The sequence below is a fragment of the Nocardia sp. NPDC055053 genome, assembly GCF_053608285.1.
This window is the reverse complement of record NZ_JBSGVD010000016.1, coordinates 60,982-118,652: the sequence shown is the minus strand read 5'-3', so window position 1 is coordinate 118,652 and position 57,671 is coordinate 60,982. Positions and strand designations below refer to the sequence as shown.

50 protein-coding genes (1 of these 50 running past the window's edge) are annotated in these 57,671 nt (G+C 69.5%); 13 read left to right on the top strand and 37 right to left on the bottom strand.

Annotated features, from left to right (window positions below):
• The 4 genes from ACWF82_RS18805 to ACWF82_RS18790 all read right to left on the bottom strand — a co-directional run.
• Positions 1-4,490 carry the start of a non-ribosomal peptide synthase/polyketide synthase gene (locus ACWF82_RS18805; RefSeq protein ID WP_452502735.1) on the bottom strand. Its footprint begins 17,977 nt before the window's first position, so the window shows 4,490 of its 22,467 coding nt (coding positions 1-4,490); it begins with the start codon at positions 4,488-4,490; the stop codon falls past the left edge of the window.
• Positions 4,491-5,086: 596 nt separating this feature from the next.
• Positions 5,087-7,357 carry a polyribonucleotide nucleotidyltransferase gene (locus ACWF82_RS18800; protein WP_452502733.1) on the bottom strand — a complete coding sequence of 757 codons (2,271 nt, stop codon included), beginning with the start codon at positions 7,355-7,357 and terminating at the stop codon, positions 5,087-5,089.
• Positions 7,358-7,732: 375 nt separating this feature from the next.
• Positions 7,733-8,002, bottom strand: coding sequence for a 30S ribosomal protein S15 (rpsO, locus tag ACWF82_RS18795; protein WP_019048089.1), 270 nt, complete (start codon positions 8,000-8,002; stop codon positions 7,733-7,735).
• A gap of 128 nt (positions 8,003-8,130) precedes the next feature.
• Positions 8,131-9,099, bottom strand: coding sequence for a bifunctional riboflavin kinase/FAD synthetase (locus ACWF82_RS18790; RefSeq protein ID WP_452502731.1), 969 nt, complete (start codon positions 9,097-9,099; stop codon positions 8,131-8,133).
• Between the two features lie 101 nt (positions 9,100-9,200).
• Here ACWF82_RS18790 and ACWF82_RS18785 point away from each other — a divergent pair, with 101 nt between their 5' ends.
• Entirely contained in the window at positions 9,201-9,968 is a 768-nt protein-coding gene (locus ACWF82_RS18785) for a metal-dependent transcriptional regulator (protein ID WP_452502729.1), read from the top strand.
• Here the strand turns inward: ACWF82_RS18785 and ACWF82_RS18780 are convergent, their stop codons facing one another.
• From ACWF82_RS18780 to ACWF82_RS18750, 7 genes are all read right to left on the bottom strand, one after another.
• Complete coding sequence (locus tag ACWF82_RS18780) at positions 9,969-10,802, bottom strand: hypothetical protein (protein ID WP_452502727.1); 834 nt, start codon at positions 10,800-10,802, stop codon at positions 9,969-9,971.
• A gap of 154 nt (positions 10,803-10,956) precedes the next feature.
• Positions 10,957-11,379, bottom strand: coding sequence for an EF-hand domain-containing protein (locus tag ACWF82_RS18775; protein WP_452502725.1), 423 nt, complete (start codon positions 11,377-11,379; stop codon positions 10,957-10,959).
• Positions 11,380-11,545: 166 nt separating this feature from the next.
• Complete coding sequence (gene truB, locus ACWF82_RS18770) at positions 11,546-12,478, bottom strand: tRNA pseudouridine(55) synthase TruB (RefSeq protein ID WP_452502723.1); 933 nt, start codon at positions 12,476-12,478, stop codon at positions 11,546-11,548.
• A complete protein-coding gene (gene npt, locus ACWF82_RS18765) occupies positions 12,478-13,149 on the bottom strand; it encodes a 4'-phosphopantetheinyl transferase Npt (RefSeq protein WP_452502721.1) in 672 nt (223 codons plus the stop codon). Before npt ends, truB begins: the two co-directional genes overlap by 1 nt.
• Before the next feature lie 20 nt (positions 13,150-13,169).
• Positions 13,170-14,111, bottom strand: coding sequence for a metallophosphoesterase family protein (locus ACWF82_RS18760; RefSeq protein ID WP_452502789.1), 942 nt, complete (start codon positions 14,109-14,111; stop codon positions 13,170-13,172).
• A gap of 161 nt (positions 14,112-14,272) precedes the next feature.
• On the bottom strand, positions 14,273-15,406 hold the full coding sequence (locus ACWF82_RS18755; protein ID WP_452502719.1) for a lipase family protein: 1,134 nt from the start codon (positions 15,404-15,406) through the stop codon (positions 14,273-14,275).
• A 104-nt stretch (positions 15,407-15,510) separates the two neighbouring features.
• Complete coding sequence (locus ACWF82_RS18750) at positions 15,511-16,857, bottom strand: MATE family efflux transporter (protein WP_452502717.1); 1,347 nt, start codon at positions 16,855-16,857, stop codon at positions 15,511-15,513.
• Between the two features lie 463 nt (positions 16,858-17,320).
• Between ACWF82_RS18750 and ACWF82_RS18745 the strand changes: the two genes are divergently transcribed.
• Complete coding sequence (locus ACWF82_RS18745; protein WP_452502715.1) at positions 17,321-18,478, top strand: MFS transporter; 1,158 nt, start codon at positions 17,321-17,323, stop codon at positions 18,476-18,478.
• A 245-nt stretch (positions 18,479-18,723) separates the two neighbouring features.
• Here the strand turns inward: ACWF82_RS18745 and ACWF82_RS18740 are convergent, their stop codons facing one another.
• From ACWF82_RS18740 to rimP, 7 genes are all read right to left on the bottom strand, one after another.
• Positions 18,724-19,740 carry a DHH family phosphoesterase gene (locus ACWF82_RS18740; RefSeq protein WP_452502713.1) on the bottom strand — a complete coding sequence of 339 codons (1,017 nt, stop codon included), beginning with the start codon at positions 19,738-19,740 and terminating at the stop codon, positions 18,724-18,726.
• A 62-nt stretch (positions 19,741-19,802) separates the two neighbouring features.
• The gene (gene rbfA, locus ACWF82_RS18735) at positions 19,803-20,252 is read right to left on the bottom strand and encodes a 30S ribosome-binding factor RbfA (protein ID WP_189024213.1); all 450 of its coding nucleotides are present in this window, start codon (positions 20,250-20,252) and stop codon (positions 19,803-19,805) included.
• 95 nt (positions 20,253-20,347) lie between these two features.
• A complete protein-coding gene (locus ACWF82_RS18730) occupies positions 20,348-20,641 on the bottom strand; it encodes a DUF503 domain-containing protein (RefSeq protein WP_452502787.1) in 294 nt (97 codons plus the stop codon).
• 89 nt (positions 20,642-20,730) lie between these two features.
• A complete protein-coding gene (gene infB / locus ACWF82_RS18725; RefSeq protein WP_452502711.1) occupies positions 20,731-23,724 on the bottom strand; it encodes a translation initiation factor IF-2 in 2,994 nt (997 codons plus the stop codon).
• A gap of 109 nt (positions 23,725-23,833) precedes the next feature.
• Positions 23,834-24,163 carry a YlxR family protein gene (locus tag ACWF82_RS18720; RefSeq protein WP_452502709.1) on the bottom strand — a complete coding sequence of 110 codons (330 nt, stop codon included), beginning with the start codon at positions 24,161-24,163 and terminating at the stop codon, positions 23,834-23,836.
• 68 nt (positions 24,164-24,231) lie between these two features.
• Positions 24,232-25,260 carry a transcription termination factor NusA gene (nusA, locus tag ACWF82_RS18715; protein ID WP_452502707.1) on the bottom strand — a complete coding sequence of 343 codons (1,029 nt, stop codon included), beginning with the start codon at positions 25,258-25,260 and terminating at the stop codon, positions 24,232-24,234.
• Positions 25,257-25,883: a ribosome maturation factor RimP gene (gene rimP / locus ACWF82_RS18710; protein WP_452502705.1), complete on the bottom strand. Its 627-nt coding sequence runs from the start codon at positions 25,881-25,883 to the stop codon at positions 25,257-25,259. Before rimP ends, nusA begins: the two co-directional genes overlap by 4 nt.
• Positions 25,884-26,132: 249 nt before the next feature.
• Here rimP and ACWF82_RS18705 point away from each other — a divergent pair, with 249 nt between their 5' ends.
• On the top strand, positions 26,133-26,978 hold the full coding sequence (locus ACWF82_RS18705; RefSeq protein WP_452502703.1) for a hypothetical protein: 846 nt from the start codon (positions 26,133-26,135) through the stop codon (positions 26,976-26,978).
• Entirely contained in the window at positions 26,975-27,412 is a 438-nt protein-coding gene (locus tag ACWF82_RS18700) for a ferritin-like domain-containing protein (protein ID WP_452502701.1), read from the top strand. Before ACWF82_RS18705 ends, ACWF82_RS18700 begins: the two co-directional genes overlap by 4 nt.
• Positions 27,413-27,448: 36 nt before the next feature.
• On the opposite strand, the gene ACWF82_RS18695 is transcribed toward ACWF82_RS18700, so the two are convergent.
• Together ACWF82_RS18695 and ACWF82_RS18690 are read right to left on the bottom strand one after the other, a co-directional pair.
• Positions 27,449-29,200 (bottom strand): acyl-CoA dehydrogenase family protein, encoded by a 1,752-nt coding sequence (locus tag ACWF82_RS18695; protein ID WP_452502699.1) that lies wholly within the window; start codon positions 29,198-29,200, stop codon positions 27,449-27,451.
• A 265-nt stretch (positions 29,201-29,465) separates the two neighbouring features.
• The gene (locus tag ACWF82_RS18690; protein ID WP_452502697.1) at positions 29,466-31,214 is read right to left on the bottom strand and encodes a proline--tRNA ligase; all 1,749 of its coding nucleotides are present in this window, start codon (positions 31,212-31,214) and stop codon (positions 29,466-29,468) included.
• Between the two features lie 104 nt (positions 31,215-31,318).
• Here ACWF82_RS18690 and yaaA point away from each other — a divergent pair, with 104 nt between their 5' ends.
• Entirely contained in the window at positions 31,319-32,065 is a 747-nt protein-coding gene (yaaA, locus tag ACWF82_RS18685) for a peroxide stress protein YaaA (protein ID WP_452502695.1), read from the top strand.
• Here yaaA and ACWF82_RS18680 read toward each other — a convergent pair.
• The 4 genes from ACWF82_RS18680 to ACWF82_RS18665 all read right to left on the bottom strand — a co-directional run bounded on the left by ACWF82_RS18680 (position 32,055) and on the right by ACWF82_RS18665 (position 34,519).
• Entirely contained in the window at positions 32,055-32,450 is a 396-nt protein-coding gene (locus tag ACWF82_RS18680) for a VOC family protein (protein ID WP_452502785.1), read from the bottom strand. The genes yaaA and ACWF82_RS18680 overlap by 11 nt on opposite strands.
• Positions 32,450-32,731, bottom strand: coding sequence for an ArsR/SmtB family transcription factor (locus ACWF82_RS18675; protein ID WP_452502693.1), 282 nt, complete (start codon positions 32,729-32,731; stop codon positions 32,450-32,452). Before ACWF82_RS18675 ends, ACWF82_RS18680 begins: the two co-directional genes overlap by 1 nt.
• A gap of 90 nt (positions 32,732-32,821) precedes the next feature.
• Positions 32,822-33,502, bottom strand: coding sequence for an NADPH-dependent F420 reductase (locus ACWF82_RS18670; RefSeq protein WP_452502691.1), 681 nt, complete (start codon positions 33,500-33,502; stop codon positions 32,822-32,824).
• Positions 33,503-33,592: 90 nt separating this feature from the next.
• Complete coding sequence (locus tag ACWF82_RS18665) at positions 33,593-34,519, bottom strand: LysR family transcriptional regulator (RefSeq protein WP_452502689.1); 927 nt, start codon at positions 34,517-34,519, stop codon at positions 33,593-33,595.
• 96 nt (positions 34,520-34,615) lie between these two features.
• Between ACWF82_RS18665 and ACWF82_RS18660 the strand changes: the two genes are divergently transcribed.
• From ACWF82_RS18660 to ACWF82_RS18650, 3 genes are all read left to right on the top strand, one after another.
• Complete coding sequence (locus ACWF82_RS18660; protein WP_452502687.1) at positions 34,616-35,308, top strand: type 1 glutamine amidotransferase domain-containing protein; 693 nt, start codon at positions 34,616-34,618, stop codon at positions 35,306-35,308.
• A gap of 151 nt (positions 35,309-35,459) precedes the next feature.
• On the top strand, positions 35,460-36,329 hold the full coding sequence (locus tag ACWF82_RS18655; protein ID WP_452502685.1) for an SGNH/GDSL hydrolase family protein: 870 nt from the start codon (positions 35,460-35,462) through the stop codon (positions 36,327-36,329).
• Between the two features lie 252 nt (positions 36,330-36,581).
• The gene (locus tag ACWF82_RS18650) at positions 36,582-37,829 is read left to right on the top strand and encodes a hypothetical protein (protein ID WP_452502683.1); all 1,248 of its coding nucleotides are present in this window, start codon (positions 36,582-36,584) and stop codon (positions 37,827-37,829) included.
• 6 nt (positions 37,830-37,835) lie between these two features.
• Here the strand turns inward: ACWF82_RS18650 and ACWF82_RS18645 are convergent, their stop codons facing one another.
• Entirely contained in the window at positions 37,836-38,456 is a 621-nt protein-coding gene (locus tag ACWF82_RS18645; RefSeq protein ID WP_452502681.1) for an HD domain-containing protein, read from the bottom strand.
• A 161-nt stretch (positions 38,457-38,617) separates the two neighbouring features.
• Here ACWF82_RS18645 and ACWF82_RS18640 point away from each other — a divergent pair, with 161 nt between their 5' ends.
• On the top strand, positions 38,618-39,031 hold the full coding sequence (locus tag ACWF82_RS18640; RefSeq protein WP_452502679.1) for a PPOX class F420-dependent oxidoreductase: 414 nt from the start codon (positions 38,618-38,620) through the stop codon (positions 39,029-39,031).
• On the opposite strand, the gene ACWF82_RS18635 is transcribed toward ACWF82_RS18640, so the two are convergent.
• From ACWF82_RS18635 to ACWF82_RS18625, 3 genes are all read right to left on the bottom strand, one after another.
• Complete coding sequence (locus tag ACWF82_RS18635; RefSeq protein WP_379308507.1) at positions 39,032-40,492, bottom strand: MFS transporter; 1,461 nt, start codon at positions 40,490-40,492, stop codon at positions 39,032-39,034.
• Positions 40,493-40,570: 78 nt separating this feature from the next.
• Complete coding sequence (gene cobA / locus ACWF82_RS18630) at positions 40,571-41,812, bottom strand: uroporphyrinogen-III C-methyltransferase (protein ID WP_452502677.1); 1,242 nt, start codon at positions 41,810-41,812, stop codon at positions 40,571-40,573.
• A 95-nt stretch (positions 41,813-41,907) separates the two neighbouring features.
• On the bottom strand, positions 41,908-43,263 hold the full coding sequence (locus ACWF82_RS18625; protein ID WP_452502676.1) for a DoxX family protein: 1,356 nt from the start codon (positions 43,261-43,263) through the stop codon (positions 41,908-41,910).
• 186 nt (positions 43,264-43,449) lie between these two features.
• Here ACWF82_RS18625 and ACWF82_RS18620 point away from each other — a divergent pair, with 186 nt between their 5' ends.
• From ACWF82_RS18620 to ACWF82_RS18610, 3 genes are all read left to right on the top strand, one after another.
• Positions 43,450-44,580, top strand: a complete 1,131-nt coding sequence (locus ACWF82_RS18620) for a phosphotransferase family protein (protein ID WP_452502674.1) — start codon at positions 43,450-43,452, stop codon at positions 44,578-44,580.
• A gap of 15 nt (positions 44,581-44,595) precedes the next feature.
• On the top strand, positions 44,596-45,705 hold the full coding sequence (locus tag ACWF82_RS18615; RefSeq protein ID WP_452502672.1) for a hypothetical protein: 1,110 nt from the start codon (positions 44,596-44,598) through the stop codon (positions 45,703-45,705).
• A gap of 189 nt (positions 45,706-45,894) precedes the next feature.
• Positions 45,895-46,335 carry a GIY-YIG nuclease family protein gene (locus ACWF82_RS18610; RefSeq protein WP_452502670.1) on the top strand — a complete coding sequence of 147 codons (441 nt, stop codon included), beginning with the start codon at positions 45,895-45,897 and terminating at the stop codon, positions 46,333-46,335.
• A gap of 376 nt (positions 46,336-46,711) precedes the next feature.
• Here the strand turns inward: ACWF82_RS18610 and ACWF82_RS18605 are convergent, their stop codons facing one another.
• The 6 genes from ACWF82_RS18605 to mqo all read right to left on the bottom strand — a co-directional run bounded on the left by ACWF82_RS18605 (position 46,712) and on the right by mqo (position 53,541).
• On the bottom strand, positions 46,712-47,074 hold the full coding sequence (locus ACWF82_RS18605) for a cobalamin biosynthesis protein (protein WP_452502668.1): 363 nt from the start codon (positions 47,072-47,074) through the stop codon (positions 46,712-46,714).
• On the bottom strand, positions 47,071-48,579 hold the full coding sequence (locus ACWF82_RS18600) for a cobyrinate a,c-diamide synthase (protein WP_452502666.1): 1,509 nt from the start codon (positions 48,577-48,579) through the stop codon (positions 47,071-47,073). Before ACWF82_RS18600 ends, ACWF82_RS18605 begins: the two co-directional genes overlap by 4 nt.
• Positions 48,580-48,619: 40 nt before the next feature.
• Positions 48,620-49,234 (bottom strand): cob(I)yrinic acid a,c-diamide adenosyltransferase, encoded by a 615-nt coding sequence (gene cobO, locus ACWF82_RS18595; protein WP_452502664.1) that lies wholly within the window; start codon positions 49,232-49,234, stop codon positions 48,620-48,622.
• A gap of 54 nt (positions 49,235-49,288) precedes the next feature.
• The gene (locus ACWF82_RS18590; protein WP_452502662.1) at positions 49,289-51,418 is read right to left on the bottom strand and encodes a magnesium chelatase subunit D family protein; all 2,130 of its coding nucleotides are present in this window, start codon (positions 51,416-51,418) and stop codon (positions 49,289-49,291) included.
• 147 nt (positions 51,419-51,565) lie between these two features.
• Positions 51,566-52,000 carry a GNAT family N-acetyltransferase gene (locus ACWF82_RS18585; RefSeq protein ID WP_452502660.1) on the bottom strand — a complete coding sequence of 145 codons (435 nt, stop codon included), beginning with the start codon at positions 51,998-52,000 and terminating at the stop codon, positions 51,566-51,568.
• A gap of 8 nt (positions 52,001-52,008) precedes the next feature.
• A complete protein-coding gene (mqo, locus tag ACWF82_RS18580; protein ID WP_452502658.1) occupies positions 52,009-53,541 on the bottom strand; it encodes a malate dehydrogenase (quinone) in 1,533 nt (510 codons plus the stop codon).
• 231 nt (positions 53,542-53,772) lie between these two features.
• On the opposite strand from mqo, the gene ACWF82_RS18575 reads away from it, so the two are divergent.
• On the top strand, positions 53,773-54,816 hold the full coding sequence (locus tag ACWF82_RS18575) for an alpha/beta hydrolase (protein WP_452502656.1): 1,044 nt from the start codon (positions 53,773-53,775) through the stop codon (positions 54,814-54,816).
• Between the two features lie 7 nt (positions 54,817-54,823).
• Here ACWF82_RS18575 and ACWF82_RS18570 read toward each other — a convergent pair whose 3' ends face one another.
• From ACWF82_RS18570 to ACWF82_RS18560, 3 genes are all read right to left on the bottom strand, one after another.
• Positions 54,824-55,387, bottom strand: a complete 564-nt coding sequence (locus ACWF82_RS18570; protein WP_452502654.1) for an alpha/beta hydrolase — start codon at positions 55,385-55,387, stop codon at positions 54,824-54,826.
• Between the two features lie 209 nt (positions 55,388-55,596).
• Positions 55,597-55,863, bottom strand: coding sequence for a YdeI/OmpD-associated family protein (locus tag ACWF82_RS18565; RefSeq protein ID WP_452502652.1), 267 nt, complete (start codon positions 55,861-55,863; stop codon positions 55,597-55,599).
• A gap of 12 nt (positions 55,864-55,875) precedes the next feature.
• A complete protein-coding gene (locus tag ACWF82_RS18560; protein WP_452502650.1) occupies positions 55,876-57,465 on the bottom strand; it encodes a cobyric acid synthase in 1,590 nt (529 codons plus the stop codon).
• Between the last annotated feature and the right edge of the window lie 206 nt (positions 57,466-57,671).

The window sequence follows — 57,671 nt, the reverse complement described above, 5'->3', positions numbered from 1 at the left end:
GCCGGGACGGGGCGCAACCGCTCGTCGAGCACCAGTTCGGTGGTGCCTTCCACCGGTGCGCCCAGCGTGATCGGCGTTGTCGCGGTGAGCGGTTCGCTGATATTGGTGACGATGGTCGTCTCGGTCGGGCCGTACCCGTTGCGGAAGACGAGGCCCGGAATCGCGGCGGTCCACCGCGCCACCAGCTCCGCCGGGCACGCCTCGCCACCCACGACCACGACGCGCAGATCGTCGAGACCCTCCGGGTTCACCGTCGCCAGCGCCGACGGGGTGATGATCACATGGGTCACCCGCTCGGCCCGCAGCAGCTCACCCAGCTCCGCCCCACCGAACACACCGGCCGGGGCGACGACCATCGTCGCGCCCTCGGTGACGGTCAGCAGCAGCTCGGCCACCGAAATATCGAACGACGGCGACGCGACATGCAGCACCCGGGCATCCGCCGAGGCCAGGTACCGCCCCGCCTGCACAGGCAGATACGCCGCCACCGCACCGTGCGGAATCACCACGCCCTTGGGCAGACCCGTGGTGCCGGAGGTGTAGATGACATAGGCCGGATCCAGCGGATCCGGCGCACGACTGGCGCCCGACGATTCGGTACCGATGGCGGCGGAATCAACCAGGTTGATGTCGGCTGCGGCGGGGTCGAGCACGAGCCAGTTTACGGTGGCAGGCAGGTCGACCCGCACCGCGCCGACCGTGATGCCCACTGCCGCACCGGAGTCGGACAGCATGTGGGTGATGCGGTCGGCAGGATAGTTCGGGTCGACGGGGAGGAAACCCGCGCCGGACTTGATGACGCCCCAGACGGCGATCACCGAGTCGGCCGAGCGCGGAATGCTCACGGCGACCAGGTCACCCGCGCCGATGCCGCGGCCGGTCAGGTGCGCGGCGAGGCGGGAGGACGCGGCGTCGAGTTCGCCGTAGGTAAGGGTGCGCGCGCTGTCGCGGATCGCGATCGCGGTGGAATCGGCCGCCGCGCGGGTCAGCACCTGCGGCAGCAGCGGGGACGGAACGGACGGGCCACCGCTGCGGCTGGTCAGCTCGGCGAGTTCGGCGTCGATCAGCAGCGGCAGATCCGCGACGGCGGTGTGCGGCGCGGCGGCGATCATGGTGAGCGAACCGGTGAACCGGCGCACCATCCGCGCGACCGTGGCCTCGTCGAACAGATCTGTGGCGTAGGAGAATTCGCCGGACAGACCGGTGGTGCCGGACTCACGCAATGTCACCGAGAGATCGAACTTCTCGATGTCGTAGGGCAGGTCGACGGCGGCGGCGCGCAGGCCGGGCAGCTCGAATGTGGTCGGCGGCAGGTTCAGCAGCGACAGTGCCACCTGGAACAGCGGGTGCCGACCGGCCGAACGCGGCGGCGCGAGCACCTCGACCAGACGCTCGAAGGGCAGGGTGGTGTGCTCGAAGGCCGCCAGGTCGTCGGCGCGGACCCGGCCGAGCAGGTCGGCGAAGGACTCCCCGCCGCGCACCTCGGTCCGCAGGACCGCGGTGTTGACGAACATGCCGATGACATCGTCGAGTTCGGCGGCACCGCGCCCGGCGACCGGGCTGCCGATCGCCACGTCGGCACTACCCGACAGGCGCGCGACGAGCACCGCCAGCGCGGCGTGCAGCACCATGAACAGGGTCGCACCGTGTTCGGCCGCAACAGCATTCAGCCCCGCCACCAGGCCGGCGTCCAAGGCGAACTCGACCCGGCGTCCCCGCATCGACGCGACGGCGGGACGGGGCCGATCGGTCGGCAGGCTCGACTCGTCCGGCAGCCCGGCCAGCGCACCCCGCCAGAACGCGATCTCGCGCCCGGCCCGCGAATCGGGATCGTCCTCCGCGCCGAGCACAGACCGCTGCCACAGCGTGTAATCGGCGTACTGCACCGGCAGCGGCGCCCACTCGGGCGCGATCCCCTCGGTGCGCGCGTAGTAGGCCGCCATGGTGTCGCGCACCAGCGGACCGGCGGACCAGCCGTCGGACGCGATGTGGTGCACCACCAGCACCAGCACGTGGTCACCGTCGACCTCGTACAACCGCGCCCGCAACGGCGGGGCAGCGGTCACATCGAAGCCGCGCAGGATCACCTCGGCCAGTGCATCCGGAAGTTCCTGTGCCGCAAGCCTGATGGGTGTCAGCACTTCCGACAGCGCCGACATCTCCGCTGGCAGCACATACTGCGTGCCGACCCCGTCGACCTCCGGGTACACCGTGCGCAGCACCTCGTGGCGGGCGATCAGGTCGCCGACCGCGGCGCGCAGAGCATCGAGATCGAGTGCCCCGGACAACCGGACCGCGATCGGGATGTTGTAGGCCCCGGTCTCCGGATCGAACCGGTTCAGGAACCACATCCGCTGCTGCGCGGGCGAGAGCGGCAGCACCGCGGGCCGGGGACCGGCGACCAGGGCGGGCCGATCGTCGGTGACGCCGTCGTCGACCAGTTTGGCGAGCACCGCGACAGTCGGACTGTCGAAGAAGTCCCTGACATCGACGCGCACACCGAAATTCGCCTGCAGCCGGGCGATCGCGCGGGTGGCGATGAGCGAATTGCCGCCGAGGCGGAAGAAGTCGTCGTCCAGGCCGACGGTCTCGACATCGAGCAGTTCACCGAACAGCGCGGCCACGGCACGTTCGGTGTCGGTGCGCGGTTCCCGGAACTCGGCCGCCGCGGCCCGGAAATCCGGTTCCGGCAGGGCTTTCCGATCCAGCTTGCCGCTGGCGTTGATCGGCATGGCGGGCAGCTGCACCAGCAGCGACGGCACCATGTACTCCGGCATCGACGTCTTCGCGTGCGCGGCCAGCTCGGCGGAATCCAGCTCCTCGCCGTCGACGCTCACCACATAGCCGACCAGCGCCTCACCGGCCGCGTGCCGGTGCAGCACCACCGCCGCGTTGCCGACCCGGGGATGGGCGGCCAGCACGGCCTCGATCTCCCCGAGCTCGATCCGCAGACCACGCAGTTTCACCTGGAAGTCGGTGCGGCCCAGGTATTCCAGCTCGTCGCCGCCGGGCAGCTGCCGCACCAGGTCACCGGTGCGGTACATGCGGTCACCGGGCTCGCCGAACGGGTCGGCGACGAAGCGGTCGGCGGTCAGGCCAGGCCGGGCCACATAGCCGCGAGCCAGCTGCACCCCCGAGAGATACAGCTCGCCCACCACCCCGGCGGGCACCTGGTCGAGGTTCTCGTCGAGCACCAGCAGCCCGGTATCGTCGGCGGGGCCACCGATCGGCACCGACACCTCGTCGGCGGCGGTGACCTCGTGCGCGGTGACGTCGACCGCCGCCTCGGTGGGTCCGTACAGGTTGTGCAGCGCGGTCGCCGACAGCTTGCGCAGGCGCGCCGCGGTGGCGGCGGGCAGCGCCTCACCGGAGGCGAACACCATCCGCAGCGAGGACAGATCCACCGGTGCGGCGGCCTCGGCCAGCTCGCCGGCGAACGCGGCCAGCATCGACGGCACGAAGTGGGTGACGCTCACCCGATGCTCGGCGATCAGCGCGGCCAGATAGCCGGGATCGCCGTGGCGGCCGGGCTCGGCGACCACGAGCCGCGCACCGATCTGCAAGGGCCAGAACAGTTCCCACACCGAGACATCGAAGGTGTAGGGCGTCTTCTGCAGCACCACGTCGGCGTCGGTCAGCCCGTAGCACCGCTGCCGCCAGTCCAGGTTCGCCACGATCGCGCCGTGCGTGACGGCCACGCCCTTCGGCCTGCCGGTGGAGCCCGAGGTGAAGATGACATAGGCGGTGTTGCCCGCCCGCGCACCGCCGACCACCTCGGCGGGCGACGCGGTCCAGTCGATCTCGTCGGTGCGCAGGACCGGGGCGCCGTTCAGATCCGGCTCGTCGCGGCCGCGGGTCACCACCACGACCGGCCGCGCCACCTCGAGGACGTAATGCAGCCGATCCACCGGGTGGTCCGGATCCAGCGGCACATACGCGCCGCCGGCGCGCACGATCGCGTGCACGGCGACGATCAGCTCCACGCTGCGTCGCATCGCCAGCCCGACGAGCGCTTCCGGCCCGACACCGAGCGCGACCAGCCGCCCGGCCAGCACCCGCACCCTGGCGTCGAATTCGGCATAGGTCAGCGTCTCGGTGCCGAACTGCACCGCGACACCGTCGGGCGTGCGGGCCAGCTGCTCGGCGAAGCGGTCGACGAGGGTCGGCGCCCGACCCGTCGCGGGCAACGCCACACCCAGCGCCGCCATGGCGTCGCGCGCCAGCGAATCCAGCAGCACACCGAACGTCCCGTCGGCCGCGTCGACCACACCGGGGAACAACTCGGCGAGCACGACCTGCACCAGCGTTTCCGGATCCAGTGCGCCACCGGTGAGCTCGGCCATCAGGGTGAGCTGGGCATCGAGATCGACATAGGACACCGAGGTCCCGTCGAACTCGACCGCGATCCGTGCCGGCTCCATCGCCGCGACCGTCGCCACCAGCGCTGCCAGCTGTTCTGTTCCCGCGCGCGCCGGAGTGGTGTTGGTCATCTGGACTGCCTTCCATCTACCGGCCGCAGGTGACGCCACGCGGCCGCGAAACAACTCTGGGGATTCCCCGGACCCACCGGGGTGACGGGATCGGCGCCGGGCGGCCAACCCCGGGCACCCTGCCCGAAATCCGCCCTCTCACACCGGAATTCAGTGCGATCGGCTATGACACGATCGCCGCGATCCAGTGCGCCGCCATGCAACCAGCTATGACTCGGTTATCTCCCGACCTCCATCGTCAAACCACAACACCTGACACCCGCACCAGCAGACGAGGAGAAGCGTAGGCGGTCCGACAATAAACCGGACCAGATTCCGTTAAAATCTCGACTCGGAGACCGAGTTTCCCGACGCTGAGAACGGTCCAGCAATCCGACCGCATACGTCGAGCGGACAGCGGAGCAACATATCGCTCCCGAGGCGACGTGGCAGTCGCACGCTGTGTCGGGCAACACTATGTGAAACAACGTTGCATCAACGTTGCATTGCAGTGATTCACACCACTTTTCCGGCGGCTGCGGCTGCCCGGACACGACGAAACCCCCCGCCGTGCGATACGGCGAGGGGTTTCGGCAGGTGGTGAAGCTACCGCGCGCTTACTCCGCGGCGGCGGTCTCTTCGGCGGGAGCGGCGGCCTCGGCCGTCTCCTCCTCGACGGGGACCAGCGAGATCTTGCCGCGGTTATCGATGTCGGCGATCTCCACGCGCAGCTTGTCGCCGACGTTGACCACGTCCTCGACCTTGGCGACGCGCTTGCCGCTGCCCAGCTTGGAGATGTGCACCAGGCCGTCACGGCCCGGCAGCAGCGAGACGAACGCGCCGAAGGCGGTGGTCTTGACGACCGTGCCGAGGAAGCGCTCGCCGACCTTCGGCAGCTGCGGGTTGGCGATCGCGTTGATCGCGTCGATCGCGGCCTGCGCCGACGGGCCGTCGGTCGCACCGACGAACACGGTGCCGTCATCCTCGATGGAGATGTTGGCGCCGGTGTCCTCGGTGATCTGGTTGATCATCTTGCCCTTGGGCCCGATGACCTCACCGATCTTGTCGACCGGGATCTTGATCGCGGTGACGCGCGGGGCGTACGGGCTCATCTCGTCCGGGGTGGCGATGGCCTCGGCCATCACGTCCAGGATGGTGGTGCGGGCGTCGTGCGCCTGGTTCAGCGCACCGGCCAGCACCTGCGAGGGGATGCCGTCGAGCTTGGTGTCCAGCTGCAGGGCGGTGACGAACTCACGGGTACCGGCGACCTTGAAGTCCATGTCGCCGAAGGCATCCTCGGCGCCGAGGATGTCGGTCAGCGCGACGTAGCGGACCTCGTCCTCACCCTTGTCGTTGGTGACGGTGTCCGACACCAGGCCCATGGCGATACCGGCGACCGGCGCCTTCAGCGGCACACCGGCGTTGAGCAGCGACAGGGTCGAGGCACACACCGAACCCATCGAGGTGGAGCCGTTGGAGCTCAGCGCCTCCGAGACCTGACGGATGGCGTAGGGGAACTCCTCCTGCGAGGGCAGCACCGGCATCAGCGCACGCTCGGCGAGCGCGCCGTGGCCGATCTCGCGACGCTTCGGCGAACCGACGCGGCCGGTCTCACCGGTGGAGAACGGCGGGAAGTTGTAGTGGTGCATGTAGCGCTTGGTGGTCTCCGGGCCGAGCGAGTCGACCTGCTGGGCCATCTTCACCATGTCCAGGGTGGTGACGCCCATGATCTGGGTCTCGCCACGCTCGAAGATCGCCGAACCGTGGGCGCGCGGGATCACGTCGACCTCGGCGGAGAGCTGACGGATGTCGGCCAGACCGCGACCGTCGATGCGGAAGCCGTCGGTGAGGATGCGCTGACGCACCAGCTTCTTGGTGACCGAGCGGAACGCCGCGCCCAGTTCCTTCTCGCGACCGGTGAAGTCGTCACCGAGGCGACCGAGCACCTCGGCCTTGATCTCGTCGATCTTGGCCTCGCGGGCCTGCTTGTCGGCGATCGACAGCGCCTCGTTCAGCTCACGCTTGGCGGTGCCCTCGACGGCCTCGAACACGTCGGCGGCGTACGGCGGGAAGAGCGGGAACTCCTCGGTCGGCTTGGCGGCCAGCTCGGCAAGGTCCGACTGCGCGCGGCACAGGCGGGCGATGAACGGCTTGGCGGCCTCGAGACCCTCGGCGACGACGGCCTCGGTAGGCGCCTGCGCGCCGTCCTCGATCAGGGCGATGACCTTGTCGGTGGCCTCGGCCTCGACCATCATGATGGCGACGTCACCGGTCTCGGTGACGCGACCCGCGACGACCATGTCGAACACGGCGCCCTCGAGCTGCTCCACCGTCGGGAACGCGACCCACTGGCCACCGATCAGGGCGACGCGCACGCCGCCGACCGGGCCGGAGAACGGCAGGCCGGAGATCTGGGTGGACGCCGAGGCGGCGTTGATGGCCACCACGTCGTAGAGATCCTGCGGGTCCAGGCTCAGCACGGTGACCACGACCTGGATCTCGTTGCGCAGGCCGTCGACGAACGACGGGCGCAGCGGACGGTCGATCAGGCGGCAGGTCAGGATCGCGTCGGTGGAGGGGCGGCCCTCGCGACGGAAGAACGAGCCGGGGATGCGGCCCGCGGCGTACATGCGCTCTTCGACGTCGACCGTCAGCGGGAAGAAGTCGAACTGGTCCTTGGGGTGCTTACCGGCGGTGGTCGCCGACAGCAGCATGGTCTCGTCGTCCAGGTAGGCGACGACGGAGCCGGCGGCCTGCTTGGCCAGACGGCCGGTCTCGAAGCGGATGGTGCGGGTGCCGAAGCTACCGTTGTCGATCAGCGCGACCGACTCGAAAACACCGGGCTCGACCTCGACCGCAGTCGAAGTACGTTCAGTTGTCTGCGTCATTTTTCTTCTCTCGACCTCTCGTCTCGCCGGAGCGCAGCACCATGTGGGCGCGAACCGGCTATTCGTCAGCCGTACCGGACACGGACACGTGGAAACCCTCCTGGTCGCCACGCGCAGCACCCGGCCGTATCCCCTTGGAAGCGGCGACGCGGAGGCGGTCATCGATCGAAGCCCGACGGCGGTGAGGAACACGCCAGCCGAAAGGCCACTACCGAAGACCGACGCCACGCGGACGGATGCACACGGCTGTCACATGTTGTAGTGCACGAAGGAACCCGATGGTCCCCGAATACACGAATAGCCAACGAGAAGAAGTGTACTTCTTCCCATTGGCTACTCGCCGACCGCCTCAGCGGGGAGGCGTGTCGAAGCAGATCAGCGGCGCAGGCCGAGACGCTCGATGAGCGAACGGTAACGCTCGATGTCCTTGGCCTGCAGGTACTTCGACAGGCGGCGACGACGACCGATCAGGGCCAGCAGGCCGTGCCGGGTGTGGTGATCGTGCTTGTGCTGCTTGAGGTGCTCGGTCAGGTCCGAGATCCGCTTCGACAGCAGCGCGATCTGCGCCTCCGGCGAGCCGGTGTCCTTCTCGTGCAGGCCGTATTCGGCCAGAATGGCCGACTTCTGCTCAGTGGTCAGCGCCATGCGGCATCGACTCCTATTTCTCAGTTCCGCGCTCGAAGTTCCGGTTACCCGGGAGGGGCGCCACCGCGGACCGCAGCAAACCCGAGGAGCTACTTTACTTGACCCGTAACGACGCCTCGAATCGGGTCTCAGGCGTCGGCGGCGGTGAGGACCTTGCGCGCGTTCTCGACGTCGCGGCCCATGGCCTCGACCAGGTCGTCGATGGTGTCGAACTTGCGCATGCCGCGCAACTGCTCGACGAAGTCGACCCCGACGTGCTGGCCGTACAGGTCGGCCTCGCCGTCGAGGACGAACGCCTCCACGGTGCGCGAGCGCCCGGAGAACGTCGGGTTGGTGCCGACCGAGATCGCGGCCATCGCGCGCTCACCTGGCTCGACCGTGCCGATGGCCGGGCCGTGCCCGAGGACGGTGAACCAGCCCGCGTACACGCCGTCGGCGGGGATCGCGGCGTGCATGGGCGGGGCGACGTTGGCGGTCGGGAAGCCGAGCCCGCGACCACGGCCGTCGCCGTGCACGACGACGCCTTCGACGCGATGCGGGCGGCCCAGCGCTTCGGCGGCCGCCGTCATGTCACCGGCGTCGACACAGGATCGGATGTAGGTGGAGGAGAAGGTGACGGCGTGCTCGCCGAGCAGGGTGACCCCGTCGACCTCGAAGCCGAAGCGGCCGCCGAGCTCGCGCATGGTGTCGACGGTGCCGGCGGCCTTCTTGCCGAAGGTGAAGTTGTCACCCACGACGACCTCGGTGACGTGCAGACGTTCCACCAGCAGGTCGTGGACGTACCCGGACGGGGTGAGCTTCATGAAATCCTGGGTGAACGGCATCACGCAGAACACGTCGATGCCCAGTTCCTCGGCGAGTTCGGCGCGCCGGGGCAGGGTGGTGAGCTGGGCGGGATGCGAACCGGGCCGCACCACTTCCATCGGATGCGGATCGAAGGTCATCAGAACCGACGGAACACCGCGCTTCTTCGCCGCGGCCACCGCACGGCTGATCAGCTGCGCGTGCCCACGATGCACGCCGTCGAACACGCCGATCGTGAGGACGCAGCGCCCCCAGTCCGCGGGCACATCGTCGAGACTTCGCCATCTCTGCACAGAGCGAAGCCTACGCAAAGCGGTACGGGAACAGAATTCCGGTGTGAGGAGGATCCTCGCACCGCGCCGTGCCGTTCGCCGATGTGGCATTCGGGCCAGGGATGCCTAACATCAATGATGTGCCAGGTAAACGAGATGTCGCTCCCCGCCGCGCGTCGACGCAGCTCGGTGAACAGGCCGAACTCGCTGCCACCGCGACGATCGCGCCCGAGTTGTCCGCGGTGGCACAGGACTACCTGAAGGTCATCTGGACCGCGCAGGAATGGTCGCAGGAGAAGGTGTCGACGAAGCTGCTCGCCGAGCGGATCGGGGTGTCGGCCTCGACGGTGTCGGAGGCCGTGCGCAAGCTGTCCGATCAGGGTCTGGTCGAGCACGCCCGCTACGGCGCGATCACCCTCACCGAGCACGGCAGGCGCGCCGCGATCGCGATGGTGCGCAGGCATCGGCTGATCGAGACCTTCCTGGTGAACGAACTCGGCTACGGCTGGGACGAAGTGCACGACGAGGCCGAGGTGCTCGAGCACGCGGTCTCGGAACTGCTGATGTCACGCATCGACGCGAAACTCGGCCACCCCGACCGCGACCCGCACGGCGACCCCATCCCCTCCGCCGACGGCGCCGTCCCCACTCCCCCGGCCCGCCGCCTCAGCGACTTCGCGGCAGGCGAATCCGGCCGCGTTGCTCGCATCTCCGACTCCGATCCGGCGATGCTGCGCTACTTCGACTCGGTCGGGATCGCCCTCGACACGGTGATCGAGGTCGAGGAGCGCCGCGATTACGCAGGCACCATCGCGGTCCGCATCGCGGCCGCCAACACCCCCACCGAGCTGGGAACTCTTGCCGCCGAGGCGATCTGGCTCACCGCCTGATCAGCAGTTGAAGTAGCTCCGCAGGCGGTCGGGCACGCCGTCGGCGGTGGCTTTGTCCCAGCAGGTGGTGTGCGGGAACAGCACATAGGTGGTCCAGGTTCCCGAGGTGCGGGTGATGATTCGCTGGTTGTCACCGGGAGTGGCCCAGGAGACAACGGCCCACTGTCCGTCGCACTCGCTGATGTCGGCGGCCGGTGCCGGGTCGACGCCGAGTTCGGTCTCGATGGTGGATTCGGCGCAGGCCGTGGCCGGTTCGGATGGCGCGTCCTGGAAGCGGAGCTGCCCGGTGACGGTGGCGCCCGCATCGACCAGGAACAGTGAGTGCATGCCTTCGGGGACGGGGTTCGTTCCCGCGGGCGCCGTCATGCCGAAGCGGTAGCAGCCGGTCGCGGTGGCGAAGACGGCCAGGCCGGACGAATCGGTGACGCCGGTCAGGCGCTGCGTCTCGGTGGTCTCGGCGACCGGGATGTCGTGGCTCGCCGGATCACACGGTTGCTGGAGCGAAAGGTACACGGGCACACCGGGAACCGGAACACCCGACAGCGTCGCGGTACGCAGGACGACGGTGCCTGTCGCGGATGCCGGCGGCGGGCCGGGCTGTGCCGGGGTGGTGGGCACAGCGGTGGTCACGGGGGCGGTGTCGACCGGCGCGGCGGTAACCGGGCCTGCGGTCGGCGGGATGAGGACCGGCGGTCGTGACGTACTGGTCGCGGTGGTCGGACGGGCCGAGCTCGGGGTACCCGGTGTCTGCGGGTCACCACCTCCACATCCGGCGAGCAACAGTGCTGTCACACCGGCGATGACGCCGATCCAGGTCTTCCGCATCGCAGCCATGATTCACCCTCCGAGCCGCCAGATATACATCGTGGCTATCGCCCGGTGCGGTGCGCACGTTAACGACAAATCCAGTGGCACTGACACAGTGGCGCGGCACCGATCGACGGGTCGACAGCGGGTGACGACCGCGCTGCCGATCTCCCCCTGGATTTCAGCGCGACAGGAAGTCCAGCAATACCCGGAATTCCGCGAGGGACAAGTACCCGTCGCCGTCCTGGTCCGCGGCGGCGAGCAGATCACCGGCCGGTTCCTCGATCCGCCCCGCGCCGACGTGGCGGATCAGCGAATCCAGTTCGGTGACCGAGATTCGCCCGTCTCCGTTGACATCGAACACCCGGAACGCCGCCTCGGCATCGGTCACCTCGATGCGCCCCTCGACAACAGCCGCATCGAATTCGGCACGCGAGACCAGGAAGTCACCGTTGGTGTCGGCGGCCGCGACCAGCCGTTCGATCGCCGCGTGGTCGACTTCGGCACCGGCGGAACGGATTCCGGCCGCGATATCGTCGACCGATACCAGACCGTCACCGTCACGGTCCCACAGCGCGAATGTGTCGACCTGTTCTGCAGTCATCTCGCTACCCTTCCCCGCGGGCGGCGATAACCATGGCGCCGGCCGTTACCGCCACTGTACGTATCCGAGGCGCCGGTGGGCCGCGGTGGGCCGCTGCACGTCGGCCCGATCCTGGCAGCGGGTATGCCGGGCAGACCCTCCCTGCTCGGAGGACTGTCCGCGAGGGTCAGTCGCCGATGCCCTGTGGGCGGACCACCATCACCGAGGCGGCGCGCTTACCGCTCTCTTCCAGCAGGGCGATGGCACGGCCCGCCGGGTCGATCGCGGCGTACACGCCTTTGCGGCCGATCGGTTCGAGCCAGCGGCCGTTGCGCAGGTCGTTCGCCTGGGAATCGTCGATGTCGCGGTGCGGGAAGGCCGTGCGCACCGCGGTGTCGATATCGAGGCTGAGCAGTGGCTGTTCGGCCTCGGCCGCAGTCGCCAGTTCGTCGAGGGTGCGGGCGTGTTCGAGGGTGAACGGGCCGACCCTGGTGCGGCGCAACGCGGTCAGGTGGCCGCCGACGCCGAGGGCTGCGCCGAGGTCACGGGCGAGGGCGCGGATGTAGGTGCCCGAGGAGCATTCGACTTCCACGTCCAGGTCGACGAATTCGCCGTCGGCGATATCGCGGCGGGCCAGGATGTCGAAGCGCGACACGGTGACCGGACGCGCGGCCAGTTGGACGTCCTCGCCGGCGCGGGCGCGGGCGTAGGCGCGTTCACCGTCGACCTTGATGGCGCTGACCGTGGCGGGCACCTGCTCGATGTCCCCGGTCAACGCGGCCACACCCGCGGCGATCTGCTCATCGGTGACGTGCAGCGCCGGCGTGGTCGCGGTGACCTCGCCCTCGGCGTCGTCGGTGATCGTGGCCTGGCCGAGCCGGATGGTCGCCGTGTACGCCTTGGTGGTGAGGATCAGCTGCCCGAGCAGCTTCGTCGCCCGTTCCACGCCGAGCACGAGGACACCGGTGGCCATCGGGTCGAGGGTGCCCGCGTGACCGACCTTCTTGGTGCGCAACAGTTTCCGGCTGCGCGCCACCACGTCGTGACTGGTCCAGCCGCCGTCCTTGTCGACGATCACCAGCCCGCCGAGCTGGTCGACCGCGGGCGTACGCGCGGCCATCAGCCGTGCGCGATCGCGGTCAGGATCAGCCCGTCGGCGATCAGCCAGCGTCCGTCGAACGAGGTCAGCGGGGCGCCGCCGTCGTTCGTCAGACCGGGGACGAGCAGCTTCGTGTGGAACGTTCCCGAGCCGGAATCGGCGGTGCGGGAATCGATCTCGAAGGTGATGTGCGCGTCCTCGAAGCCGAGCCAGCGCAGGGTCAGCGGGAACCAGGTCTTGTAGGTGGCTTCCTTCGCGCAGAACAGCAGGCGATCCAGGTGCAGGCCCTCACTCGGCGCACCGGCCAGCCAGTCCCGCTCGGCGGGCAAGCTGACCGATTCGAGCACGCCGTCGGGCAGGGCGCCGTGCGGTTCGGCGTCGATGCCGACCGAGCGGAACCGCAGCGCGTGCGCCATCGCGGCAGCACGGTAGCCGTCACAGTGGGTCAGGCTGCCGACCACACCGCGCGGGAACAGCGGCATGCCGCGCTCCCCTTTACCGATCGCCACCGGCGGCTCACCGAGCTGCTCGAGCGCCAGCCGCGCGCAGTGCCGGGCACCGATGAAGTCACGGCGCCGCTTCTCGACCGACTTGGCGATGAGATGTTCCTCGGCCGGGTGCGCCTTCAGGTCCTCGGGGTACGCCAGCAGCTCGGCAGCGGCCACCCCGGACGGCAGAATGTTGTCAATCATCAGGTCCCAGCCTAATGGGGTCACAGACCGCGACGACGATCAGCTTTGGCGCGCATCTCGGCCGCCGCGGCTTCCATCTCCGGGGTCACCGTGAAGTGGCCGCCCCAGGCGTTGAGGTCGCCCTCGGCGTAGACCGGTTCGGGCAGGATCTGGCGGAGCAGGGGCTCGGGCATGCCGCGGCGTTTCCATTCGCGGGGGTAGCCGAGGGAGACCTCTTCGAAGCGGACGCCGTCGTAGTAGGTGGTGCGCGGGATGTGCAGGTGGCCGTAGACCGAGCAGACCACGTTGTAGCTGGTGTGCCAGTCGGCGGTGAGGTCGGTGCCGCACCACATCGAGAACTCGGGGTAGAACAGGATCTCGGTGGGCTGGCGGACCAGCGGGAAGTGGTTGACCAGGACCACCGGGGTGTCGGCGCCCAAGGCGTCGAGGCGGCGCTGGGTGTACTGCACGCGGGCGTGGCACCAGGCGTCGCGGGTGAGGTACGGGTCGGGGGTCAGCAGGAATTCGTCCGTGGCGACGACATTGCGCTCGCGCGCGACGGCCAGGCCCTGGGTCTTGGTGGTGGTCCCGGCGGGCAGCCACGAGTAGTCGTAGAGCAGGAACATCGGCGCGATGGTGACGCGGCCGCCGTACTGCTCCGCGCCGGATCCGGTCCACACCGGGAACGGGTCCTCCGGTGTCACGACGTCGAGGTCACGGCACATCGCGACGAGGTAGTCGTAGCGGGCTGCGCCGTGCATCTGCACCGGGTCCTTGGGCGTGGTCCACAGCTCGTGGTTGCCCGGCACCCAGATGACCTTCGCGAACCGGCCACGCAGCAGCTCGAGCGCCCACCGGACCTCTTCGGCCTTCTCGCCCACGTCGCCCGCGACGATCAGCCAGTCCTCCGGCGAATCCGGCTGGATCTGCTCCACCACCGGCTTGTTGCCCTGATGCCCCACGTGCACATCACTGACCGCCATCAACTTCGGAATCACCTGTCCACAGTGGCATACGCGTGCGGCGGCGCGTCCGTGGGTTCACCGATCGGGCGGCGTCTCGGCCACCAGCAGATCCAGCAGCCCGGGGAAGCGCGCGTCGAGGTCGGCGCGGCGCAGGGCGACGGTGCTGCGGTTGCCGTAGCTCAGGCGCGGAACAGCCCGTCGACGAAGGTCAGCACGCGATCGCGCGAGGCTTCCTCGATCTCCTCGTGCGAGACCGAGTACGTCTCGACGTCGACCTGGGTGCCCGAGGCGCGCAGTTGGGACAGCAGGGTGAAGGTCATCGGGATCGGGACGACGGTGTCGGTGGCGCCGTGGGTGATCAGCACCGGTTCCTGGTAGCCGGCGGTCGGGGCGACCATGTAGTCGCGCAGGCCGGTTCCGATACCGTTGTCGGCCATCGGTTTCGCGAGGACCGACCCGAGTGACATGCCCGCCGAGAGCTTGTCGAAGTCCTGGACGCAGGCGGTGGAGATGGCGTCGACGAGGGTCCGGCCCGGTTCACTGAGGTGCCCGTTCACGTCGAGGTCGGGGCGGGTGGCGCGCAGCCCGGCGAGCATGCCGGCGAACGGGCCGGTGAGCCGGTCGACCATCGGCAGGTTGGGCACCTGCGGACCCGCCTGGGCGAGGATGTTCTCGTAGTTGGACTCCGGCGCCATCGCCACGGTGCCGCGGAAATCGAGGTCCGGCGCGTAGCCGGTAGCGAGGTTTCCGGTGGCCAGCGCGGCGTGCCCACCCTGGGACGAGCCGACGACGGCCCACCTGGTCGACAGCGCGGGCACCGCGGACCGTGCCGCCTTGACCAGGTCGACGGTTGCCGTCGCCTCCGTGCGCGTGTGCAGGTACGGGTGGACGGTCCGCGAGTGCGGCGACAACCCGACATAGTCCGGGGCCACCACGGCCCAGCCGCGATCCAGGAATGCTTGCAGCAGCGGCCGATCGTGGGCCGCCTTCGTCGTGGTGATGCCGCACTGTGGGCCGAGTCCGCTGGTGCCGTGGTCCCAGGCCACGATCGGGTAGCCGCCCGCGGGCGCGGGTGAATCGGGGAGCAGCACCAGCCCGGCGCTGTCGGCCAGTCCGCCGGTCGGTCCTTCGGTGCGGTAGTCCACGATCGCCGCGCGCGACCAGTCACCCCAGCCCACGGGCTGGTCGACATGCGCGAGGAGCGCGCCGGTACCTTCCGGAGCCGCCTGTGCCGCGGGTATCCCCACCCCGGCACCGGCCAGCAGCAGTGCCGCACCGGCCGCCAAGCGCAGGCAGGCACTTCTCGAAAACACGTCCAGCACCGCTACTTCGCCTCCATCATCGGCTCGAAGTCATCCGTTCCGACGGTAGTGCGACATCGCGATCGGGGGGATCGGTGTGACGAGCACCACTTTTTTCAGGCGGCTCCGCTCGGCACATCGGCGCCGACACGAGCCCAGCGGCCGGAACGAGCCCGGGCGACAACGGCGATCAGGCGCAGCAGCATGAAAGCGACCAGGCCGGACCAGATCCCCGCCACGCCCCAGTCGAAGACGAGCGACAGCCAGATCAGCGGAAGGAAGCCGGCGAGGGCCGCGACGAGGGTGGCGGTGCGCAGGAACGCGGCGTCGCCCGCGCCGAGAAGGACGCCGTCGAGCGCGAAGACCGCGCCTGCCACGGGGATCATGGCGACGAAGAACCACCAGATGACGTGGGTGCGATCGAGGACCTGCGCGTCGTCGGTGAACAGCAGCGGGATCACGCCCGCACCAGCGGCGAAGACCGCGGCCAGGACCAGCGCGAAGATCTCCGACCAGCCGGTGACCCGGCGGGCGATACCCTTCGCGCCCCGCGCATTACCGGCACCCAGCGCGGCGCCGACCAGGGCCTGAGCGGCGATGGCGAGCGAATCCAGGGTCAGCGCAAGGAAATTCCACAGTTGCAGGACCAGCTGGTGGGCGGCGACGGACGCGGCGCCGAAGCGCGCGGCGACCGCGGCGGCGGAGACGAAGCACACCTGGAACGACAGGCTGCGCACGATGAGATCGCGGCCGAGCACCAGCTGCGCGCGCATCACCGCGGGGCGCGGACGCAGCGAAACCCGTTCTCGCAGCAGCGCGTAGACGAACAGGGCGCCGGACACGAGCTGCCCGGCGAGATTCGCCACCGCCGAACCGGCCAGTTCCATCCGCGGCGCGCCCAACAGCCCGTACACCAGCACCGGGCACAGCACGGCCGACAGTGCCAGTCCCGCAACCACATACATCAGCGGGCGGCGCACGTCCTGCACGCCACGCATCCAGCCGTTACCCGCCATCGACAGCAGGATCAACGGCACACCGCACAGCGCGATGCGCACCCAGATCAGCGCCTCGCCGGCGATCTCGCCACCCCCGGCGATCGCCGCGCACAGCGGCCCCGCGAACAGCTGCACCACCAGCACGATGAGCACACCGATCCCCGCGCCGACCCAGCTCGCCTGAATACCCTCCTCGACCGCACCCGCCCGATCCCCCGCGCCGTGCCGTCGCGCCGCACGCGCCGTCGTGCCGTACGACAGGAACGTCAGCTGGGTGCTGACCGTGCCCACGATGACGCCACCGACGGCCAGCCCCGCCAGTGCCAGCGCCCCGAGCCTGCCGACGACCGCCATGTCGAACAGCAGATACAGCGGCTCGGCGACGAGAACACCGAGCGTAGGCAACGCAATCCCGAGAATCCGCCGCGGACCGACCTGGCCCTCCGGATCATCTATCGAATTCACGCCCGGCCTCCCCCGTCGATGGGCGCCCCGTTCCGGCGCACGCCAGTGCTGATCACGGCCGATGGTCGCACGCCGCACCGACAAACCAGCGGCGACGGCATGCGGTCCAGTCGCCCAGGCGCTCAGACCGAGCACCGGACGTTCCCCGCGCATCGGAGGACGCGCCGCCCGAACAGACCGATCGACATCGTGTGCGCGACACCGACCGAATCGATGGGCACCGTGGCCGACCCGGAGGCACCGTGGGCGCGACGCGGGCTTGGTCGCTCGGCATCATGAGTCGATGCCGTCCGAATCGATGGACGTCACAGACGGGGCTGATTTCGGAAAGTCGCGTGATGCACGCCCGGGCGGGGCATTATTGGTCACCCGCCCAGATGCTGCCGGTGTGGGTACACCGCACGCTCGGGCGAGCGAACACCGCGAACTCCCTGTTCGCCCGGACCACCGAGGACGATCGACCATGGCGAACCGATGGCGCATGATCACGGCGTTTGCCCTGGTCGGCGCGGCCACACAGCTGGTGTGGCTCACCTACGCGCCGGTGACGACCGTCGCGGCCGAGCATTTCGGTGTCTCCGAATCCGCGGTCGGCTGGCTGGCCAACATGTTTCCGCTGCTCTACGTCGTCCTCGCGGTGCCTTCGGGCATCCTGCTCGACCGCTGGTTCCGGCCTGCGCTGATCGCCGGTGCGGCGCTGACCGCGTTCGGCGCAGGGCTGCGGTTGCTCCACGACGGGTTCGCGATGGTGTTCGTCGGGCAGACCGTCGTCGCCGTGGCGCAGCCGCTGGTGCTCAATGCGATCACCGGCGTCGCCGGGCACTATCTCGACGAGAAGGACCGGCCGACGGGAATCGCGGTGGGCACGGCGAGCACGTTCGCCGGGATGGCCGCCGCCTTCGTCCTCGGCGCGGCGCTGCCGGCGGAATCCCAGCTGGGAACACTGGCGGCGATCGGTGCGCTCTTCGCCGGCGCGGCCGCGATCTGGCTGACGGTGGAGCTGGTCCGTGCCGGACGCGGACCGGCGGCGAGTACCCAGACGTCGCTGTCCGCCCTGCGCGCCACGCTCGGCGACAGCTATGTGCGCAGGTTGTGCGTCGCGGTGTTCTTCCCGTTCGGCGCCTTCGTCGCCTTGGCCACCTACGGTCAGGCGCTACTGGAACCCGCTGGCGTCAGCGCCGATGCCGCCAGCATCGTGCTGCTGATCAACGTCCTCGCGGGCGTCGTCGGATGCGCGGTCGTCCCGGTCGCGGTGCTGCGTCGCGGTGTCGAGCTGCCCGCGGTCATGGTCGGCCTCACGGCCAGCGCGTTCGCCTGCCTGCTTGTCGCCGTGGCGCCGGGGCTGGCCACCGGATTCCTGGCCTTCGTCCTGATCGGCCTCACGCTGTTGCCCGCGCTGCCGATCGTCCTCACGATGGCCGAACGCCACACCGGGGCGGCGGAAGGCACTGCGGCGGGACTGATCTGGATGACCGGCAACCTCGGCGGCCTGGTCGTCGCCGGTGCCACCGGACTACTCGTCGACCGACCGGCACTCGCCTTCGGACTGTGTGCTGCCACAACGATTCTGGGCGTCCCGCTCACCATGCGCCTTCGCCGCACGCCCGTCCAGGTCGGCTGATCGGCTACCGGCCTCACCCGGGCCGTCACCAGCCTGGGCACTCGCCCGTCCGGACCGAGTCGATCGGCTGGGCCGTCGCCGGGCCGGGCCGGGAATGCGCCTGGCCCCCATCCTGTTTCGACCGCCGGTGCTGACTCCGGGCCGAACATGATGGGACGGGCTGGACCGTCACCAGCCTGCGCCGGACCGGTCAGCTGGACCCGCCCGCCTTGGCTGGACTGGACACCCGGTGTCCAACTCGGCGATCAACCGAGTGCGGTGACCAGTGCCCGCACCACGTCAACCGCATTGCCGTACGTCGTGTACCCCGCCGCGAACCGATGCCCACCCCCACCGAACAACCCGGCGATCGCGGCGACATCCACGCCATCGGCAGCACCGGGCGCGGAATCACGGGAGCGCAGCGAGACCGTCCACCGGTCGTTCTGACCGCGGGCTTCCTTGAAGACGGCCGCGATCCCCGCTTCGGCGGTGGTGCGGACGACGTCGATGACGCTCTCCACCTCTTCGGGCCCGACTTCGTGGGTGTCGGCGGCGCGCACCAGCGCGTAGACCAGCCCGACGCCCGCGGCGGACGGGACGACGACGGCCGTCGACAGCACCTTCGACAGCATCGGCAGCCACGAGAACGGGTGGGTGTCGAGCAGCACGCGGGTGATCTCGGCGCCGTCGATCCCGGTGGCGAGCAGCCGCTCGGCCATGGCGTGACTGCCGGTGCGTGCCCAGCGGAACGATCCGGTGTCGGTCACCAAGCCCGCGAACAGGCAGTGCGCGATATCGGCGTCGATCGGGATGCCCCACGCGTCGAGCAGGCGGGTCACCAATTCGGTGGTCGACGCCGCCGACTCGTCGATCAGGTCGACAGTGCCGAAACCGTCGTTGGCGCGGTGATGATCGATGACCAGCGTCGTCGCCGCACCGGGCAACCGGTCGGCGAGCGCGCCGAGCCTGCTGCGCGCGCCACAGTCGACGACGACCAGCAGATCGACCTCGAGCGGGACCGCGGCGGGCGCCACCAGCAGGTGACCGCCGGGCAGCGTCCGCAGCGAGGCGGGCAGTTCGGCGGGCTCGGCGAACGACACCGCCACCGGAACGCCCTTGCGCTCCAGCGCCAGGGCCAGCGCGAGCCCGCTGCCGATCGTGTCGGCGTCGGGCTGCACGTGACACAGCACGGTCACCGAACGCGCCGCCGCCACTGCGGCGACGGCGGCGTCGAGCACCATCGCGTCCCGGGCGCCGGTCATGCTGCGTCCGATCGGCATGCCCGGGCGCCCTGCGTGCTCACGCAGGCTTCCGTCGCCCGGCGCTGACCGTTCATATCGGGTTACTCGTCGCCGTCGTCGTCGCGATCGGCCTTGTACGGGTCGGCCTCACCGGCGTGGGTGGCGTTGGCCGCGACCTTGGCGACCTCGTCGTCGATGGCCCGAGCCCGGGCGAGCAGCTCCTCCATCTCGCGGGCGGCGTCGGGCACCTTGTCCAGCGTGAACGACAGGATCGGGGTGAACTTCACCCCGGTGCCGGCCCCCACCTTGGACCGCAGGACGCCCTTGGCCGCGTCCAGACCGGCGGCAGCGGCCGCGTAGTCGGGTTCGGTGTCGAGCGTCTCGCCCATCACCGTGTAGAACACCGTTGCCTCGCGCAGGTCGCCGGTCACCTTGGCATCGGTGACGGTGACGAACCGCAGCCGCGGATCCTTGATCTCGTACTCGATCGCGGTGGCCACGATCGCGGAAATCCGCTTGGCGAGTCGGCGTGCCCTGGCTTGATCCACCATGGGTCTGACTCCTCTCCTGGGCGGCACGGGTGGGGCCCTGCGTGGTCACGCAGGCTACCGCCTCCGGGCCTTGACACCCGTGCCGCATCTCTACTTCAGTCTTCGGGTCCGAAGATCCGGCGGCGTACTGCCAGCAACTCTATCTCCGGACGCGCGGCAACGTGCCGCTCACACTTGTCGAGCACCTCGTTCAGGTGCCCGGGTTCCGCACTGACCATGGCCACCCCGAGCAATGCCCGGCGATGCAGGTCCTGATCTCCCGCCTCGGCGGCGTTCACGGCGAAGCGCTTCTGCAGCTCGGCGAGAATCGGGCGGATCACCGACCGCTTCTCCTTGAGCGAATGCACGTCACCGAGCAGTAGATCGAATTCGAGCGCACCGATATACAGCGGTGCTCACCTCCTGGTAGATGGATTGCCCGCATGACCGCACGCCGCACCCGATGACTCGGATGCGGCGTGCGGAACGGTGTGCGTTATCAGTCGCGCGGCTTCTCGCGCAGCTCGTACGCCTCGATGATGTCGCCGTCCTTGATGTCGTTGTAGGTCACGGTCATACCGCACTCGTAACCTTCGCGCACCTCGGTGGCGTCGTCCTTCTCCCGCTTGAGCGAGGAGATGGTCATCGTCTCCGCGATCACCCTGCCGTCGCGGATCAGGCGCGCCTTGGCGTTGCGCTTGACCGAACCCGACAGGACCATGCAGCCGGCGATGTTGCCGACCTTCGACGAACGGAAGATCGCGCGGATCTCCGCCCGGCCCAGCTCGACCTCTTCGTAGATCGGCTTGAGCATGCCCTTGAGGGCCTTCTCGATCTCGTCGATGGCCTGGTAGATCACCGAGTAGTACCGGATGTCGACGCCCTCGCGGTTGGCCAGCTCGGTGGCCTTGCCCTCCGCACGGACGTTGAAGCCGATGATGATCGCGTTCGAGGCCGACGCCAGGTTGACGTTGGTCTCGGTGACGCCACCGACACCGCGGTCGATGACGCGCAGACGCACCTCGTCGTCGATCTCGATGCCGAGCAGGGCCTCTTCGAGGGCCTCGACGGTACCGGAGTTGTCGCCCTTGAGGATCAGGTTGAGCTCCGAAGTCTCCTTCAGGGCGGCATCCAGATCTTCCAGGCTGATCCGCTTGCGGCTGCGCGCGGCCAGTGCGTTGCGCTTGCGCGCATTGCGGCGGTCGGCGATCTGGCGAGCGATCCGGTCCTCGTCGACCACGAGCAGGTTGTCGCCTGCGCCGGGCACCGAGGTGAAACCGACGACCTGGACGGGCCGCGACGGCAGGGCCGCCTCGACATCGTCGCCGTGCTCGTCGACCATGCGGCGCACGCGACCGTAGGCGTCGCCCGCCACGATCGAGTCACCGACGCGCAGCGTGCCGCGCTGGATGAGCACGGTGGCCACCGGGCCACGGCCGCGGTCGAGGTGCGCCTCGATGGCGACACCCTGGGCGTCCATGTCCGGGTTGGCCCGCAGGTCGAGCGAGGCGTCGGCGGTCAGCAGGACCGCTTCCAACAGCGCGTCGATGTTGGTGCCCTGCTTGGCCGAGATGTCGACGAACATGGTGTCGCCACCGTATTCCTCGGTCACCAGGCCGTATTCGGTCAGCTGCTGCCGGATCTTGTCCGGGTTCGCGCCTTCCTTGTCGATCTTGTTGACCGCCACCACGATCGGCACGTCGGCCGCCTGCGCGTGGTTGATCGCTTCCACCGTCTGCGGCATGACGCCGTCGTCGGCCGCGACAACGAGGATCGCGATGTCGGTGGCCTTCGCACCACGGGCACGCATGGCGGTGAACGCCTCGTGACCCGGGGTGTCGATGAAGGTGATCAGGCGCTCTTCGTCGTTGAGGTTCGTCAGCACCTGGTAGGCGCCGATGTGCTGGGTGATGCCACCGGCCTCGCCCTCACGGACGTTGGCCTTACGGATCGTGTCCAGCAGTCGGGTCTTACCGTGGTCGACGTGACCCATGACGGTCACGACCGGCGGACGCTGCTCGAGGTCTTCCTCGCCGCCGGCGTCCTCGCCGTAGGTGAGATCGAACGATTCCAGCAGCTCGCGGTCTTCGTCCTCGGGGCTGACGACGTGGACGACGTAGTTCATCTCGCTGCCGAGCAGCTCGAGGGTCTCGTCGTTCACCGACTGGGTCGCGGTGACCATCTCGCCGAGGTTGAACAGCGCCTGCACGAGAGCAGCCGGGTTCGCGTCGATCTTCTCGGCGAAGTCCGACAGCGACGCGCCGCGGGCGAGACGGATGATCTCGCCGTTGCCGCGGGGCAGCCGCACGCCACCGACGGCGGGCGCCTGCATGTTCTCGTATTCGGCGCGCTTGGCCCGCTTCGACTTACGGCCACGACGCGGAGCGCCACCGGGACGACCGAACGCACCCGCAGCGCCACCACGGCCGCCGGGACCACCCGGACGACCGCCGCCGCCACCGGGACGACCACGGAAACCACCGGCCGCGGGCGCACCGGCACCCTGACCTGCACCGGGGGCACCGCCACCGCCACCGCGGTAGCCGCCACCGCCGCCACCGGGACGACCTGCGCCGCCACCGGGAGCGCCACCCGGACGACCCGGACGGCCACCGGCCGCCGGACCCGGACGCGCGGAGCGCTGGGGCATGGCACCGGGGTTCGGACGCGGAGGCATCGAACCCGGGTTGGGACGCGGACCACCGGGACGCGGGGCACCGCCCTGCGCGGCGGCCGGACGCGGGCCACCCTGACCCTGACCGGGGCGGGGGCCGCCCTGACCGGGAGCAGGACGCGGACCACCCTGGCCGGGAGCCGGACGGGGACCGCCCTGACCCGGAGTCGGACGCGGGCCACCCTGCGGGGCGGGACGCGGCGCCGGACGCTCACGGTCCGGGGCGGAGCTGAACGGGTTGTTGCCGACGCGCGGGGTCTTCGGGCCCGGCTTCGGGCCGGGACCGGCCGGACGCGGGGCCTGGGCACCCGGTGTCGGCTGGCCCGGACGGGCCTGACCTGCGGCGGGCTGACCCGGACGCGGTGCGCCGGGCGCCGGACGCGGACCGGGCGCCGGAGTGGTACCGGCCGGCTTGGCGGTCGGCGCGGACTGCGCGGCCGCGGGGGTGGGGCGAGCGGCCGGAGCCGGCTTCACCTCAGCCGGAGCGGCCGGTTCGGCGGGTGCCGGAGCCGGTGCCGCGGGGGCGGCAGCGGCGGGGGCCGCCGGAGCCGGACGCGGACCGGGACGCGGACCACCCGGGGTCGGCTTGGCACCCGGACGGGCTGCCTGGGACGGACCGGGACGGGCCGCCGGCTTCGCGTCGGTCGCCGGGGCGGACTTCGACGCGAGCGATTCGCGCAGACGACGGGCGACGGGTGCTTCCACCGTCGAGGACGCCGACTTCACGAACTCGCCTTGCTCCTTGAGCTTCGCGAGTAGTTCTTTGGACGTGACACCGAGTTCTTTGGCCAACTCGTGCACGCGGGCCTTGCCTGCCACTGCTCTCCTCACTGAGAGGCCGAGCAGTGCCACCGTGTAAGGGGACGGCGGCCCGCACGACCTCGGGTTATCTCCGATGGACGTTCATCGTTGGTGCTTCACGGTGTGCTCATGAGTGCTCGTGCCTGTTCTCGAGGTACTGCTCCAGGGCTGAGATATCCAGATTTCCGGACACTCGTAGGGCTCTGCCGAATGCTCGGCGCCGCTCTGCGGAACGCAGACAAGCTGAAACGGGGTGCAGCCAGGCACCCCGTCCGGGAAGTCTGCGCCGCGGATCGGGAACGATCGCAACAGCCGAGGCCCCGGCAGAACCGGTGTCCCGATGCTGCGCCACGATCCGCAACAGTTCGGCAGACGGCTCGCGCTGACGGCATCCGATACAGGTTCGAACGGATTGCGCGGGCCGGTCTTCTACCCACTCTACCGGTGACCCGGTCATAACGACGAACCCCTCCCCTTCCGAAGTTACGAACATGTCATCCGGGGGTCGGGATTCCCGCATTTTCGTCAACTACGGTGCGCCTCCGGCCGGACCGAGTCGCCCGGCTCCGGAGCCGCGTCGCTGCGGATATCGATGCGCCAGCCGGTCAGACGGGCGGCCAGGCGGGCATTCTGGCCCTCCTTGCCGATCGCCAGCGACAGCTGGAAGTCGGGCACGATCACCCGCGCCGCCCTGGCATCAGGATCGACGACAGTGACCGAAACCACCTTCGACGGCGAGAGCGCGTTGCCGACGAAGGTCGCCGGGTCCTCGGCGTAATCGATGATATCGATCTTCTCGCCCGCCAGCTCGCTCATCACGTTGCGCACGCGCTGGCCCATCGGGCCGATGCAGGCACCCTTGGCGTTGACGCCGGGCACGGTGGACCGCACGGCGATCTTGGAGCGATGACCGGACTCACGGGCCACCGCGACGATCTCCACCGAGCCGTCGGCGATCTCGGGCACCTCGAGCGAGAACAGCCTGCGCACCAGGTTCGGGTGCGTGCGCGAGAGCTGGATCTGCGGACCACGCGGACCGCGGGAGACGCCGTAGACGTAGCACTTGATCCGGTCGCCGTGCTCGTAGGTCTCCCCCGGCACCTGCTCGGCGGGAGGGATCAGACCCTCGGCGCCGTTGGCCTCGCTGCCGATGCGGACGACCACGATGCCGCGGGCGTTGGCCCTGGCGTCGCGCTGGACCACGCCGCCGACGATGTCGCCCTCATGGGTCGAGAACTCGCCGAAGGACTTCTCGTTCTCGGCGTCGCGCAGCCGCTGCAGCACCACCTGACGGGCGGTGGTCGCCGCGATCCGGCCGAAGCCCTCTGGGGTGTCGTCCCATTCGGAGACGAGGTTGCCGTCGGCGTCGAGCTCGCGCGCCATCACCCGGACCACGCCGGTCTTCTGGTTGATGTCGATGTAGGCGTTGGGCTGGTGACCCTCGGTGTGCCGGTAGGCGGTGAGCAGCGCCGACTCGATCGCCGAGATCACGGTCTCGATGGGGATGCCCTTGTCGGCGACGATCGCCCGCAAGGCTTCGATTTCGATATTCATTCTGCAACCCCTTCGGTGGGAGAGTCACTGTGTTGGCCCGCGGCGAGGTCGGCGGGCTCTTCGCCAGGTACCGGACGGCCCGCGGCGATGCCGCCTGCCAGTTCGAGTTCGGCGGCACCCGGTGCGTTGAACTCGACCTGGACCACCGCGGAGGCGATGTCGGCGAGCGGCACGTGCACCCGGTGCGGCTTGTTCTTGCCGCCGAGGACGAGCGCGATGGTGCCGTCGTCGGCGAGCAGGCCGACCCGCGCTTCGAAGCGGGCCTTGCCCTCGACCGGTTCGGCGCCATCGCGCAGCGCGAGCTTCACCTTGCGGCCCTGGGCGCGTCGCCAGTGCCGCTCGGCGGTCAGCGGCCGGTCAACGCCGGGGGTGGTCACTTCCAGCAGGTAGGCGGATTCGCCGAAGTCGCCCGCGTCGTCGAGCAGCTCGGACATCTCCCGGCTCAGCTCGGCGATGGCGTCCAGATCGGCCGGGCCGTCGCTGTCGACGGTGACCTTCAACCGAACCGGTGCCAATTCGTCTTTGCCCGCAGACGCGATCGCGACGCCCTCGAGGTCGAATCCCCGGCGTGCGACGAGCTCAGCGACGAGCTGGCTCACCCTTTCCTCGGTGGGCATCGGCATATGGGCGGCTCCTGGTTCAGTTGTGACGCGATCGGAAATTTCTACGCCGAAGGTCTAGCGTAACGCGCCACGAGAGTGTAAAGGACCAGCCACTGGGCGTTGCGCACCGGTCCGCCCCGGCGTGCCTCGTGGTGTCGGGCCACCGTCGGCGGATCTGGCACGATGGTGCTCGTGCCCTTCCGCCATACCGTCCCGCCGAGCGCCGGGCGACCTTCCGGCATACGCTCCGACCGGCACGAATCCCGCCCGATGACCGTCGAGTCGTCGCGCCTGGTCGCCACGCAGCAAGCCGGATCGACCTTCCCCGTCGCCGTGCCCTCGGCCTCGGCCGCACCCGCACAACAGCATTCGCTCATCGGGCGCCCTGACGACCTGGCCACTCGTCGGGCAGCTCCGGCGGACCGGCACTCGTACTCGCGACGCGCAGCCGACCCGGCCACCCACCGGCCCGCACCGGAGCACCAGCACTCGCCGTCTCGACGCGCGGTCGCGCCGGTCACCCCTCGGGCCGCGGCAGCCGACCGAAACTCCGCCTCTCTGCCCCCGGCCGACCCGATCGCGGCGCGGCGAGGATGGGGGCGCCGCACGATCTTGCGGCTGGTCGGTGCCGGGGCGGTCGGCCTTCCGGCACTGAGCGTGCTCACCGCCTGCGCCGAGGACGACACCGTGCACGCCCCGGATCCGCTTGCCGCGCAAGAGGTTCTGGCCCGCGCCGACGCCGCGGCCGCCCAGGCCGCCATCGCGCTCGCGCCCCGATCCCAAGCAGCGCTGACCACCATCGCGACCGAGCGCTCCGCCCATGCCGACGCCCTGCGCACCGAGATCGACCGGGTGATCGGCGTCTACGGCGACGGCACCACCCCGGTGCGCCGCACCGGCGAGATCACCGTGCCGGGCCCGGACGGGCAACCGGTGCCCGCCTCGGCCGTCCAGACCCCGACCCAGCCGCTCACGATCGCGCAGCTGCGCGATCAGCTGGTCCGCTCCCAGCAGTCCGCCGCCGCCCTGGCGCGAACCCAATCCGGTTACCGCGCAGGGCTGTTGGCATCGATCAGCGCGGCCTGCGCCACCGAGGCAGGAGTCTTGCTGACATGACCGATCAACGACAGGCACTGCGGGCCGCACTCGACGCCGAGCACGCCGCCGTGTACTCCTACGGCGTCATCGCGGCCTACGCCAACGCCGACCGGGACCGCCTGGTCGCCGAGTTCAGTGCCGCGCACCGGGCCCGCCGCGACGCCACCATCGAACTGCTGGAAGCAGGCGGCACCGCGCCCGAGGCGCCGGACGCCGCCTACAACCCGCCGTTCCCGGTCGACGATCCGATCCCCGCGGCGAACCTGGCGGTCGCGGTCGAGTCCGATTGCGCCGCAGCGTGGTACGCCGTCGTGGAACAGGCATCCGACGAGTCGGTGCGCGCCACCGCGACCGAGGCGCTCACCGAGTCCGCGGTGCGCCGTGCCCGCTGGCAGGCGATCCTGGGCGCGAACCCGGTGACCACCACCTTCCCCGGCCGCGCCGCGGTGTAGTCCCGGGCGGCACCCACCGCCCGGGACCTGCCCTTGCTACGGGCGCATCGCGTAGGCGCCGTCGTAGGACTCCACCTGCGCCCACACCCGATCGAACCGCTCGGCGTCGGCGACCGGGCTGCGCAGGGCACCGATCGCCCACTCCCGCTGCGCCTCGGTCACCGACGGCTTGCCGAGCAGGGCGGTGGCCTGGGTGTTGAAGTCGCGGATCTGGAAGTCGAAGATCTGGTCGAGCATGTCGCGGTCGAGCCCGGTGAGCTCGGCCTGCTCGAGGATCAGCTGGCCGTAGACCACCGTGGAGAACAGGTGGCCGATGGTCAGCATGAAGTCCAGGTCCTTCTGCTGATCGGCGTCGGGCGCCGCGGTGAGCAGCAGGGCGCGCAGCGCCTTGGCCTGCTCGTAGAACCGGCCGACGTTGGGCACGTCGGCGGCCTGCTCGTAGGCCGGGGTCCAGTCGGCGAACTGCACCTTGCCCGCACCGCGCGCCGGGCCCTGCTTCCAGAAGAACTCCTGGTCGCCCGGCGCCAGGTCGGTGCCGATGGCCGGGTACTCCTTCGGGTTGAGCAGGTAGTTCGGCATGAACTTCAGGATCTGGCCGACGTTGACGTGCACCGTGCCCTCGAGCCGGGGCAGGTGGTTGATGTAGCGCGAGGCCTGCGCGAAGTAGGTGGCCTTCTCGAAGCCCTTGGCCGCCAGCACATCCAGCAGCAGGGTCATCGCGACCTCACCCTCGGAGGTGACCTTGGACTTGGTCATCGGGTTGAACAGCAGGTAGCGGCGGTCCTCGAGCGAGGCGCTGCGGAAGTAGTCCACCGCACGGTCGCTGAACAGCTTCATCGCGATCAGGCGCGCGTACGCGTCGACGAAATTGCCGCGCACGTGGGCGAAGTCGGTGACCGGGTTGCCGTAGAGGATGCGGTTGTTGGCGTGGGTGATGGCCTCGAAGAACGAGTGCTCGACCATGCCGATGCTGCCGTGGCAGAGGTTGAACTTGCCGACATTGACGGTGTTCAGCGCGGCCGAGAAGCCCTCGGGCCCTTCGTGCAGCACGTCGGCGGCGGTCACCGGGTAGTTCTCCAGCCGGAAGTGGCTGACATACATCTGACCGTGGATGACGCTCTCGATCAGGTGGTAGTTGTCGTGGCGGCTGTCGGCGGCGAACCAGATGTAGCCCTCGGCCCCTTCGACATCGGCGCGGCGGGAGAACACCGACACCATCGAGGCGACATTGCCGTTGCCGATGTAGTACTTCTCACCGTTGGCGCGGAACAGGATGCCCGCCTCGGCGTCGGCGCTGCCCGGCTCGCTCGGGGTCAGGATCAGGTCGGTGTTGTAGATGTCGGCGCCGTGGTCGCGCTCGGACAGCGCGAACGCCATGACCTGACCCTCGTCCAGGTCGGCGGCTGCCTTGCGCTTGGCGATCTCGTTGTCGCTCTGCCAGATCGGGCCGAGGCCCAGGATGGTGACCTGCTCGGCGTACCAGTACGCCAGGCCGTAGAAGCCGAAGATCTCGGCCAGCGCCGCGTTGCGGGCGGCGTCCCAGCGCTTGTTCGGGTCACCATCGGCGTAGGCGGCCGGGGTCAGGAAGGTCGCGAACAGCTTCTCCTTCGCGACGAAGTCGAGGAATTCCTGGGTGAACACCGCGTCGCGGTCGTCGGCCAGCAGCTGCGCCTTGCCCTTGGACTCGAACCACTCGATGGTGGCTCGCAGCAGGCGCCGCGTCTCGGCATCGAAGTGCTGCGGGTCGTAGGTGGCGGGGTTGAACAGCAGGCTCGGCGAACTCGTCATGGGGCTAACTTAGCAGCGCCGCCACACCGCCACGCCGGGCCTCGAGGCTATGACCTGCAGGTTTCCCCTACGTAGGCGTAAGTTCGGTGTTGCCCGGCCTATTCGTGCAATCCGTCGACGCCCAGTCAGAAAACTGATCGAGGCGAGCAGAATCGCACGATTACGCCGGGCCGATGTGCCTGAGACCTCGGCGCAGTCACGTGCTCGCCGTAGACAAACGAATCGCGCTGCTCCGCGGGGAAGCAGCGCGATTCGTGGAACGAACTCAGCCGCGGATCTTCGCGGTGACCGCGGTGACGGCGTCGGAGGCCGGGATCTCCTCGGCCTCACCGGTGAGGCGGTTGCGCAGTTCGACCTTGCCGTCGGCCCAGCCGCGGCCGATCACGAGAATCCACGGCATGCCGAGAAGCTCGGCGTCCTTGAACTTCACGCCCGGCGAGGCGGTGCGGTCGTCGAAGAGGACCTCCAGGCCCTGGGCGTCCAGACCGGCCACGACCTGCTCGGCGCCCTCGCGGGCGGCGGCGTCCTTGTTGGCGATCACCACGTGCACGTCGAACGGGGCGACCTCGGCGGGCCAGCGCAGGCCCTTGTCGTCGTGCTGCTGCTCGGCGATCACCGCGACCATGCGGGAGACGCCGATGCCGTAGGAGCCCATGGTGAGACGGACCGGCTTGCCGTTCTCGCCGAGCACGTCGACATCGAAAGCGTCGGTGTACTTGCGGCCGAGCTGGAAGATGTGGCCGATCTCGATGCCGCGGGCCGCCACCAGCGCGCCCGCGCCGTCGGGCGAGGGATCGCCGTCACGGACCTCGGCGGCCTCGATGGTGCCGTCGGGGGTGAAGTCACGACCGGCGACCAGGCCGACGACGTGCTTGCCCTGCGCGTCGGCGCCGGTGATCCAGGCGGTGCCCTCGACGACACGGGGGTCGACGAGGTAGCGAACACCGTTGGCCTGCAGCGCCTTCGGGCCGATGTAGCCCTTCACCAGGAAGGGGTTGGCGGCGAAGTCGGCCTCGGTGAGCAATTCCACCTCGGCGGGCTCGACAGAGGCTTCCAGGCGCTTGCCGTCGACCTCGCGGTCGCCGGGGAGGCCGATGCCGAGGATCTCGGTCTTGCCGTCCGGGTGGCGCAGCTTGACCATCACGTTCTTCAGCGTGTCGGCCGCGGTGACGGTGCGGTCCAGCACCTTCGCCTCGTTGGCCCACTCGACCAGCGTCGCGATGGTGGGGGTGTTCGGGGTGTCGTACTCGACCGCGGCGGGCTGCCCCTCGATGGGCAGCGGCGCGGGTGCCGACGTGACCACTGCTTCCACATTGGCCGCGTACCCGGACTCGACGCAGCGCACGTAGGTGTCCTCACCGATGGGGCTCTCGGCGAGGAATTCCTCGGAGGCGCTGCCGCCCATGGCGCCGGAGGTGGCGGCCACGATCACGTACTTGACGCCGAGGCGTTCGAAGATGCGCTGGTAGGCCGCGCGGTGGGTGGCGTAGCTGGTGGCGAGACCGTCGTCGTCGAGGTCGAAGGAGTAGGAGTCCTTCATGGTGAACTCGCGGCCACGCAGGATGCCGGCGCGGGGACGTTCCTCGTCGCGGTACTTGGCCTGGATCTGGTACAGCGTGACCGGCAGATCCTTGTACGAGTTGTATTCGCCCTTCACGGTGAGCGCGAACAGTTCCTCGTGGGTGGGGCCGAGCAGGTAGTCGCCGCCCTTGCGGTCCTGCAGGCGGAACAGGGCGTCGCCGTATTCGGTCCACCGGTTGGTGGTCTCGTAGGGCTCGCGCGGCAGCAGCGCGGGCAGGGAGATCTCCTGGGCGCCGGTGGCGTCCATTTCCTGGCGCACCACGTCCTCGATCCGGCGCAGCGTGCGCAGGCCCAGCGGCAACCACGAGTACACGCCGGGAGCGATCCGGCGGACATAGCCGGCGCGAACCAGCAGTTTGTGGCTCGGCACCTCGGCGTCGGCGGGATCGTCTCGCAGGGTGCGCAGGAACAGGCGGGAGAGGCGGGTGATCACGGATGCACAGAGTAGTCCCTGGTCCGGGGCGCCGTGCAAGCCGATAACGGTTCCATGGCCACCAGCGGCCGCGGCGCGGGGCGACGCCGGTACCGTAGGCGATCGTGCTGGTGCTGCTGTCTCCCTCCGAAACCAAGTCCGACGGCGGAACGGGCGCGCCCCTCGACCTGGCCGATCTGGCGATGCCGCAGCTCACCGCGGTGCGCGACAAGCTGGTCACCGAGGTGGTGCAACTCGCCGCCGACCCGGCCGCCTCCGCCGCCGCGCTCGGCCTCGGCAAGGGCGCCGACGCCGAGATCGCCCGCAACGCGAGCCTGCGCACGTCGCCGACCCGGCCGGCGCTGGAGCGCTACACCGGCGTCCTCTACGACGCACTGGACGCGACGTCGTTCACCAAGGCGCAGCGGGCGAAGGCGTACGCGCGCCTCGGGATCGGCTCGGCCCTGTTCGGCGCGGTCCGCGCGAGCGACCCGATCCCCGCCTACCGCCTCTCCGGCGGCACGAAACTCCCCGGCCTGCCGACACTCTCGGCGCTGTGGCGCGACGTCCTGCCCGACGCCCTCTACGCGGAGGCCGCCGGCGAGCTCGTCATCGACCTGCGCTCGGGCACCTACCAGCAGCTGGGCCGGGTCCCCGACGCGATCACCGCCAACGTCCTCACCGAGCACCCCGACGGGTCACGCACGGTGGTCAGCCACTTCAACAAGCATCACAAGGGCCTGCTGGCCCGCGCCCTGGTCCTCACCAGGGCGGAGCCGACCGATATCCGTGCGGTGGCGCGGGTGGCGACCAAGGCCGGACTGCGCACCGAGATCGCCTCTCCCACCGAGCTTCTCATCATCACGCAGTAGCGGGCGCGCCCATCAGCTGGATGAGGTTGCCGCAGGTGTCGTCGAAGACGGCGGTGGTGACCTCGCCCATCGGCTGGGGCGGCTGGGTGAACAGGACGCCGCGGTCGAGCAGGCGGCGGTATTCGGCGTCGAGATCGTCGACGGTGAAGATCATGCACGGGATGCCGTCGGCGGTGAGGGCGGTCTTGTAGTTCTGCGCGATCGGGTTCTGGTCGGGTTCGAGCAGCAGTTGCGTGCCGTCGACGTCGGCGGGCGAGACCAAGGTCAGCCAGTAGTACTCGCCGATCGGCACCCGGTCCTTGACCTGGAAACCGAGCACGTCGGTGTAGAACTTCTCGGCCTTGTCCTGGTCGTCGACGAAGATGCTGGTCACACCGATGCGGATCATGTGTCCTCCTGGGGGATCGGCCATCGCTCCGACACCGCGCGCAACGGCGTGAAATCGGCGTGATGGAACTTGTAGCGGCCTGCACGACGGGTGCTCACCAGTCCGGCGGCTTCGAGTATTCCCAGGTGCTGGGTGATCGCCTGCCGCGAGGAACTGATCCCGTGCTTGGTGGCGAGCTTGGCGCACAGTTCGAACAGGGTCTGTCCGTCCCGGTCCGCCAGTTCGTCGAGGAGCGCGCGCCGCGTCGAATCCGCGAGTGCCAGGAAAATATCGGTCACGGCGCGCGCTCCTCCCGTCGTCTCCCCTCGAACAATAGGCAAGCGATAGCTTGCATGTCAAGCATCGACGCAGGTAGACGATCCCCGGGGTCAGACTTCGGCGGCGGCCAATGCGGCCCGCACCGTCGCGGCGTCTCCGGTGGTGGCGGCCGACGGCGGCCACGAATCCCAGGCGACGGCGTACGGATGGACATAGACCGGGGTGTCGCGCTGGGAGCGACGGCTCTCGGCGAGAGTGCCACCGTCGACGACGTCGTAGCCGAGGGCATCGATCAGGTGCGCGGCGGCGATCTTCGCGGCCGGGTCGTCGCCGAAGACGGGCAGCGCCGAGCGGTCGGCCGCGCCGGCGGGACGTGCCAGTTCGGCCAGATGCTCGAAGTAGATGTTGTTGAACGCCTTGACAACCTGCGACTCGGGCAGGTGCCGCTGCAGCAGTTCACTGGTGGTGACGGTGTCGGCGTCGAGTTCGGCGACGGCGCCGTCGCGCTCGGGGTAGTAGTTGTTGGTGTCGAGCACGACCTTGCCCGCCAGCGGTGCCACCGGCACCTGCTGATACGCCTTCAACGGCACGGTCACCACGACGAGATCACCGGCGGCCGCGGCTTCGGCCGGTGTCGCCGCCCTGGCCAGCGGGCCCAGTTCGGCGACGAGGCCGGCGAGTGTCTCCGGCCCGCGAGAGTTGCTGAGTACCACGTCGATTCCGGCGGCTACCGCCAGTCGTGCCACAGTCGATCCGATATTGCCGCTGCCGATCAATCCGAGTGTCGTCATGTGCTCGGTCAACCACCGATCCGGTGCGCGTGTTCCTTTGCCCGGTCAGCGAGAGATAACCCACCGATCGGGTGGATCGGGAATACCGGGTCACCACTCGCGGGCCGCTTCCGTCAGCCGGGCGCGGACCAGTTCGACGTGCGGGCGGGGTGGGGCGCCGACTCGGCGGGCCAGGAACCCGGTGTTGATCGGGGGGTCGGCGGGGTCGAGCAATGTCATCAATGAGCCGTCGCCGAGTTCTCGGGCGCACAGGTAGCGGGGCAGCACGCTGATCCCGGCGCCCGCGAGCACCACGGCGAGCACCGCGCGCAGGTCGGCGACGATCAGGGCCGGTTCGGTCTCCAGGCGGGTCCCGAACACGTGCCGCCAATACCGGCGCAGGATCGGCAGATCCGCGGCGTAGCTGATGATCGGGGTCCCGTCGAGTGCGGCGGGGCCGTCGGCGCGCAGGCGGCCGGTGTCGATGCCGTGCGCCACCGAGGGTGCGGCGACGAGCAGGAATTCCTCGTCGAAGAGTGGTTCGGCGAGGACGGCCCGGCCCCGCGGACGTGCGGTCGCGACGACCAGATCTAATGTCCCCGAACGTAATTCGGCCAGAAGGTCGTCGGTGAGTCCGCTGGTGACGGTGAGCCGCACACCGTCGGCGATCAGCGGCGCGAGCGCGGGCAACGCCTGCACGGCGAGCATCTCGGCCGGACCGCCGAGCAGCACCGGCGGTTCGGGCGACGGGGGATGGTCGGTGACAGCGCCACCGACGACCGACTCCAGCGCGTCGAGCGGGGCGCTCACCCGTGCCGCGAGCTCGTGGCCGGCGGCCGTCGGGGTCACCCCGCGGGGCAGGCGCTCGAACATCGGCCTGCCCAGGTGCCGTTCGAGCGCCTGGATCTGCGTGGTCACGGTCGGCTGGGACAGCCCGACCTGTGCGGCGCCCGCGGTGAGCGATCCGGTTCGATAGACCGCGAGGAACGTCCGCAGCTGAACCAGATCCATCGACCCATCGGCTGGCCTATGTCTCATATCGACCAGTCTATTGGTCAGGAAATGCCACTGTCCCTAGCGTTGGACCTACGACCGGTCGTCACGAAACCCCGTTGAACTGGAGTAAGGAATCCGATGGCACACATCCTGTTCGTCCTCACCGGCGCCGACCACTGGACCCTCGCGGACGGCACCGAGCACCCCACCGGGTACTGGGCCGAGGAGTTCGCCGCGCCCTATGAGGCGTTCACCGGCGCGGGCCATCTCGTCACGGTGGCGACCCCGGGCGGCGTGGTCCCGACGGTCGACCAGGCGAGCCTGGCCGCCGAGGCGAACGGCGGCGCCGAAGGTGCGGCCGCCGTCGCCGATGTCCTGTCCGGCGCCAAGGCCTTGCGGCAGCCGATCCCACTCGCCGACGTCGACCTCGCCGACTACGACGCCGTGTTCTATCCCGGCGGCCACGGCCCGATGGAAGACCTCGCCGTCGACCCCGTCTCCGGCAAGCTCCTCATCGATGCCCTCGCCTCCGGCAAGCCGCTCGGCGTCGTGTGCCACGCCCCCGCCGCCCTGCTCGCCACCGCCGACGCCGCGGGCAACTCCCCCTTCGCCGGGTACCGCGTCGCCGCGTTCAGCAACGCCGAGGAAACCCAGGCCGGTTTCGCCGACAAGGCGAAGTGGCTGCTGCAGGACCGCCTGGTCGCCCTGGGCGTCGACTACCGCGAGGGCGAGCCGTGGGCGCCGCACATCCAGGTCGACCGCAACCTCTACACCGGCCAGAACCCCGCCTCCTCGGCGAAACTGGCCGCGGAGATGCTCACCGCGCTCTGACAGGCGGACCAGGGCGTCGACGGCCGCCGGGACCCGGTGCAGATCCGCCGGTCCCGGCGGGTAGGCACATTCGGAGCACTTCCTGGCGCTGTCGGCGGCGGGTGTCGAGCGAGGGTTGTGGCCTGGGGCACATCGTCTTACTCTTCGCGATGTGGATCCCCGCCGTTCGATGAAGAACAGCCTGCGCGCGATCGCCGCGGCATTGATGATCTCGGCACTGCCGCTCGTACCCGCGCAGGCCGAGCCCGCGGTCGCGAACGGGACGGCCTATGTCGCGCTCGGTGATTCCGGCGCGGCGACCACCGGCGCAGCCAACCTCGACGTCGAGGCGCCACTGCGCTGCGTGCGCTCCACCACCAACGCTCCCCGGCTGGTCGCCGAGCGCCTCGGCCTCGCCCTGGACGACCGCACCTGCAGCTCCGCGAAGATCCCCGATCTCTACGCCTCCCAAACACCCGGCGTCGGACCGCAATTCGACGCGCTGGGGCCCGCGACCGAGATCGTCACCGTGCACATCGGCGCCAACGACGCCGACATGACCCGGTACCTCCTGAACTGCCACGCGGCCGCGGCATCCGGCGGCTGCGCGGCCATGCCAGATCCGGAGTGGGACCGCAAGATCGACGCGATCGCCCCCGCCTACGCCACCGCACTCGCCGACATCGCCCGCCGCGCCCCCGGTGCGCGAATCTTCGTCGACGGCTGGCCGACCTACCTCGGCGAGACGAGCTGCCCGGCCATGCTCGGCCTGCTCCCCGCCGACGCCGCCTACATCCAGTCCAAGTTCGCCCGCCTCAACGCCGTCGTCGCTCGCGAGGCCGCCGCGCACGGCGCCGTCTACATCGATACGATCGCGGCCTCACCCGCACTCGGCATGTGCGCCGACCCGTCCGTGCGCTGGTTCGACCCGCTCGTCGCCGACCAGACCCTGCTCCCCTACCACCCGACCCTGGCCGGCCAGCGCGGCGTCGCCGAACTCATCTCCGCCGCTATCGAATCCAGCGGCGCGCTCAACCGCTGACCCGACCCCTCCAGCTGCCGACGGGACTCGGCGCACCGAATCCCGTCGCAGTGCCGAGACCCCGCCTGACATCGACAAAGCCACGATTCCTTGTCCCACAGTGCAATTCGCACCCGCTGCGGGTAATGTTCGCCGGTTCTGCTGCGGCTCGCCCGGGAGAACGTGACAGCGATCCGGCCCCCGGTGGCATCGCGACGGCGCATCGTCGCCCGTCCGGGCCAGGGGCCAACAGTGGAGTGGAGCAGGGCTCGAATGGGTTTTCTCAGTGGCGTTTTCGGAAAGCGCAGGAGCGATTCCGACGACTACGCGGCGTTCGGCGAGTGGGCGCTGGCGATCGTGCGGGCGCGCCCGGGCATCGTCTCCGCCGAGTTCGACGCGGCGGAGTTCGCGATCACCTACGCCACCCCGGCGGGTGGCTGGGCACAGATAAACCTGGCCACCCCGTACCGTTCCGTCAGCGCGGCACCGCGGGAACTCGCGGGTGATGTCCTGATGTTCCAGCTGAACAACCTGATCGACAATGTCGGCGACGATTCCTCCGGTCTCGCCTGGGCGGCCGTCGCGCCACGTCTGCGACCGGTGATCCGGCAGGCAGGCGAACTGGCGACGCGGGTACAGGGCCTCTCGCTCGCCGAGAACACCCTCTGGCGACCACTGCTCCCCTGCCTGATGGAACGGGTGGTGATCGACAAGCCGACGTCGATGGAATCTGTGACGCCGCAACACCTGGCGACCTGGGGCGTCGACGCGGACACCGTGTTCGAGACCGCGCGCGCCAATATGACCGAACTCGGCTCGGCGATCGTCGATGTCTTCGATCCGGCGGAGGGCGTGTTGTACCTGGCCGACGAGGACGGTGAGATGTACGCGGGCGCGCTGCCGCTCGCCGCGGGCTGGATCGCCGGTCTCGGCGCGAAAGCCGGTGCGCTGCCGATCGTTTTCGTGCCGGGCAATGTCGGGGTGTTCGCCGGTTTCGCGACCTCGCCGCAGCGGGTGCGTGAGCTGGTCGAGGTCGCGCGCGGGTTGTTCGACGACGCGGTGCGCCCGGTGTCGCCGGTGCCCTACACCCTCGACGAGCACGGCAGGCTCGTCCCGTTCACCGTGCCGCGGCACCATCCGGCGTGGCCCGCGATCCGGTCGGCCGAATCGACGCTGGCCGCCCAGACGTACGCCATGCAGCACGACGGACTACGCGCCGACCTCGAAGCGGAGCTCATCGAAGACTACGCCGCGACACTGCTACACACCCGCGGCCCCGACGGCATCGAAACCACCTTCGCGCCCTGGACCGACACCGTCCCGACCCTGCTACCGCACGCCCACAACATCACGTTGACCAACGTCGACACCGGCGCCACCTTCGGCGTGCCGTGGCATGTCCTTGCCACCGAAGTCGACCTGGTGCCCGTGCCCGGCCTCTTCCCGGCCCGTTACCGGGTGCGGTACCACCCGGGCCCGCAGGCGATGGCCAGAATGGCCGCCGCGCAGGGTCTGCGCTGACCGGCGCTATCCCGTGAGCTGCGCCAGCTCCGCCGCCAGATTCGCGCGGGCCCGCTCCTCGTAGCGGGCCCGCGCCGCCGCGGTCCGGAACAACACCGGCTGATTCGCGATCGCCCGCAACACCGCAGCGCGACCGGAACAGAACAGATCGTCGGGCACGTGCCCGTACTCGACCCGCACCGCGGCGGCGTAGGCCGCGTAACTGTCCGGGTCGCCGCCGAGGACGACCAGGTCGGCATCGCAGAGCACCGCACCATTGGCGTCGCCCGCTTCGGAGTCGTGACCGCGCGTGAGCAGCACGAGCCGCACCACCTCGGCGACGAGTTGTTTTCCGGCGCCGAGGGATTCGAGGACGTCACGGGCCAGGTCGGCGCTGCGCTCCTCGTTGTCGGCCCGGTCGACGGCGTAGATCGCGTCATGGAAGAACGCGGCATAGCGGACGGCGTCGATATCTGTTGCGCTGTCGGCCAATTCATCGATCGCATGCAGCATCGTCCGCAGGTGGGCGACGGTGTGATACCGGCGGTGGGGCTCGGCGTATCTGGCGATGATCCCGGCCCCGAGCTGTACGGAGTCCGGGCCTGCCAAGGCGGTCCAGCGGTCGAGCAGATCCAGCGACGACGTCATGGTTCCAGTGTCGGCCGACCCACCCCACCCGACAACCGGTTTCGGTGTGACGATTCCGGTACCGGCACGGTGTCACCGGAAATGCCATGGCACGAGCAATATTCCGCCGCCGTGGGGCCGTGGCAGGAATGCCGGGGCGCTCCGGGACGTTCTTCCGGAGCGTGACCGATACCGCAGTACTTTCCGATGAACTGAAGTCATATCTGGACGAGGAGAAGGTCTACGCGACCGTCGCCACGCTCGGAGCGAACGGGCATCCGCACCTGACCGTGGTCTGGATCAAACGTGACGGCGACGACCTGCTGTTCTCCACCACCGTCGAGCGACAGCAGGCCAAGAACCTGGTGCGCGACCCCCGGGTCACGGTGATGGTGAACCCGCCCGAGCGGCCGTTCCTCTACGCCGAGATCCGTGGCACCGCGACGACCGTCCCCGATCCGGAGCGCGAGCTGCCCGACGAGATGTCGCTCAAGTACACCGGCAAGCCCTACCGTGAGTTCAATCCCGCCTCCGTGCACGACGGGGAGCGCGTCATCGTCCGGATCACCCCGCGCCGGGTCGCCGGTCGCCTGTGATCAGCTGCGCTGGGCCTCTTCCTGCGCGTGCTGGGCCTGCACCAGCTGCTGCGGGGTGTAGCGCAAGCTCAGCGCGACGAGCGCGGCCAGCACCGCCAGGCCGGAACACACCAGCAGCACCAGCGCGTACCCGCTGTTGAGCGCGTCGATCTCGGTCGGGGTCATGTTCGCGGCCAAGCCGTCGCGACCGCCGAGCGAGAGCGTGCGCGAGGCGGCGATCGGGCTGAGCAGGCCGATCGCGATCGGCGTCGCCAGGCTCATGAACATCTGGCCGACCGCCGAGAGCGGGCCGATGTTCGACGGCGGCACCCCGACCAGCACACACAGCGGCGCCAGCACGATGGCGACACCGACACCGAAGCCGATCACCAGGAGCAGCGCCAGCAGGGTCGGCAGGTACTGCACGTGCCGGTCCAGCGTCGACCCGAACAGCAGCCCGCAGGCCAGCACGACCGCCGCCGCCGACAGCAGCCAGCGCGGCGCGATCACCAGCGCCGCCTTGGACGCCACCGCGCCACCGACACCGATGCCGATGGTGAACGGGATCGAGGCGACACCGGCCTGCAGCGGGCTGTAACCGAGCACGTTCTGCAGCAGCTGGGCGACGAAGAACGTCATCGCGCCCAGTACCGCGCCCGCCAGGAAGATCAGCGCGAAGGTGGCGACCCGGTCGCGGCTGTCGAACAGCGACCACGGCAGCAGCGGATCGGACTGGCGGCGCTCGGTGAGCACGAAGACCACCAGCAGCGCGAACCCGCCGATCAGCGAGCCGAGGATCACCGGGCTGTCCCAGCCCATGGCCGGGCCCTCGGTCGCGCCGAACACGATCGTCGCGCAGGCTAGCGTGCCCAGGATCGCGCCCTTGATGTCGAGCGGAGTGCGGTGGTGGGCGGTGTCGGTGAGCTTGTAGATCGCGCCGAGCACGATCAGCGCGCCGATCGGCACATTGATCAGGAAGATCCAGCGCCAGGAGAACTCGGTGAGCGCGCCACCGACGACCAGGCCGCCGACCGAGCCGATGCCTGCCATCGACCCGACGATCGCGATCGCCTGATTCCTGGCCGGGCCCGGCGCGAAGGTCGTCGCGACCAGCGCGAACGCGGTCGGCGCCGCGATCGCGGCGCCAGCGCCCTGGAAGGCGCGCGAGATCAGCAGCATCGCCTCACCGGTGGCCAGGCCGCAGGCCAGCGAGGCGGCCGTGAACAGCCCGACGCCGTAGATGAGCATGCGTTTGCGGCCGAACGCGTCACCGAGCCTGCCGCCGAGCAGCATCAACCCCGCGAAGGTCAGGCCGTAGGAGGTCACCGTCCACGCGCTGCCCGAACTGGACAGCCCCATCTCCTCCTGCAACCGCGGCAGCGCGAAGATCACGACGGTGCCGTCGAGCACGACCATGAACTGCAGGCCGCTCAGTACGAGGATGGCGAGGCCGAAGGCCCGCTTCGTCACCGGATACTGCATCGTCGCAGCGGGTTTCTCGAGCACAACGAGGCAGTGTAATTGGCGGGGTGGCAACGCACAGGTGCGCGGCCCGTGAAGCTAGTCCAGCCCGAAACCGGCCGTCGGGCCGATGACGATGATCGCGGGCGGGCGGATGCCCTCGGACTTGGTCTTCGCGGCGACGGTGGCCAGATCGGCACGGACCACCCGCTGGGTACGCAGGGTGCCCTCCTGGATGATCGCGGCCGGGGTATCGCCCGGGCGGCCACCGGCGAGCAGCGCGTCGGCGAACTTGTCGATCCGTTCCACCGCCATCATCAGCACGAGGGTGCCACGCAACTTGGCCAGCGCGGCCCAGTCGACGAGCGAGTCGGGATGGTCGGGGGCGACGTGCCCGCTGACCACGACGAACTCGTGGGTCACGCCGCGATGGGTCACCGGGATGCCCGCGGCGCCGGGCACCGAGATCGGGCTGGTGATACCGGGCACCACCGTCACCGGGATGCCCGCCTCGGCGCACGCCTCGAGCTCCTCGTAGCCGCGGCCGAACACATACGGGTCGCCGCCCTTGAGCCGGACGACGAACTTGCCCGCCTTGGCGCCCTCGACGAGCGCGAGGTTGATCGCCTCCTGCGCCATCGACCGGCCGTACGGGATCTTCGCGGCGTCGATCACTTCGACATGCGGCCCCAGCTCGGCGAGCAGTTCCGGCGGCGCGAGCCGATCGGCGACAACCAGGTCGGCGCGCGCGAGCAGCCTGCGACCGCGCACGGTGATCAGGTCGGGATCGCCCGGTCCGCCGCCGACGAGGGCGACACCGGGGGTCACCGGCTCCGAATCATCGGTCACCACGCCCGATTGCAGCGCTTCGAGCAGCCCGTTGCGCACCGCGGCCGAGCGCCGATGCGCGCCACCGGCCAGGACGCCGAGGGTCAGCCCGTCATAGCGCGCGGTGGCCGGGGTGACGGCGGTGCCGTCGCGGGCGATGTCGGCGCGGACGCAGAAGATCCGCTTCGCCGTCGCCTCGGCGACCACCGCGGCATTGGTCTCGGGTTCGTCGGTGCACGCCATCGCGTACCAGGCGCCGTCGAGATCGCCGTCGGCGTAGGCGCGCAGCTCGACGGTGAGCTGGCCCGCTGTCGCCATGCCCTCGACGGCCGGGGTGACCGCCTTGCTGACCACATGGACATGCGCGCCGGAGGCCACCAGCAGACCGAGCCTGCGCTGGGCGACCGTGCCGCCGCCGACCACGACGACTCTGCGCCCACGCAGATCGAGCCCGACCAGGTAGTTCGGGTCTCCGGCGGGCGGGGTCGATGCGGTGTCAGACGTGTTCGGCACAATGTCGGAGCCTAGTTCCTGACTCGCCGGACACCGAACGGGCCCGCCGACATCGGCGTCGGCGAGCCACTGCCGACCGTCTTCCCCGGCCGACCTCAGCCGACGTACGGGTTGTTCTGCACCCAGCGGAAGTCCGTGCCACGCAACGGGAAACTGTCGAGATCCAGGCGGTCGAGCGTGACCGTCACCGGGCGGCCGTCGAGCTCGCCCCGCAGCGTCAGCCGGTCGTCGGCCGGCCGGTCGACCGTGAAGGTCGTGCTGGACGCCGGCGTCTCGCCCGGTGCGGACGGTGCGGCGGCCAACGTCATCGAGTGCGCCTCGGTGTCGAACGTGGCGACCACCGGCACGATCGAATCATCCATCCGCTGATATCCGGCCGAGCCGGCATCGATGATCAGGCGCTGCCAGCGCACCGGATCGGTGGTCAGCGGCGGCACCGGGCTCGCCTCGGCGGTGAACTCGGTGACCTCCCAGATGCCGTACAGCTCGGGTTTCGGTACGCCACCGCCGTATTCGTCCCACTGCTGCGTGGCGAGGTAGATCAATCCCCCGGTGACCCACAGCCCCGCCGCGACCTGGACCACTGCCGCCCACCGGTTCCTGCGTGCCGAGTCGAACAGCGGCGGCTGCACCATCGGCCCCGAATCACGCTCCAGCACCAGCACATTCGCGAGTCGGCGCGCCTGCGGAGCGAGCAGCACCAGACTCATCAGCAGCAGATGTCCCGACAGCATCTTCACCGGCACGTCGAAGGTCAGGTTCAGCAGGAACACCTGCGCCATGCTGATCACGCCGAGCATCGCACCCAGCGTCGCGGTACGCGCCCAGAACAGCAGCAGCCCGGCGAGCACCTCCGCCGCACCCAGCGACATCTCGTAGGCGGGCGAGGACCCGACCTGGGTCCACAGCATCGACATCGGGCTCAGGTCGCCGACCCGGGTGAGCAGCGTGGTGAGCGCGGGCTCCGGCATCTGGGTGGGGATGAGCTTTGCGAATCCGTAGAACAGCAGCTGCCCGCCGACACACAGCCGCAGGACCGTGAGGAACCAGCTCGACAGCCGGGGGTAGGCGCGCCTGCGCCGGTCGAGCACCGACCAGACGACGGTGACCAGCACGGCCGCCACCAGCACCAGACCGCACTGGATCCAGATCGCGGCCTGATCGCCGCTGCCGTTCATGGCCAGCTCCGCCTCCACCCCGAAGACGTGCTCGCCGATCCAGCTGCTCACCGGCGCGAGCGAGAGGATCTGCCACGCGATGGCCTCCTCGGGCAGTCGCAGCGCGAGCACACCGAGGAAGACGAAGCTGATCTGTGCCATCCACAGGCAGAACAGACCCAGGTAGGCGACGGTGAACCGGAAGGCGACCCGCGTCACCGGGTGCCAGGCCGGAGCGGGTGGCGGCGGGATCGCGATGTCGTCGTTGGCGCGCTCCGTGGTCACGGCGGTCACCGTTGCCTCCTCGTCGAGTTCGATTGCTACCGAAGCTAATCGGCGTCGCCGCAGGGCGCGTCCGGGAAAACCCCGATCTTTGCGGTGTCAACCCTGAATCTCACTCACCGACGGCCCGCTAGGCATTCCGGTCGGTCTCCGGTACGCCGGTATCGAACGTGTTTCAACTTGCCGACAGGGGTACCTATGTCCGACGATCCGGACCTCACCGCACAACAGTCGCTCACCGTCACCGAGCGTGATCTCGACGAACTCGCCGAGCAGTTGTCGCAGTGGCTGGCCGGCAAGGTCGGCGCCGACGCACCGCCGAAGGTCGGCAATCTGAGCAAGCCCTCCACCGGCGGCATGTCGAGCACCACCATCCTGTTCGACGCCGAGTGGTCGGTCGACGGCGTCGCCGGGGGCGGTTCGTTCGTGGCCAGGATGGCACCCGAGGACGGCTCGTTCCCGGTGTTCCAGTCCTACGACCTGCCGCTGCAGTACCAGGTGATGGCGGGGGTCGCCGAGGCCTCCGACGTCGCGGTACCGCCCCTGCGCTGGCTCGAACTCGACGAATCCGTCTTCGGCACACCGTTCTTCGTCATGGAGAAGGCCGAGGGCCGGGTGGCCGCGGACAACCCGCCGTACGTGTTCTTCGGCTGGGTGTTCGACGCGACCGTGGCCGAGCGCGAGCAGATCGCCGACGCGACCGTCGACGTGATCGCCCGCGTGCACGCGATCGACGACATCACCCGCCGCTTCCCGCTGCTCGGCGGCGAGGGTTCGGCGCTGCGCAGGCACTTCGAGGCCCAGCGCGACTGGTACCGGTGGGCGCTGACCGACGACGGCGTGCGGATCCCGCTGATCGAGCGGACCTTCGACTGGCTCGAAGCCAACTGGCCCGCCGAGACCGGCCCCGACGTGCTGAACTGGGGTGACGCCCGCCCCGGCAACATCCTGTTCGACGAGTTCACCCCCGCCGCGGTCCTGGACTGGGAGATGGCCACCTTCGGCCCGCGCGAACTCGACCTGGGCTGGGTGATCTTCATCCACCGTTTCTTCCAGGACATCGCCACCCGCTTCGATCAGCCCGGTCTGCCCGATTTCCTGCGCAAGGACGCGGTGGTCGCGAAATACGAGGAGCTGACCGGCCATACGGTCCAGGATCTCGACTTCTACATCATCTACGCGGCGCTGCGGCACGCGATCGTGATGGCCAGGATCAAGCGCAGGATGATCCACTTCGGTGAGGACACCGTGCCCGCCGAGCTCGACGACTACGTGATGCACCGGCTCAGCCTCGAGGCACTGCTCGACGGCACCTACGAGTGGGACTGAGAAGGAGACACGACCATGAACGCGATCATGCCCGTCCCCCTGGACGAATACCCCGTCCACCAGACCCCGCTGTCGCTGGCCCGGGTGGCCACCAGCGACCGCAACTTCTACGACCGCTACTACTTCAACGCCTTCGACCCGGCCGGCGACAGCATGCTGATCACCGGTTTCGGCGTGTACCCGAACCTGGGCGTTGTCGACGCGTTCGCGACGGTGCGCCACGGTGACGCCCAGCGCAGCGTGCGGTTCTCCGACGCGCTCACCTCCCGTGATCTGACCACCGCGGTGGGCGGCTACCGCATCGAGGTGATCGAGCCGTTGCAGAAGCTGCGGGTGGTGTGCGAGCACGACGACCTCGGCTTCGACCTCACCTGGACCGGCGCGCACCCTGCCGTGCAGGAGCAGCCGCACCTGATCCTGTCCGGCACCCGGCCGATCATCGAGGCTTCCCGGTTCGCCCAATTGGGTTCCTGGGCAGGCACTCTCGCCGTCGACGGCCGTGACTACACGGTCGACCCGGCGGTGTGGACGGGCAGCCGCGACCGCTCCTGGGGCATCCGGCCCTCGGGTGAGCCGGAGCCGCCCGGCCGCGCCGCGTCCGAGGGCGCCGGCGGGTTCTGGTGGCTGTACGCGCCGCTGCGGTTCGACGAGTTCGCCATCGTGGTGATCATCCAGGAGGACCCCGACGGCACCCGCACCCTCAACAACGCGGTCCGGATCTGGAACGACGGCCGCAAAGAGCAGCTGGGCTGGCCCCGGATGCACTGGACCTACGAGCCGGGCACCCGGCACCCGAAGTCGGTGCGCCTCGACATGACCACCCCCGACGGCAAGCCCATCGAGGTCGAGATCGAGTCCCGCCCCGGCATCGCCCTGCACGTCGGCTGCGGTTACGGCCCCGACCCGGACTGGACCCACGGCCGCTGGATGGGCCGCGACTGGTCGCTGTCGAGCGCCTACGACCTCACCGACCCCGCGATCGTCGCCCGCACCCCCTACGGCGTGATCGACCACATCGGCTTCGCCCGCTGCGGCGACGCCGAAGGCTGGGGCCTGTTCGAGCACGCCTCGATGGGCCGCCACGACCCCACCGGTTTCGCCGATTGGTCCTCGGTCGCCCCCTGAGGCGACCGAGCTCTCGCGCGAGAGGAAAGGCGCCGCCGCGACAACGAGGTCGCGGCGGCTCCTTTCCCCACCTCCGACACGAACAGCAATCAATCGGCAACACGCCGATGAGGGTTGCCCTCCCAATGCTCGCTCAGTACCTTATGGCGCACTGGTTGCAGGAACACACGACGCCCTGGGGGGATTCGGATGGCTTCAACTGTCGACGACGCCTGGTTCATCTACGCATTGATGGACCCCCGCGACGGCTGTATTCGCTATATCGGTAAGTCCGTAAATGTCGAGCAACGGGTCAAAGCACACTTGCGCGAGACGGGATCGACCAAAAAGATCCGCTGGATCCAGTCACTCAAACGCGCATCACTGACCCCCGAGATCATCCTCCTTGCTGAAGGTTTCGGTGATTGGGAATCCGCGGAAATCGAATGGATTGCCTATTTTCGCAACCTCGGCCACGATCTGACCAATGCAACGCGAGGAGGTGAGGGTCTACATGATCCGTCACCGGAGACACGCGCCAAAATCGGTGCTGCCCAACGGGCTCTCCGCTCCAACCCTGATCATGTCGCAAAATTGCGTGAACAACTCTACGACTCACCGGTATGGCGCGCCGCGGTATCCAAGGGCTGACGGGGAAAGCGAAGTCACCAGAACATGTTGCGGCTCTTCCACAGAACAGAAAGGGGTACCCGTGGTCAGAAGAGATTCGCGCCAACCGCCGCGCCGCACTTCTAGCGCATGCTGTTCCGGCTGCCGCAGCAGCGCCTCGGAGCGACGCACAACGTGCACACGTTGCTCGGATGATCGAAGGAAACCGAGGCCGTCCGGGATGGGCAAAGGGACGAACCCTCTCCGACGAGGAACGAGCCGTCCGGTCGGCAGCCCTCCAGGGCCGCCCGAAATCGCCGGAGACCCGAGAAAGGATGCGCGAAGCCGCACTGCGACGCTGGGCACGTCAGCGCACCGCAAATCCGATCGAGTAGGTCGGTCACACACAAGGCAATGATCAGATAGCAGTCTCGGTCGCAGCAATCACAATACTGTCGACAATCCGCTTCGGGTGCGTGAGCCTGCGTCCCCCAACAAGTAGGGCAGCTGCCTCAGCAACGCTGGCTGTTCGGACCGCCTCGGCGATGCGTGCCGAGGGGTGCGGCACATCCACGGCAGCAAGTTCAGCCGCTGTGAAGCCGCGGACCACCGCGCCCAACTCTTCGGCTGCAGCGCGCACGCCCGTTTCACACGCGCGTCGATCGAGCGTCGCCAGACAACTCACCCGAGCGTCTCCCACCACATCCCGCACTGCCACCACGATCCGTTCACCGGCGACGCCTGGGCGCAACCCCAGCCCGACGACCAACTCGACACTCATTTGGACATGTTCCGCGACAAGCCGAAGATTCTTGCGGCGCTGACGAATCGGGCGATGGCATCCGGGTTCCCCGCGGGGTGGGTGTGCAGGTAGGAGGCGTGAACCTGGCGGACCACCGCGCCCTCGGTGAGGGACGTTGTTGTGCGCCAGCCCCAGGCGGCGTTCTCGGGACCAGTGCGGGTCAGGCGAGTGCGATGGAATTCGTGGCCGCGGACCCGGGTGCCCGCGCGCCAGAGGGTGGAGTCGTGCAGGGCTACGGCGTCGCGGTAGCCGAGGGTCAGCCGCGGGCCGAACTCGGCGTCTGCGTCGATGACCCCCGCCATCGGGTGGCCGTCGAGGGAGCGGGTCAGGTAGAGCAGCCCCGCGCATTCGGCGTGGATCGGCAGGTTGTGCGCGGCGCCTTCGGCTACGGCGGTCCGCAGCTTCTCGTTGGCCGACAGTGCGCCAGCGTGCTCCTCCGGGAATCCACCGGGCAACACCAATCCCGCTGTGCCGTCGGGCAGTTCATCGGTCAGCGGATCGAAGACGACCACCTGGGCTCCGGCGGCGATCAGGAGTTCGCGGTGTTCGGCGTAGCCGAAGGTGAACGCCGGTCCCCCCGCCATCGCGACCAGCGGCCCCACGAGGCTGGGGGTCGGTGTGGCGGTCACGTCGCGCGTCGGGTCGGCGGATATGGCCGGTGCGCGCCCCGCGGCCGACTCCACAGCCTGGTCCCGGGCTGGTCCCTGGACCGATCCACCGGCCGAGCGGTCGGCTACCGCGGCGAGTTCCACCGCCGGGTCCCAGGCAGGCCCCTGCACCGATCCGCCGGCCAGGTCGACAATCGCCCGCAGATCGACGTGTGCCGCAACAAGTTCGGTCATCGCGTCGACCGCGGCGGTGGCGGCGGCGCCGTGTTCGACAGCGGGAATGAGGCCCAGATGCCGTGAGGGTACTTCCAATTCGGCCATCCGGGGCAGCGCGCCGAGGACAGGAATGCCGACGCGGTCGCACGCCGCGCGCAGCACTTGCTCGTGGCGTTCACTGCCGACACGGTTGAGGATCACCCCACCCAGCCGAACCGAGGAGTCGAAGGTGGCGAACCCGTGCAGCAAGGCGGCCAGACTCTGGGAGTGCCCGCGCGCGTCGACCACCAGCACCACGGGCGCCCCGAGCAGACTCGCGACCTGCGCGGTCGAGCCCTCGGCGACCGCCTCGGTCCGGTTCTCGTCGATCCGCCCGTCGAACAGTCCCATCACGCCTTCGACGACAGCGATATCGCAGCCGCGCGCACCGTGCCGATACAGCGGCACCACCCGATCCTCGCCGACCAGAACGGGATCCAGATTCCGCCCGGGCCGCCCGGCCGCGAGCCCGTGATACCCGGGGTCGATGTAGTCGGGCCCCACCTTGAACGGTGCCACCCGATGACCTGCCCGCCGCAGCGCGCCGATCAGCCCGGTGGCCAACGTCGTCTTGCCGCTGCCGGACGCCGGTGCCGCGATCACGACCGCCGACGCGCTCATGACAGAGCTCCGCCCGTGACTACGCCTCCACGACGACCGATCACCATTCGATACCGCGCTGCCCCTTGCGGCCCGCGTCCATCGGATGCTTGACCTTCGTCATCTCGGTGACGAGGTCGGCCGCGTCGATGAGCGCCTGCGGTGCGTCACGGCCGGTGATCACGACGTGCTGGTTGCCGGGACGGTTGGTCAGCGTCTCGACGACCTCGTCGATGTCGACCCAGCCCCACTTGAGCGGGTAGGTGAACTCGTCGAGCACGTAGAAGCGGTGTTGTTCGGCGGCGAGGCGGCGGGCGATCTCCTGCCAGCCCGACAGCGCGGCGGCGGCGTGATCCTCCTCGGTGCCGTGCTTGCGGGTCCACGACCAGCCCTCGCCCATCTTGTGCCACTCGACCGCGCCACCGGCGCCGGTCTGCTCGTGCACGGTGCCGAGCGCGCGGAACGCGGCTTCCTCGCCGACCTTCCACTTGGCGCTCTTCACGAACTGGAAAACGGCCACGTCGAACCCCTGGTTCCAGGCCCGCAACGCCATCCCGAACGCGGCGGTGGACTTCCCCTTGCCCGGGCCCGTGTGCACCGCCAGCACCGGCTGATTACGCCGCTGCCGCGTCGTCAGACCGTCCTCCGGCACGACCTCCGGAACACCCTTGGGCACGAAGACTCCTTCTCGTCGGCGCGCAGACGCGCGTATTCGGGTAGCGCAGGCGAATTACGCCGCGCGGGCGGCGGCGCGGCCGGTGGTCCGGACGACGTCGGCGACGGAATCTCCGGTGAGTTCGTCCAGGCGCAGGTACCGGGCGCGCAGGTCACGGGACAGTTCGGCGGCGAGGCCGAGGCGGATCATGCCGCGTTCGCAGTCGATGACCATGGCGGTATGGCCTTCGCCTGCCAGGAGGCGCGCCGCGGTGCGGGCGCGGGGCAGCGGGTCGATGCCGCCGGTGGCGCGGCCGTCGGTGAGCAGCACCAGCATCGGGCGGCGGCGGGGATCGCGGACGTGTTCGCGGGCGATCACCTCACGCGCCTTCAGCAGGCCGGCGGCGAGCGGGGTCTTGCCGCCGGTGCGCAGGCCGGCCAGGCGGCGGACTGCGATGTCGACCGAAGAGGTCGGCGGGAGGACGAGTTCGGCCTCGCTGCCGCGCACGCTGATCACGGCCACCTTGTCGCGGCGCTGGTAGGCGTCGCGCAGCAGGGTGACGATGGCGCCGGTGACGGCGGTCAGCCGGTCGCGGGCGGCCATCGAACCGGAGGCGTCGACGACGAACACGACCAGATTCCCTTCGCGCCCTTCGCGATACGCACCACGCAGGTCCCCGGCCGTCAGCGCCAGCGGGCCACTGCACCGGCCGCGCTCGAATTGCCGTGGGGCGGCGGCGAATACGGTGCCGAGCAGGTGCAGGCCGGTGGAGGTGTCGGTATCGGGGCGCACCATCCGGCCGGTGCGGGTCTGGGCGCGGGAGCGGCGGCCCGGCGCGCCTTCGCCGATGCCGGGGACCTCCCAGCGCGGTGCGGGCTTCGAGGCCGAACCCGGTGCGCCCGAGATCCCTTCGGCCGCGGGCCTCGCCCCGCCACCGCCACCGTCGGGCCCTCCGTTGGGGCCATCGCCGTCGGGGCCGCCATCGGGATCGTCCGGTCCGTCGCCGTCAGGACCCCGGTCGACCGATCCCTCGGGGCCACGGTCGTCCTCGGCACCGTCGAGATCGGGGCCTCCACCCGCATTCGCCGGGTGCCGATCAGCCGAATCGTCGTTCTCGCCCTGTCCGGGAGCGTCGTCCCGCGGATCGGCGGCGCCGTCGTCATCGCCGGTCGCGGATTCGTCGAATCCCGCGGCCTCGGCGGCATTCTCGACCTCGTCGGCCGCCGACTGCATCGCGTCGTCGAGCTGCTGCTCACTGATCCCCGGCTCGTCGAACGGATCGCGCCGACGCCGATGTGGCAGAGCCAGCTGGGCCGCGATCCGCACATCGTCCTCGGTGACCCGATCACGCCCACGCCACGCGGCATGCGCGGTCGCGGTCCGCGCCACGACCAGATCCGCGCGCATCCCGTCCACGTCGAAGGCCGCGCACAGCGCCGCGATCCGGCGTAGCTCGGTATCGTCGAGCGCGATCTCGGGCAGCCGGTCGCGCGCGGTCAGAATCCGTTCGGCGACAATCTGATCGGCGTCGGCGTAGCGCGCGGCGAATCCGACCGGATCGGCCTCGTAGTCCAAGCGCCTGCGCACCACCGCCATGCGGGTGTCCACCTCGCGGGAGGCGGCCACGTCGACGGTGAGGCCGAATCGGTCCAGCAGCTGGGGCCGCAGCTCACCCTCTTCGGGGTTCATGGTGCCGACCAGCACGAACCGCGCCGGATGCGAATGCGAGACACCGTCGCGCTCGACATGGACCCGGCCCATCGCGGCCGCGTCGAGCAGCACGTCGACCAGGTGGTCGTGCAGCAGGTTCACCTCGTCGACGTAGAGCACGCCGTGATGCGCCGCCGCCAGCAGACCGGGGCGGAACGCCTGCTCCCCGTCGCGCAGCACCCGCTCCAGGTCCAGCGAACCGACCACGCGATCCTCGGTCGCGCCGACCGGCAGCTCCACCAGCCGCGCGGGGCGCGCGCCGGTCTCGTCGACCACGGGGGGCAGCAGGTGGGCCAGGGCCCGCACCACGGTCGACTTCGCGGTCCCCTTCTCGCCGCGCACCAGCACACCGCCGATCCCGGGGTGCACCGCCGACAAGATCAACGCCAGCTGCAGTTGTTCCTGCCCGACGACCGCCGAGAACGGGAACCCCGCCTCACCCGCCACCCGAGCGGCGGTGTGCGGACCAGCGGCGACATCAGCAAAACCAGGCACGCCCCCACTCTATGCGCGCGTCTGATCATGACTCGCGCCGGGCATACGCGGCCCGGGACCGGCGAAATCGTGCAATCGACGCGCTTCGAGTCGGAATACTGATCGAGACGACCCGCTGTGCACGATTACGCCGGGTTGCCGCGTAAGTTATCCCCGGCGCATCGGGATATGCGGGATGCCGTCGTCGAGAAACTCCTCACCGTCCGGCGAGAACCCGAAGGTGGCGTACATGTCCACCAGGTAGGACTGCGCGTCGAGCCGGACGGTCGCCGAACCGGTCTCGGCCAGCGCGGCCCGCAGCAGCCGGGCGGAGTAGCCGCGCCCCCGGGCGGGCACGGCCGTGCACACCCGGCCGATACGGAAGTCGTCGTGCTCTTCGAGCAGGCGCAGCGTGGCGACGACCTCGCCGTCGTCGTCGAGCCACAGGTGCCGGGTCGTCGGCAGCAGGTCACGCCCGTCCAGCTCGGGATAGGCGCATTCCTGCTCGACGACGAACACGTCGACGCGAAGCTTCAACAGCCGGTACAGGGTGGCGGTGTCGAGATCCGCCGCCCATGCCCGCCGCAAGACGACCGGCGACATCGGCTCCGCTATCGCACCTTCGCGAAACCGGCGGCGTCCTGCTCGGTGGTGGCGTTCACCTTGTCGAGCTCGAGCGACTTGGTGGTCCAGTCCCACACTTCCTGGAACAGCGCCTGGTTCTCCGACAGCTTCACCCCGAGCGAGGGGATCATCTGCTTCAGCTGCGGGGTCCACTGCGCGTATTCGTTCGGGAAGCAGCGCTGCATCACGTCGAGCATGGCGGTGACGCAGGTCGAGGCACCAGGGGAGGCGCCGAGCAGACCGGCGATCGAGCCGTCCGCGGCGGAGATGACCGCGGTGCCGAACTCGAGCACGCCACCGGCGCCCTTGCGGCGGATGACCTGCACGCGCTGACCGGCGGTGATCAGCTCCCAGTCGCGGCCCTCGGCGCGCGGCAGGAACTCCCCGAGCACGCCGACCTTACCGTTCTGCGACTTGAGCAGCTCGCTGATCAGGTACTTGGTCAGGCCCATCTCGGTGAGGCCGACGCCGATGAGCGAACCGATGTTGTTCGGCTTGATCGACTTGAACAGGTCGGCGTTGGAGCCGTCCTTGAGGAACTTCGGGGTCCAGCCCGCGTAGGGGCCGAACAGCAGGCCCTTGCGGCCGTTGATGACGCGGGTGTCCAGGTGCGGCACCGACATCGGCGGCGCGCCGACGGCGGCCTTGCCGTACACCTTGGCCTCGTGCGCGGCGATGAGCTCCGGGTTGGTCGAGCGCAGGAACTGGCCGCTGATGGGGAAGCCGCCGAAGCCCTTGGCCTCCTTGATGCCCGACTTCTGCAGCAGCGGCAGCGCGCCACCACCGGCGCCGACGAAGACGAACTTCGCGTTGATCGTGCGGGACTTGAAGGTGCGCAGGTTGCGGACGGTGACGTTCCAGGAACCGTCGGACTGCTTGTCGAGATCGCGGACCTCGGTGCCGAAGGCGATCTCGCCGCCGGAGTAGCCGACGTAGGCGAGCAGCTGCTTGGTGAGGGCGCCGAAGTCGATGTCGGTGCCGCCGTCGGTCCAGTTCAGCGCGATCGGGTCGGCGAAGTCACGGCCCTTGGCCATCAGCGGCAGGCGCGCGGCGAACTCATCGGGGGTGTCGATGTACTCCATGCCGCGGAACAGCGGGTGCGGCGCCAGCGCCTCGTAGCGCTTGCGCAGGTAGTCGACGTTGTCGGCGCCGTGCACGAAGCTGACGTGCGGGATGGGGTTGATGAAGCCGGACGGGTCGTCGAGGATGCCGGTGTCGACCGCGGAGGCCCAGAACTGGCGCGAGACCTGGAAGCGCTCGTTGATGTCGACGGCCTTGCCGATGTCGACCGAGCCGTCGGCGTTCTGCGGGCTGTAGTTGAGCTCGCACAGCGCCGAGTGACCGGTGCCTGCGTTGTTCCACGGATCGCTGCTCTCCGCGGCGGCGGCGTCGAGCCGCTCGAACACCGAGATGGTCCACTCCGGCTGCAGCTGCCGCAGCAGCGCGCCCAGCGTGGCACTCATGATGCCTGCGCCGATGAGAACTACATCGGTCTTTTCAGTCTTCGCAGCGTTCGACACGGGTACTTCGACTTCCTTGTCCTTCTCAGCTACCCACCGGGGTGAGTTCGCTTGGGCGCGGGCGCTTTGGGTTTTGGTGCGACTCGCGGTGAATCGCCGGGGGGTAGGTTACCCGTCGTTCACCTGTTGCCAATTGTGCACCTCAGCCGTTCGTAGTACCGCAACCGACCTCCCGAATGTGATCTAAACCAACACTGCACGTCGCGGTGACCGCGCGATAGATTGAGCGGTGTGACGAACGAAACCTCACTCGAGCCTGCCGGCGCCGCCGAGCGGACCGATGAGCAGTGGCAAACCGATGTCCTAGGCACCGACTACCAGCAGCGCACCCTGCCGCTCGGCCCCGACCCCGACGGTGAGGGCGAGGTGGTGGCCACCCTCGTGCGCTACCTGCCCGACGCCGCGGCCCCGGCTTCCGAGCCGACCGTGCTGTACGTGCACGGCTTCACCGACTACTTCTTCCAGGAGCATCTGGCCGAGCATTTCGCTGCCCGCGGTCACCGCTTCTACGCCCTCGACCTGCGTAAATGCGGCCGTTCGCGGCGGGTGGGGCAGAGCGCGCACTACGTCAGCGACCTGGCGCTCTACGACGCCGAGCTGAACGAGGCGCTGCGGATCGCGCGCGCGGAAACCGGCAACGACGTGCTGATCGTCGCGCATTCGACCGGCGGGCTCGTCGTGCCGCTGTGGCTGGACCGGCTCGAGGCCGCGGGCGGTAGCGCGAAGGCCGGTGTCGTCGGCGTCGTCCTCAACAGCCCGTGGTTCGATCTGCAGGGGCCGTCCTACTACCGGACGGTCGGCACCCCGATCATCAACGCCGTCGGCAGGTTGCGCGCGTTCGCCATGATGCCCGGCGTCGGCGTCAGCACCGCCTACGGCGACAGCCTGCACCACACCCGTGCGGGTGAGTGGGATTACAACCTGGACTGGAAGCCGCTGACCGGCGAACCGGTGCGGCTGGGCTGGCTGCGCGCCATCCGGCAGGGGCAGACCCGCCTGCACCAGGGTCTGGCGATCGGTGTGCCCGCGCTGATCCTGCGCTCGCGGCTCACCAAGTTCGCTCGCGAGCACAGTCCCGCCGTCGACGTGGCCGACGCGGTGCTCGACGTCAAGCAGATCCAGCGCTGGGCGGGTTGCCTGGGCGAGCGCACCTCGATCGTGCCGATCGACGGCGCCCGCCACGACGTGTTCCTGTCCTCGGAAGCGGTGCGCGCCAACGCTTTCGCCGAAACCGACAACTGGCTCGACTGGCTGGCGTCCTACCGCAAGAGCTAGCGCGAACTCACCAGAGGCTGGTGCGCAGGACGATCTCGGTGGCCAGCTCGTGGGCGCCCTCGGTGGCGATGTTGTCGACCTCGAGCGGGACCACCCGGAATTCGCCGTACACGTAGCGACCCGACGCGTCGGCGGTGGCGCGCGGCAGGCTCTTGGTGACCAGCATGGTGACCGGCAGCTCCAGCGGCGGACAGGCCGGGTCGTCGGCGTTGCCGTGGGCGTCGGGCACGGCCGGATGACCGTGGTCGGCGACCACCAGGCTCATGAACCGGCCGAACCGTCCCGCGCACAGCCGCCAGGCCAGCGCCGCACCGGCGCCACGGCCCGCGACGTTGACATACGGCAGCTCGAGCTCGTCGAGAATGGCGTGGATCGCGGGCGGTTCCAGCCCGTCGACGGACTCCAGCACGACGGTCTGCAGATCGGATTCGTGCAGGCGCGCGCACACCTGATCGAAGACGTCGGCAGGGTCGTCCGCGTCGGGAAGCAGCAGTACATTGTGCCGCGATGACGGCCCGTCGACCCGCACTGTCCAAGCCCGGTCACCGACCGTGATCTGCCGAGATTTCATGCCGGTGTACGGTACACGGCCAGGCTGAACACGGCAGGGTGTTCCGCTCGTCGCGACCGGTCTGTTTTCGCCCCTGTCCTGCGGTTTCCCAATGCGGAGGGCCCGAATTGCCAGACCTGTCACAGCGAGGCTCCACCAGCTGTGCGGAGACCGGCAGCACAGTGGGTGCGCGGCGGACCACGCGGCGAGCGGAACATGGTCTGTGGCGGTTACCGTCCGGTGCGCTCGCGGTGTTTGCATCCCGGCCAGCAGCAGGGGCGGCGCTGGCCTTCGGCCAGCTCTTCCTGGGTTCGCCGGATCCGGCGTTCCCGGGTCGCGGGCTGTTTGGCGTCCTCGACCCAGCAGATGAACTCGTTGCGGGCCAGGGGTGTGATGTCGCGCCAGGCCTCGAGTACCGCCGGGTTGGTGAGCAACGCCGACCGCAGGTCTGCGGGCAGCGGGTGGACCACGCCGCCTGGCACAGATTGACTGCTCATGCGGTCACGCTATCAACTGGGCTCGGGGTAGGTCTGGATTGTTCCGGTCCGGATGATCGGCAGGTCGGTGGGGGCGCCGGTGTGGATCAGACGGTCCAGTGCCGGGAGGTCGACGTGCTGTTCGACGAGGTCGGCGAGGAGGTCCAGCTGGGCGGAGCGGACGGCCGAGACCGAGGTGGCGGGTGCTACGGCGAAACCGGTGCGGCCCGCGTGAGTGGCGACTTCGGTGATCCAGGTGCGGCGGAACGCGTCGGATTCGAGGAGTCCGTGGACGTGGGTGCCCCAGATCGACTGGCGTGCACTGCCTTCGGAGGTGCCGTCGATGGTCAGCCAGGCCGGGTCGGCGTTGTGGGTGACGCGGCCGTGGTGGATCTCATAGCCGTGCAGGGGCAGTTGGCCCGCCACACCTGTCACTTGACGGGCGATTTTCGGGTTCGCGAATTCGATGTCGAGGTCGAGCAGGCCGAGTCCGTCGGCCACATACGGCTGGTCCGAGCCCGGCTCTCCGATCGAGCGATCCGCGGTGTGTTCGACTCCGTCGACGATGCGGCGGCCGAGCATCTGGTAGCCGCCGCAGATACCGAGAATGGGGCGGCCCGCCGCGGCACGGCCGCGCAGTGCGTCATCGATTCCCTTGGTGCGCAACCATTCCAGGTCGGAAATGGTGGATTTGGATCCGGGGAGGACGACGAGGTCGGCGGTGGTCAGCTGATGGGGGCTGTCGGCCCAGCGGACGGCGACGCCGGGTTCGCAGGCGAGGGCTTCGATGTCGGTGGAGTTGGAGATGCGGGGCAGGCGGATCGCGGCGACGGTGAGCCACTCGGAGCCGTGCGGTGGCCCCGGCCGGCCGACGGGAGTGCCGGCGACCGTGCCGAGGGAGTCCTCGGCGTCGAGCCACAGCTCTTCGGAGAATGGCAGTACGCCCAGGGTGGGACGCCCGGTCAGGGCGGTCAGCTGGTCCAGGCCCGGCTGGAGCAGCGAGACGTCGCCACGGAACTTGTTGACGAGGAACCCCGAGATGAGTTGCTGGTCTTCGGCTTCCAGCACCGCGACGGTACCGAACAGGTGGGCGAGCACTCCCCCGCGATCGATATCGCCGACCACCAGAACCGGAAGATCCGCCGCCCGCGCCAGTCCCATGTTCGCCAGATCCGTGGCACGCAAGTTGATCTCGGCGGGCGATCCGGCACCCTCACAGATCACCACATCGAATTCCGCACGCAGCGAGGCGAGTTCGGCCGCGACTACCTCGCGCAACTGCTGTCGCCGCGTGAAATAGTCACGCGCCCCGACAGTTCCGACAGCTTTGCCCCGCACAACCAACTGCGAGCGTCGGTCACTGCCCGGCTTGAGCAGTACCGGGTTGAACCGCACGCTCGGCTCCAGCCCGCACGCCCGTGCCTGCAACGCCTGCGCGCGCCCGATCTCCCCGCCGTCGAGCGTGACGACGGAGTTGTTGGACATGTTCTGCGCCTTGAACGGCGCCACCCGCACTCCACGCCGAGCGAGCATCCGGCAAATCCCTGCCACCACAACGCTTTTCCCGGCGTCGGAGGTAGTGCCCGCGATCAGCAGCGCCCCGCGCAAGCCCGCGTCCCTCACGCTGCCGACTCCAGCGACAGATTCACGGCAGCGTGAGGATTTCCGCGCCTGTTTCGGTGACGACCCGACGATGTGAGCCTCGACCCGGCCGGACTCACGGCAGCGTGAGAATTTCCGCGCCTGTTTCGGTGACGACCCGACGATGTGAGCCTCGACCCGGCCGGACTCACGGCAGCGTGAGAATTTCCGCGCCTGTTTCGGTGACG

Excerpts from the sequence above, each read along its gene's own strand:
- ACWF82_RS18695 (WP_452502699.1), bottom strand. The coding sequence starts at position 29,200 with ATGACGAGTTCGCCGAGCCTGCTGTTCAACCCCGCCACCTACGACCCG.
- ACWF82_RS18670 (WP_452502691.1), bottom strand. The coding sequence starts at position 33,502 with ATGACGACACTCGGATTGATCGGCAGCGGCAATATCGGATCGACTGTG.
- ACWF82_RS18650 (WP_452502683.1), top strand. The coding sequence starts at position 36,582 with ATGGGTTTTCTCAGTGGCGTTTTCGGAAAGCGCAGGAGCGATTCCGAC.
- ACWF82_RS18775 (WP_452502725.1), bottom strand. The coding sequence starts at position 11,379 with ATGACTGCAGAACAGGTCGACACATTCGCGCTGTGGGACCGTGACGGT.
- rpsO (WP_019048089.1), bottom strand. The coding sequence starts at position 8,002 with ATGGCGCTGACCACTGAGCAGAAGTCGGCCATTCTGGCCGAATACGGC.
- ACWF82_RS18780 (WP_452502727.1), bottom strand. The coding sequence starts at position 10,802 with ATGGCTGCGATGCGGAAGACCTGGATCGGCGTCATCGCCGGTGTGACA.
- ACWF82_RS18785 (WP_452502729.1), top strand. The coding sequence starts at position 9,201 with ATGCCTAACATCAATGATGTGCCAGGTAAACGAGATGTCGCTCCCCGC.
- ACWF82_RS18700 (WP_452502701.1), top strand. The coding sequence starts at position 26,975 with ATGACCGATCAACGACAGGCACTGCGGGCCGCACTCGACGCCGAGCAC.
- ACWF82_RS18600 (WP_452502666.1), bottom strand. The coding sequence starts at position 48,579 with ATGAGCGCGTCGGCGGTCGTGATCGCGGCACCGGCGTCCGGCAGCGGC.
- ACWF82_RS18585 (WP_452502660.1), bottom strand. The coding sequence starts at position 52,000 with ATGTCGCCGGTCGTCTTGCGGCGGGCATGGGCGGCGGATCTCGACACC.
- ACWF82_RS18705 (WP_452502703.1), top strand. The coding sequence starts at position 26,133 with ATGACCGTCGAGTCGTCGCGCCTGGTCGCCACGCAGCAAGCCGGATCG.
- ACWF82_RS18610 (WP_452502670.1), top strand. The coding sequence starts at position 45,895 with ATGGCTTCAACTGTCGACGACGCCTGGTTCATCTACGCATTGATGGAC.
- rimP (WP_452502705.1), bottom strand. The coding sequence starts at position 25,883 with ATGCCGATGCCCACCGAGGAAAGGGTGAGCCAGCTCGTCGCTGAGCTC.
- truB (WP_452502723.1), bottom strand. The coding sequence starts at position 12,478 with ATGGCCGCGCGTACGCCCGCGGTCGACCAGCTCGGCGGGCTGGTGATC.
- ACWF82_RS18620 (WP_452502674.1), top strand. The coding sequence starts at position 43,450 with ATGTCCGACGATCCGGACCTCACCGCACAACAGTCGCTCACCGTCACC.
- ACWF82_RS18660 (WP_452502687.1), top strand. The coding sequence starts at position 34,616 with ATGGCACACATCCTGTTCGTCCTCACCGGCGCCGACCACTGGACCCTC.
- ACWF82_RS18740 (WP_452502713.1), bottom strand. The coding sequence starts at position 19,740 with ATGCCGATCGGACGCAGCATGACCGGCGCCCGGGACGCGATGGTGCTC.
- ACWF82_RS18645 (WP_452502681.1), bottom strand. The coding sequence starts at position 38,456 with ATGACGTCGTCGCTGGATCTGCTCGACCGCTGGACCGCCTTGGCAGGC.
- ACWF82_RS18570 (WP_452502654.1), bottom strand. The coding sequence starts at position 55,387 with ATGAAATCTCGGCAGATCACGGTCGGTGACCGGGCTTGGACAGTGCGG.
- rbfA (WP_189024213.1), bottom strand. The coding sequence starts at position 20,252 with ATGGTGGATCAAGCCAGGGCACGCCGACTCGCCAAGCGGATTTCCGCG.
- ACWF82_RS18745 (WP_452502715.1), top strand. The coding sequence starts at position 17,321 with ATGGCGAACCGATGGCGCATGATCACGGCGTTTGCCCTGGTCGGCGCG.
- ACWF82_RS18565 (WP_452502652.1), bottom strand. The coding sequence starts at position 55,863 with ATGAGCAGTCAATCTGTGCCAGGCGGCGTGGTCCACCCGCTGCCCGCA.
- ACWF82_RS18665 (WP_452502689.1), bottom strand. The coding sequence starts at position 34,519 with ATGAGACATAGGCCAGCCGATGGGTCGATGGATCTGGTTCAGCTGCGG.
- ACWF82_RS18635 (WP_379308507.1), bottom strand. The coding sequence starts at position 40,492 with ATGCAGTATCCGGTGACGAAGCGGGCCTTCGGCCTCGCCATCCTCGTA.
- nusA (WP_452502707.1), bottom strand. The coding sequence starts at position 25,260 with ATGAATATCGAAATCGAAGCCTTGCGGGCGATCGTCGCCGACAAGGGC.
- ACWF82_RS18760 (WP_452502789.1), bottom strand. The coding sequence starts at position 14,111 with ATGGCGGTCAGTGATGTGCACGTGGGGCATCAGGGCAACAAGCCGGTG.
- ACWF82_RS18720 (WP_452502709.1), bottom strand. The coding sequence starts at position 24,163 with ATGACCGGGTCACCGGTAGAGTGGGTAGAAGACCGGCCCGCGCAATCC.
- npt (WP_452502721.1), bottom strand. The coding sequence starts at position 13,149 with ATGATTGACAACATTCTGCCGTCCGGGGTGGCCGCTGCCGAGCTGCTG.
- ACWF82_RS18615 (WP_452502672.1), top strand. The coding sequence starts at position 44,596 with ATGAACGCGATCATGCCCGTCCCCCTGGACGAATACCCCGTCCACCAG.
- ACWF82_RS18605 (WP_452502668.1), bottom strand. The coding sequence starts at position 47,074 with ATGAGTGTCGAGTTGGTCGTCGGGCTGGGGTTGCGCCCAGGCGTCGCC.
- ACWF82_RS18800 (WP_452502733.1), bottom strand. The coding sequence starts at position 7,357 with ATGACGCAGACAACTGAACGTACTTCGACTGCGGTCGAGGTCGAGCCC.